At 46.8% G+C, this 56,651-nt stretch carries 55 protein-coding genes, 2 tRNA genes and 3 pseudogenes (1 of these 60 running past the window's edge); 31 read left to right on the top strand and 29 right to left on the bottom strand.

The window, feature by feature from the left end:
- The 4 genes from plsY to Q0171_RS07685 form a co-directional block, all read right to left on the bottom strand.
- Window positions 1–5, bottom strand: the beginning of a protein-coding gene (plsY, locus tag Q0171_RS07700) for a glycerol-3-phosphate 1-O-acyltransferase PlsY (RefSeq protein ID WP_299328571.1). The gene continues 652 nt to the left of window position 1, outside the view; 5 of the gene's 657 nt are visible here — the first part of the coding sequence; the start codon lies at window positions 3–5; its stop codon lies beyond the left edge, outside the window.
- A gap of 51 nt (window positions 6–56) precedes the next feature.
- Window positions 57–878 (bottom strand): hypothetical protein, encoded by an 822-nt coding sequence (locus tag Q0171_RS07695; RefSeq protein ID WP_299328570.1) that lies wholly within the window; start codon window positions 876–878, stop codon window positions 57–59.
- Window positions 879–916: 38 nt separating this feature from the next.
- Entirely contained in the window at window positions 917–1,723 is an 807-nt protein-coding gene (gene thiD / locus Q0171_RS07690) for a bifunctional hydroxymethylpyrimidine kinase/phosphomethylpyrimidine kinase (protein WP_299328568.1), read from the bottom strand.
- A 107-nt stretch (window positions 1,724–1,830) separates the two neighbouring features.
- On the bottom strand, window positions 1,831–2,007 hold the full coding sequence (locus Q0171_RS07685; protein WP_299328567.1) for a hypothetical protein: 177 nt from the start codon (window positions 2,005–2,007) through the stop codon (window positions 1,831–1,833).
- A gap of 276 nt (window positions 2,008–2,283) precedes the next feature.
- Here Q0171_RS07685 and Q0171_RS07680 point away from each other — a divergent pair, with 276 nt between their 5' ends.
- Entirely contained in the window at window positions 2,284–3,288 is a 1,005-nt protein-coding gene (locus Q0171_RS07680) for an MraY family glycosyltransferase (protein ID WP_299328565.1), read from the top strand.
- Window positions 3,289–3,398: 110 nt separating this feature from the next.
- Window positions 3,399–4,112, top strand: a complete 714-nt coding sequence (cmoA, locus tag Q0171_RS07675; protein ID WP_299328563.1) for a carboxy-S-adenosyl-L-methionine synthase CmoA — start codon at window positions 3,399–3,401, stop codon at window positions 4,110–4,112.
- Window positions 4,113–4,161: 49 nt separating this feature from the next.
- Here the strand turns inward: cmoA and ung are convergent, their stop codons facing one another.
- Together ung and Q0171_RS07665 are read right to left on the bottom strand one after the other, a co-directional pair.
- Window positions 4,162–4,884, bottom strand: coding sequence for a uracil-DNA glycosylase (gene ung / locus Q0171_RS07670; RefSeq protein WP_299328561.1), 723 nt, complete (start codon window positions 4,882–4,884; stop codon window positions 4,162–4,164).
- Between the two features lie 4 nt (window positions 4,885–4,888).
- Window positions 4,889–6,505: a phospholipase D family protein gene (locus Q0171_RS07665; protein WP_299328559.1), complete on the bottom strand. Its 1,617-nt coding sequence runs from the start codon at window positions 6,503–6,505 to the stop codon at window positions 4,889–4,891.
- 213 nt (window positions 6,506–6,718) lie between these two features.
- Between Q0171_RS07665 and Q0171_RS07660 the strand changes: the two genes are divergently transcribed.
- The gene (locus Q0171_RS07660; RefSeq protein ID WP_299328558.1) at window positions 6,719–8,266 is read left to right on the top strand and encodes a flagellin A; all 1,548 of its coding nucleotides are present in this window, start codon (window positions 6,719–6,721) and stop codon (window positions 8,264–8,266) included.
- A gap of 203 nt (window positions 8,267–8,469) precedes the next feature.
- Here the strand turns inward: Q0171_RS07660 and Q0171_RS07655 are convergent, their stop codons facing one another.
- A complete protein-coding gene (locus Q0171_RS07655; protein WP_299328557.1) occupies window positions 8,470–10,569 on the bottom strand; it encodes a TonB-dependent receptor plug domain-containing protein in 2,100 nt (699 codons plus the stop codon).
- A 121-nt stretch (window positions 10,570–10,690) separates the two neighbouring features.
- Between Q0171_RS07655 and luxS the strand changes: the two genes are divergently transcribed.
- The 4 genes from luxS to Q0171_RS07635 all read left to right on the top strand — a co-directional run bounded on the left by luxS (window position 10,691) and on the right by Q0171_RS07635 (window position 15,125).
- Window positions 10,691–11,179 carry an S-ribosylhomocysteine lyase gene (gene luxS, locus Q0171_RS07650; protein ID WP_299328554.1) on the top strand — a complete coding sequence of 163 codons (489 nt, stop codon included), beginning with the start codon at window positions 10,691–10,693 and terminating at the stop codon, window positions 11,177–11,179.
- Between the two features lie 23 nt (window positions 11,180–11,202).
- Window positions 11,203–12,891 carry a TolC family protein gene (locus Q0171_RS07645; protein WP_299328551.1) on the top strand — a complete coding sequence of 563 codons (1,689 nt, stop codon included), beginning with the start codon at window positions 11,203–11,205 and terminating at the stop codon, window positions 12,889–12,891.
- A gap of 12 nt (window positions 12,892–12,903) precedes the next feature.
- Window positions 12,904–13,791, top strand: a complete 888-nt coding sequence (locus Q0171_RS07640) for an LPP20 family lipoprotein (protein ID WP_299328548.1) — start codon at window positions 12,904–12,906, stop codon at window positions 13,789–13,791.
- An 83-nt stretch (window positions 13,792–13,874) separates the two neighbouring features.
- Entirely contained in the window at window positions 13,875–15,125 is a 1,251-nt protein-coding gene (locus Q0171_RS07635; protein ID WP_299328545.1) for a CapA family protein, read from the top strand.
- 77 nt (window positions 15,126–15,202) lie between these two features.
- Here the strand turns inward: Q0171_RS07635 and smpB are convergent, their stop codons facing one another.
- From smpB to Q0171_RS07610, 5 genes are read right to left on the bottom strand one after another with little or no spacing between them, the layout of a single operon-like run.
- A complete protein-coding gene (gene smpB / locus Q0171_RS07630) occupies window positions 15,203–15,664 on the bottom strand; it encodes an SsrA-binding protein SmpB (RefSeq protein ID WP_299328542.1) in 462 nt (153 codons plus the stop codon).
- Window positions 15,661–16,686: a hypothetical protein gene (locus Q0171_RS07625; RefSeq protein WP_299328539.1), complete on the bottom strand. Its 1,026-nt coding sequence runs from the start codon at window positions 16,684–16,686 to the stop codon at window positions 15,661–15,663. Before Q0171_RS07625 ends, smpB begins: the two co-directional genes overlap by 4 nt.
- A gap of 14 nt (window positions 16,687–16,700) precedes the next feature.
- Window positions 16,701–16,949: a carbon storage regulator gene (locus Q0171_RS07620; RefSeq protein ID WP_299328536.1), complete on the bottom strand. Its 249-nt coding sequence runs from the start codon at window positions 16,947–16,949 to the stop codon at window positions 16,701–16,703.
- Window positions 16,933–17,874 (bottom strand): tRNA pseudouridine(55) synthase TruB, encoded by a 942-nt coding sequence (gene truB, locus Q0171_RS07615; RefSeq protein ID WP_299328533.1) that lies wholly within the window; start codon window positions 17,872–17,874, stop codon window positions 16,933–16,935. Before truB ends, Q0171_RS07620 begins: the two co-directional genes overlap by 17 nt.
- Before the next feature lie 24 nt (window positions 17,875–17,898).
- Entirely contained in the window at window positions 17,899–18,468 is a 570-nt protein-coding gene (locus tag Q0171_RS07610) for a hypothetical protein (RefSeq protein WP_299328531.1), read from the bottom strand.
- Window positions 18,469–18,626: 158 nt separating this feature from the next.
- Here Q0171_RS07610 and Q0171_RS07605 point away from each other — a divergent pair, with 158 nt between their 5' ends.
- Window positions 18,627–19,007: a biopolymer transporter ExbD gene (locus tag Q0171_RS07605; RefSeq protein WP_299328528.1), complete on the top strand. Its 381-nt coding sequence runs from the start codon at window positions 18,627–18,629 to the stop codon at window positions 19,005–19,007.
- Between the two features lie 52 nt (window positions 19,008–19,059).
- Here Q0171_RS07605 and Q0171_RS07600 read toward each other — a convergent pair whose 3' ends face one another.
- Window positions 19,060–20,187, bottom strand: a complete 1,128-nt coding sequence (locus Q0171_RS07600) for a bifunctional 3,4-dihydroxy-2-butanone 4-phosphate synthase/GTP cyclohydrolase II (protein WP_299328525.1) — start codon at window positions 20,185–20,187, stop codon at window positions 19,060–19,062.
- 172 nt (window positions 20,188–20,359) lie between these two features.
- Here Q0171_RS07600 and Q0171_RS07595 point away from each other — a divergent pair.
- From Q0171_RS07595 to Q0171_RS07560, 8 genes are all read left to right on the top strand, one after another.
- A tRNA-Gln gene (locus tag Q0171_RS07595) sits at window positions 20,360–20,434 on the top strand.
- 29 nt (window positions 20,435–20,463) lie between these two features.
- Window positions 20,464–20,538 (top strand) — tRNA-Met (locus tag Q0171_RS07590).
- A gap of 68 nt (window positions 20,539–20,606) precedes the next feature.
- Window positions 20,607–21,467 (top strand): MqnA/MqnD/SBP family protein, encoded by an 861-nt coding sequence (locus Q0171_RS07585; protein WP_299328522.1) that lies wholly within the window; start codon window positions 20,607–20,609, stop codon window positions 21,465–21,467.
- A 116-nt stretch (window positions 21,468–21,583) separates the two neighbouring features.
- On the top strand, window positions 21,584–22,420 hold the full coding sequence (gene galU / locus Q0171_RS07580) for a UTP--glucose-1-phosphate uridylyltransferase GalU (protein WP_299328519.1): 837 nt from the start codon (window positions 21,584–21,586) through the stop codon (window positions 22,418–22,420).
- Window positions 22,421–22,432: 12 nt separating this feature from the next.
- Window positions 22,433–22,840 (top strand): hypothetical protein, encoded by a 408-nt coding sequence (locus Q0171_RS07575; protein ID WP_299328516.1) that lies wholly within the window; start codon window positions 22,433–22,435, stop codon window positions 22,838–22,840.
- A 127-nt stretch (window positions 22,841–22,967) separates the two neighbouring features.
- Window positions 22,968–24,311 (top strand): Asp-tRNA(Asn)/Glu-tRNA(Gln) amidotransferase subunit GatA, encoded by a 1,344-nt coding sequence (gatA, locus tag Q0171_RS07570; protein ID WP_299328513.1) that lies wholly within the window; start codon window positions 22,968–22,970, stop codon window positions 24,309–24,311.
- A 32-nt stretch (window positions 24,312–24,343) separates the two neighbouring features.
- Window positions 24,344–25,789 carry an IMP dehydrogenase gene (guaB, locus tag Q0171_RS07565; RefSeq protein WP_299328509.1) on the top strand — a complete coding sequence of 482 codons (1,446 nt, stop codon included), beginning with the start codon at window positions 24,344–24,346 and terminating at the stop codon, window positions 25,787–25,789.
- A gap of 22 nt (window positions 25,790–25,811) precedes the next feature.
- The gene (locus tag Q0171_RS07560) at window positions 25,812–26,849 is read left to right on the top strand and encodes an MnmC family methyltransferase (RefSeq protein WP_299328506.1); all 1,038 of its coding nucleotides are present in this window, start codon (window positions 25,812–25,814) and stop codon (window positions 26,847–26,849) included.
- Window positions 26,850–27,010: 161 nt separating this feature from the next.
- Here the strand turns inward: Q0171_RS07560 and Q0171_RS07555 are convergent, their stop codons facing one another.
- The 14 genes from Q0171_RS07555 to Q0171_RS07490 all read right to left on the bottom strand — a co-directional run bounded on the left by Q0171_RS07555 (window position 27,011) and on the right by Q0171_RS07490 (window position 40,847).
- Entirely contained in the window at window positions 27,011–27,232 is a 222-nt protein-coding gene (locus tag Q0171_RS07555) for a DUF5408 family protein (RefSeq protein ID WP_299328504.1), read from the bottom strand.
- Window positions 27,219–28,067, bottom strand: a complete 849-nt coding sequence (locus Q0171_RS07550; protein WP_299328502.1) for a metal ABC transporter permease — start codon at window positions 28,065–28,067, stop codon at window positions 27,219–27,221. Before Q0171_RS07550 ends, Q0171_RS07555 begins: the two co-directional genes overlap by 14 nt.
- 84 nt (window positions 28,068–28,151) lie before the next feature.
- Window positions 28,152–29,507 carry an FAD-dependent oxidoreductase gene (locus tag Q0171_RS07545; protein ID WP_299328500.1) on the bottom strand — a complete coding sequence of 452 codons (1,356 nt, stop codon included), beginning with the start codon at window positions 29,505–29,507 and terminating at the stop codon, window positions 28,152–28,154.
- Window positions 29,508–29,516: 9 nt separating this feature from the next.
- Window positions 29,517–30,296, bottom strand: a complete 780-nt coding sequence (locus tag Q0171_RS07540; protein WP_299328497.1) for an ABC transporter ATP-binding protein — start codon at window positions 30,294–30,296, stop codon at window positions 29,517–29,519.
- A 44-nt stretch (window positions 30,297–30,340) separates the two neighbouring features.
- Complete coding sequence (locus Q0171_RS07535) at window positions 30,341–31,393, bottom strand: zinc ABC transporter substrate-binding protein (protein ID WP_299328494.1); 1,053 nt, start codon at window positions 31,391–31,393, stop codon at window positions 30,341–30,343.
- Window positions 31,394–31,395: 2 nt separating this feature from the next.
- Window positions 31,396–32,727: an SH3 domain-containing C40 family peptidase gene (locus tag Q0171_RS07530; protein ID WP_299328491.1), complete on the bottom strand. Its 1,332-nt coding sequence runs from the start codon at window positions 32,725–32,727 to the stop codon at window positions 31,396–31,398.
- Entirely contained in the window at window positions 32,727–33,092 is a 366-nt protein-coding gene (locus Q0171_RS07525; RefSeq protein ID WP_299328489.1) for a Spx/MgsR family RNA polymerase-binding regulatory protein, read from the bottom strand. The genes Q0171_RS07530 and Q0171_RS07525 overlap by 1 nt, the downstream gene beginning before the upstream one ends.
- A 51-nt stretch (window positions 33,093–33,143) precedes the next feature.
- A complete protein-coding gene (locus Q0171_RS07520) occupies window positions 33,144–33,692 on the bottom strand; it encodes a low molecular weight protein-tyrosine-phosphatase (protein WP_299328486.1) in 549 nt (182 codons plus the stop codon).
- Between the two features lies 1 nt (window position 33,693).
- The gene (locus Q0171_RS07515) at window positions 33,694–34,596 is read right to left on the bottom strand and encodes a hypothetical protein (RefSeq protein WP_299328483.1); all 903 of its coding nucleotides are present in this window, start codon (window positions 34,594–34,596) and stop codon (window positions 33,694–33,696) included.
- Between the two features lie 57 nt (window positions 34,597–34,653).
- Entirely contained in the window at window positions 34,654–35,955 is a 1,302-nt protein-coding gene (locus Q0171_RS07510) for an N-acetylmuramoyl-L-alanine amidase (RefSeq protein WP_299328481.1), read from the bottom strand.
- Between the two features lie 16 nt (window positions 35,956–35,971).
- Entirely contained in the window at window positions 35,972–37,063 is a 1,092-nt protein-coding gene (locus Q0171_RS07505; RefSeq protein ID WP_299328478.1) for a nitronate monooxygenase, read from the bottom strand.
- A gap of 12 nt (window positions 37,064–37,075) precedes the next feature.
- Window positions 37,076–38,269, bottom strand: coding sequence for a tyrosine--tRNA ligase (gene tyrS / locus Q0171_RS07500; RefSeq protein ID WP_299328579.1), 1,194 nt, complete (start codon window positions 38,267–38,269; stop codon window positions 37,076–37,078).
- 110 nt (window positions 38,270–38,379) lie between these two features.
- Window positions 38,380–40,521 (bottom strand): RelA/SpoT family protein, encoded by a 2,142-nt coding sequence (locus Q0171_RS07495; RefSeq protein ID WP_299328476.1) that lies wholly within the window; start codon window positions 40,519–40,521, stop codon window positions 38,380–38,382.
- A 104-nt stretch (window positions 40,522–40,625) separates the two neighbouring features.
- The gene (locus Q0171_RS07490) at window positions 40,626–40,847 is read right to left on the bottom strand and encodes a DNA-directed RNA polymerase subunit omega (protein ID WP_299328473.1); all 222 of its coding nucleotides are present in this window, start codon (window positions 40,845–40,847) and stop codon (window positions 40,626–40,628) included.
- A gap of 89 nt (window positions 40,848–40,936) precedes the next feature.
- Between Q0171_RS07490 and Q0171_RS07485 the strand changes: the two genes are divergently transcribed.
- From Q0171_RS07485 to Q0171_RS07470, 4 genes are all read left to right on the top strand, one after another.
- On the top strand, window positions 40,937–42,532 hold the full coding sequence (locus Q0171_RS07485) for a CCA tRNA nucleotidyltransferase (protein WP_299328470.1): 1,596 nt from the start codon (window positions 40,937–40,939) through the stop codon (window positions 42,530–42,532).
- 28 nt (window positions 42,533–42,560) lie between these two features.
- Window positions 42,561–43,226, top strand: coding sequence for a ribonuclease HII (locus Q0171_RS07480; protein WP_299328467.1), 666 nt, complete (start codon window positions 42,561–42,563; stop codon window positions 43,224–43,226).
- Between the two features lie 72 nt (window positions 43,227–43,298).
- Window positions 43,299–43,757, top strand: a complete 459-nt coding sequence (gene exbB, locus Q0171_RS07475) for a TonB-system energizer ExbB (RefSeq protein ID WP_299328577.1) — start codon at window positions 43,299–43,301, stop codon at window positions 43,755–43,757.
- A 71-nt stretch (window positions 43,758–43,828) separates the two neighbouring features.
- Window positions 43,829–44,632: a sulfite exporter TauE/SafE family protein gene (locus Q0171_RS07470; protein WP_299328464.1), complete on the top strand. Its 804-nt coding sequence runs from the start codon at window positions 43,829–43,831 to the stop codon at window positions 44,630–44,632.
- 168 nt (window positions 44,633–44,800) lie between these two features.
- On the opposite strand, the gene Q0171_RS07465 is transcribed toward Q0171_RS07470, so the two are convergent.
- Together Q0171_RS07465 and Q0171_RS07460 are read right to left on the bottom strand one after the other, a co-directional pair.
- Window positions 44,801–45,664, bottom strand: a complete 864-nt coding sequence (locus tag Q0171_RS07465; RefSeq protein WP_299328462.1) for a hypothetical protein — start codon at window positions 45,662–45,664, stop codon at window positions 44,801–44,803.
- Between the two features lie 19 nt (window positions 45,665–45,683).
- Window positions 45,684–46,901 carry an EpsG family protein gene (locus Q0171_RS07460; protein WP_299328459.1) on the bottom strand — a complete coding sequence of 406 codons (1,218 nt, stop codon included), beginning with the start codon at window positions 46,899–46,901 and terminating at the stop codon, window positions 45,684–45,686.
- Between the two features lie 511 nt (window positions 46,902–47,412).
- On the opposite strand from Q0171_RS07460, the pseudogene groES reads away from it, so the two are divergent.
- From groES to Q0171_RS07405, 11 genes and pseudogenes are all read left to right on the top strand, one after another.
- A pseudogene (gene groES / locus Q0171_RS07455) lies at window positions 47,413–47,679 on the top strand (co-chaperone GroES); the annotation flags it as partial.
- Window positions 47,680–47,712: 33 nt separating this feature from the next.
- Window positions 47,713–49,353, top strand: coding sequence for a chaperonin GroEL (gene groL, locus Q0171_RS07450; RefSeq protein ID WP_023929191.1), 1,641 nt, complete (start codon window positions 47,713–47,715; stop codon window positions 49,351–49,353).
- A gap of 381 nt (window positions 49,354–49,734) precedes the next feature.
- Window positions 49,735–50,319 (top strand): hypothetical protein, encoded by a 585-nt coding sequence (locus Q0171_RS07445; protein ID WP_299328435.1) that lies wholly within the window; start codon window positions 49,735–49,737, stop codon window positions 50,317–50,319.
- A gap of 154 nt (window positions 50,320–50,473) precedes the next feature.
- Complete coding sequence (locus Q0171_RS07440) at window positions 50,474–51,877, top strand: outer membrane family protein (protein ID WP_299328433.1); 1,404 nt, start codon at window positions 50,474–50,476, stop codon at window positions 51,875–51,877.
- A gap of 92 nt (window positions 51,878–51,969) precedes the next feature.
- The gene (rpmI, locus tag Q0171_RS07435; protein WP_299328430.1) at window positions 51,970–52,164 is read left to right on the top strand and encodes a 50S ribosomal protein L35; all 195 of its coding nucleotides are present in this window, start codon (window positions 51,970–51,972) and stop codon (window positions 52,162–52,164) included.
- A 77-nt stretch (window positions 52,165–52,241) separates the two neighbouring features.
- Window positions 52,242–52,595, top strand: a complete 354-nt coding sequence (gene rplT / locus Q0171_RS07430; protein WP_299328575.1) for a 50S ribosomal protein L20 — start codon at window positions 52,242–52,244, stop codon at window positions 52,593–52,595.
- A gap of 191 nt (window positions 52,596–52,786) precedes the next feature.
- Window positions 52,787–53,665, top strand: coding sequence for a DnaJ C-terminal domain-containing protein (locus tag Q0171_RS07425; protein ID WP_299328427.1), 879 nt, complete (start codon window positions 52,787–52,789; stop codon window positions 53,663–53,665).
- Between the two features lie 35 nt (window positions 53,666–53,700).
- Window positions 53,701–54,054, top strand: a complete 354-nt coding sequence (locus Q0171_RS07420) for a helix-turn-helix transcriptional regulator (protein ID WP_299328423.1) — start codon at window positions 53,701–53,703, stop codon at window positions 54,052–54,054.
- 72 nt (window positions 54,055–54,126) lie between these two features.
- Window positions 54,127–54,528 (top strand): annotated as a pseudogene (locus Q0171_RS07415) (AAA family ATPase); the annotation flags it as partial.
- 234 nt (window positions 54,529–54,762) lie between these two features.
- A pseudogene (locus Q0171_RS07410) lies at window positions 54,763–55,425 on the top strand (recombinase RarA); the annotation flags it as partial.
- 180 nt (window positions 55,426–55,605) lie between these two features.
- Window positions 55,606–56,454 (top strand): EI24 domain-containing protein, encoded by an 849-nt coding sequence (locus tag Q0171_RS07405; RefSeq protein ID WP_299328420.1) that lies wholly within the window; start codon window positions 55,606–55,608, stop codon window positions 56,452–56,454.
- Window positions 56,455–56,651 lie beyond the last annotated feature (197 nt).

Genomic DNA, 56,651 nt, shown 5'->3' with positions numbered 1-56,651 from the left:
CTCATGATACTCCTTAGTATTTGGATTGCGTATGCTTATTTATGGGATTGCAGAGGCTATTCACATTCCTGGCAGTAGCGCTCTTCAAGCTCCAGAATCCGTGCCCTATAATGCTCTTGCAAACAGGATTCATCGCCATCACATTTGGCAAGATTTTTAAGCCAGAGCTGTTGCTCGGCACGGATTTGTTTGTGGTCTTTGGACTCTAGCAGGAGCGCATACATATCATTTAACATAATGTCAAACAGCGGTATAGCCATGGAGCTTGAGCCACAAATCGTGCGCTCATTGTTTGTGCGCGCCTTTTTGCAATCAAACGACGGATACACGCGCACGCGCTGCCATATCCTGCTGGATTTGTCGCTAGATTCTGTATTGGACTTTGTGGATTTTGCCTGAGATTCTCTCTCGCCACTTAGCAGCTCTGCGATGTCTGGCGCATTGGTAGAATCTATCTTGCATGCACGAGCGCGCATGCGGATTGGGATTTGCAGTGCGGGATCATACATATCAAGTGCTTCTAGCTGGCAATTATGATCTGGCATTTCGGCTTTCGTATAGTCCAGGAGCCGAAGCGTAGTGTGAAATATCTTTCTACCATTTGTAGGCGACTTGCGAGAGTCTCGCTTGAGTGGGAGCTGGGAGAGCGTGAAAGTGCAGAGATTTTCTTTACAATCGTTTATGGAGATTTCATATTGCATAGATTCTGCGGGCTTGTCAACTTTTGGTGTGTTTGTGGTGCTGGCATGGGTGGGCACGCTAGCAGAATCCATGCTGACATATTGCCCCTGCCATGCCGCGCGGAACTCCACATCAGCACACAAAACCCCGGGGATACATAAACTACAAAACATAGTGGCTAGCCCAACGCGCAGCATATAATTCCTTAAGAGTCTTAAAATCTAGCGAGTATAGTTTAATCTGTATTATAAACATATAAATGATTTGTTGGACCATTGCCTTTGCCAAGATCTAGTGCATGCACTATCGCACCAGAGATATAGTGTTTTGCGCGCTCTATTGCCTCTGGGGCTTCTAGCCCTAGCGCGAGATTGCTAGCGATAGCACTGCTTAGTGTGCAGCCTGTGCCGTGAGTGTTTTTGGTGGCGATTTTTGGCGCATGGAAGATGTGGAATTCTCTGCCATCATAGAGCACATCATCTGCATTATCTAGCTTATGTCCGCCTTTTATGAGCACATGTTTGGCTCCTATGCCATGTAAGATTTGCGCTGCTTGTTTCATATCGGCTAGGCTTTCTACGCTAAAGCCACAAAGCTCGCTTGCCTCGGGGAGATTGGGTGTTAGCACATCGGCATGTGGGATCATGGTGCTAGCAAAAGATTTGCGGATAGATTCTGGCATAAGCGGGAAGCCATTTTTGGCAAACATGACGGGATCGATAACGATATTTCTGGGTTTGTAGCGCTCAAGGCTCTGGGCTACGCATTCGATGATCGCTTCACTGCCGAGCATGCCTATTTTCACCGCGCGTGGCGGGATATCCTCAAACACTGCGTCAAACTGCGCGAAAATACACTCGCTTGGCACATCATAGCTTGTGATGACGCGCTGGGTATTTTCGGCAACTACGCTTAGCACGATACTCATGCCATAGAGCCCATGGGCAGCAAATGTTTTTAGATCTGCTTGCACGCCAGCCCCACCGCTGCAATCGCTTCCTGCCACACTTAGCACAGGGATAGAGTTTTTATGTGTATTCATGATTGCCTTTCAAGCATTTTTGGCGCGCATTGTAGCAAATCCTTACAAAAGCGCAACACCAAATCCAAGGATATGCGAGCGGGATATGAGCTTGGGGTGAGCAAAATCTATTTGGCTAGTAGGCGATAGGCTAGCATATAGCTTACGATAAACACTGCGCAGGTTGCTATAAGCGCAATGGTATTGGCGTAGAAAAATGTCGCTAGAATGACAAATGGTGCATTGCTGCAGATGAGTAAAAGCGCGGTGAGCGGGTTATTACCAAGCTTACTAAATAGTAGCATGTGAAAATGTTTAGAATCAGGTTGCATAGGGGATTTACCTGCGAGCTTTTTTCTTAGTATTGAAAATAAGACTTTTCATAACTAAATTGCGCGTAAATTTGCACCAAATTTACTATGTGTTTAGATCAAAATATTAAGCCTTTGTCCAGCAAAATTTGGCTAGAATCCACGCTTTGCTATCGCAATTTTATTTGTTTATAACCCGCACCCTTGTCGCGCTGCGCGTGCCATACACATCGCACAAAGTAAGGGTAAATCCTAGAGTCAAGGCGCTGTATGTGGATTCTTGCATGTGCTATCGTGCTGTTTGTTTCTTTTGCAACATCATGGCTAGTTATTATCATGAGCAAAAAATACAAACTTTTTATCGATTCCTCACGCTCATCTAAACCCCAGAGATTCCACTATCGTCCTACTTCTCGTGCCGGCGGGCTTGGGATTGTGCTTGGTATATTTACAGGTTTTGTGCTGTTTGGGCTGGTATCTAGTGCATGGGCGTATTTTCTGGTAGCCTCGCTGGTGGTTTTTGCCAGTGGGTTTTTAGAAGATATGGGTGTTTTACTTAGCCCGCGGCTTCGACTTATTATCCAATGCTTTGGCGCACTGCTTGCGTGTATCATGATAGAACATGCGTGGCTTAGGGATTTGGGGCTTGGTTTTGAGTTTGGCTATGCTTTTGGTGTGGCATTTGGGGTATTTGCTATCGTTGGCGTGTGTAATGCCATGAATATTATTGATGGCTTCAATGGTCTAAGTGGCGGCGTGGCAGCATGTGTGTGTATCTCAATAATGGTTGTCGCAAAACAAGTGGATATGATACCGATATTTTGGGCGTGTGTGGTACTGCTTTGCGCAGTTGTCGGGTTTTTACTGCTGAATTTCCCGCAGGGTAAAATTTTCTTAGGTGATGGCGGGGCGTATTTGGTGGGCTTTTTTCTTGCTATCATGCTTGTGCTCCTGACTCAAAAGCCAAGCTCGATTGTGAGCCCTTGGTATGGGTTTTGCGTGATGATTTATCCAGTTTGGGAAGTCTTATTTTCAATACTACGGCGTAAAATCTTTACAAAAACCGATGCCATGCAGCCAGATTCTAAGCATTTTCATACATTGCTGTTTAAAAAGCTTGGCAACAACCCCCTAAGCTCATTTATCATCGTATGTGTGAATGCGCCATTTGTCATTCTAGCGACATTTTTCTACGCCAATACCATTGCGCTTATAGCAACCTGCGCGGTGTTTGTCATAAGTTATACAATCGCGTATTATCGTTTGGCGCGCTAGATTTCATTGGCTTGCTCCTAAAGCTCGATTCCCTGGCTTGATTCTCTTATGTGCGCTTGCTATAATCTGCCAAATTTTCCCTACCAGCAATCCCAAATATCGAGAATCCAATGAACCACACCAAGTCAAAAGACACTATATTTCAGCAGCCACAAAGCCAGAAATTCGCATTTGACGAGCATGTTGCCAATGTCTTTGATGATATGCTTGAGCGCTCAATCCCCTACTACCGAGATACGCAAAAGCTTTGTGTGGATTTTTTGGAGCGCTTCGCAAGCAGCGGGAGAATCTATGACCTAGGCTGCTCGACTGGGAATATGCTACTTGCTTTGCGTGAGCATGTGAGTGGCGAGCTTATCGGGCTTGATAGCTCGCCTGCCATGATAGAAAAAGCTCGCGCAAAAGCAAGCGCCTATGGTGCGGCGATCTCCTTTGCTTGCGCAGATATTATGGACTTCTCCTACGAATGCGCGCAGGGGGTCATCGCCAACTACACGCTGCAGTTTATCCGCCCGCCACTGCGCCTAAAACTTCTTGCTAGAATCTATGCTGCACTAGAATCTAAAGGGATTCTCCTGCTTAGTGAGAAAACAATCAGTCACAGCGCGTTGCTGGATTCTGCGCTCATCGCCCACTACCACCACTACAAAGCTATCAATGGCTATACCAAAGGCGAGATTGCTGCCAAGCGTGAGGCGTTGGAAAATGTGCTTGTGCCTTATAGTATGGAGGAAAATCTTGCCTTGCTGCGGGAAGCTGGGTTTGTCCATGTAGAAGTGCTTTTCAAATGGGCAAATTTTGCGACATTTATTGCGGTGAAATAGCGTAGCAATGTGGCTTTGTGCCACTTTTACGCATTGATACTACTTCGATTTATTTAGGTAGATTCCAGTCAAATGGCGTTTTGCCCATAGCGCGCAGTGCATTTTGGGCTTGGAGAAATACTCCGCTCCCTAGGAAGCCTTGCGCCAGTGGGCTTGGGTGAGGTGCTGTGATGATGACATGGCGAGTAGAATCAATGAGTGCGGATTTTTTGCGCGCGTAGTTGCCCCAGAGCATGAAAATGATTCCGCTAAATTCCCGCGAGAGTGTAGTGATAATCGCATCAGTAAATTGCTCCCAGCCAAAGCTCCTGTGCGAGGCAGCTTTGCTCTCCTCCACGCTTAAAATTGCATTGAGCATGAGTGCGCCACGCTGCGCCCAAGCGGTTAGATCGCCATGATGTGGCGGGCTAAAGCCAAGGCTAGATTCTAGCTCTTTGTAAATATTGCGCAGGCTTGGAGGGATAGGCACCCCATGGGGCACGCTGAAACTTAGCCCCATGGCTTGGGGGATTTTCATACCCTGGTAGCATACACTGCCATGGTAGGGGTCTTGTCCTAGGATTACGATTTTCACCGCACTTGGCGGAGTGAGATTGAGCGCATGGAATGTCAGCTCACTTGGCGGGAAAATCGTCGCAGTTTTAGCCGCCTGCACATAGCGTGCGATGATTTGTGTGAAGTAGGGCTTACTAAATTCCCCCTCAAGCATTCTCGCCCACTCTGGGTCTAGAGTTTTGGGGACGCATTTTGCTGTCGTGGTGGGGTGGATCATGGGGCTAAATCTGGCTCTCTGGGAAAATCCGCATAAAAAAGTTCAAGCTTCTAAGCCAGAATGTTGTATCGGGCATGGTAGAAGTGCAGTATCCCCCCACTTCATCGATCCATTTTGTGCCAGATTTTTTATACTCACCAGCATTTGTGTCTTCGTCTTTATTTTCATCATTTAGATTATTTTGTGCGCACCAGAGCGTTTTGTTGCCCTGGAGCTGAATGTGCCATGCACTTTGCATGTCAATATGAATGAGCTTGGTGCTTTCCTTGGCGAAATTTTCATTATCAAATATCGCGACTACTTCAGTATTGATAATGCTTGATCTAGGATCGAGATTGAAGCTCCCAATCCACGCGATTTTCTTATCAAATACCAGCGTTTTGCTATGCAAGCTAGCACCTGAAGTTAGCTTGCCTTTGACTTTGATTTTGCCAGCACCTTTGCGGTATTCATACACCTGCGCGCCCATTCTAGCAAGCTTATCGCGGTAGCGCTCCCAGCCTGCATATACAGGCAGTGAGTCCGTGCTGGAGAGGGAGTTTGTGAGGATATAGACGCTGATTCCTTTTTCTATACTTTCTTGAATCTGGGCGAGCCCGCGTTTGCCAGGGACAAGATAGGCAGAGGAGATATACATCGAGTCGGTCGTATGGGGGAGAATCTGCTTAAGTGCTTCATAGACTTTGCTTGTGGGGTTTTTGGCATCGATTTTAGTAGGATCATCTGCCACCAGCCGCGCATCACCCCAGTAGATTGTGTTTTCTCTATTCTCATATTGGCGTAGAAACTCTACAATCGCACTTTCATATCGCTCCCATTCGTTAGAGTCTGCCTCTAGCCCTGCGATGATTTCATTGTAGTCTTTCATAAATTTTTTCATTTTGCGCTTGGAGGGGAGAAACTCCACAGGGATAGCGCGGTGGTAGTCCCAGTATGCCCGGAAGCTCTCTCTAGCCTGGCTTGCCACATCGCCGATGAAAAACGCGTCTGTATCGGAGAAATTTACATCTTCTTTGTTGTTGAAATAGTTATCGGCGATATTACGACCGCCGATGATAAGCCCCACAGAATCCGCGATAAAAAGCTTATTGTGCATACGGCGATTGATACGATTGAAGTGAAAAATCATCTCGGGCAGGCGAAAGAGCTTAATCCTATTGCGATAGGGGTTAAAGATTTTGACCTCGATATTTGGGTGGTTATTAAGCGCGATGATATCGGAGTAATCGGAATCTAGCCCATTATCATCGACAAGCATTTTGACTTTCACACCGCGATTAGCCGCAAGCCAAATCTCGTGCATTAGCACACGAGAAGCAATGTCGTTTTTATAAATATAAGTCTGTATCTCTAGGGAGAATTTCGCTCTTCTCGCCAGCGCTGCGCGATGGAGAAAAGCAAATGATCCATCTGAAATAAGCATGGCTCCACTAGAATGTTGCGCTTGCGCTAGCTCCTTGGCATAGGGGAGGGCGATTGGAGAATCCAAGGGACTAAAGCTTGTAAATGGGATAGATTCTGGTGGGGATTTGAGGTAGCGCGTGGAGGGCACGACAGACGCACAGCCTGCAAGCACAAAAAACACGCCAAAGATGATGAGTGCGATATGCGTATCATTCATAGATTCTCATCCGTTTATAGTGGAATGTAGGCACACAATCACTTGCTGATTGCGCCTATGTGTCATGTCAATAAGAAGCGCAAATTATAGCAAATCGCGGGCAAATCACAAGAATTTGCAAAAATTGCTACAACTTTTCGTGCCTTTGACCGATTATATCTCTGTCAAAGGCAAGGAAGCCTTGAAGACATAAATTTCAAAAAGGAGTTTCACATGGCATTTCAAATTAACACCAACATCAACGCTCTTAACGCTCACGCGCAGAGTGTCGGCACGCAGCTAGGTCTCAAAAACTCGCTTGAAAAATTGAGTTCAGGTCTTCGTATCAACAAAGCGGCAGATGACGCTTCTGGTATGATTATCGCGGACTCTTTGCGCTCTCAAGCAAGTGCATTAGGACAAGCGATTGCCAACACCAATGACGGGATTGGGATTATCCAAGTTGCGGATAAGGCGATGGATGAAATGTTAAAAATTCTTGACACAGTCAAAGTCAAAGCTACTCAAGCTGCGCAAGATGGGCAAACAAGCACTTCAAGAAAAGCGATCCAAAACGACATTATCCGTTTGATCCAGGGTCTTGACTACATTGGTAATACCACTTCTTACAACGGACAGGCTTTGCTCTCTGGTCAATGGACGAACAAAGAGTTCCAAGTGGGTGCGTATTCTAACCAATCTATCAAAGCAAGCATTGGCTCTACCACTTCGGATAAAATCGGTCAAGTGCGCCTAGAAACAGGAGCGATGATCACTTCTTCTGGCGATGTTGCCTTGAAGTTTAAAGCAGTCGATGGTGTCAATGATGTCCAGCTAGAGTCTGTTAAGATCTCTCACTCTTCAGGCACAGGGCTAGGAAATCTTGCTGAAATCATCAACAAAAGCTCTGACAAAACCGGAATCCGCGCTAATGCGATCGTGCATTCTACTTCAAATGAAGAGATTAAAGCGGGGGATATGAAGCAAGTTGTTATCAATGGTTTCACTCTCGGGGATATCATCGGTATCAAGCAAGCTGACTCTGATGGACGATTGGTGCAAGCTATCAATGGTGCGACTGCTGAGACGGGTGTAGAAGCCTATACAGATAATGAAGGTAAGCTAAACCTACGCAGTATCGATGGACGCGGGATTGCTTTCACATCTGATAACACAGGTGTGCAAAATGTGGCGATTGAGAAAATCAACGACCAAGAAACTCAGGGGACAACCAAAGATGGTGTGCCAACTGGTGGATCTGTGAATTATGGGCGTTTGGCACTCTCTCGTCTTGATTCTCGTGATATCATCGTCTCTGGGACAAACATCAGCTCGACAGGCTACGACCCAAATAACAACCAAGAAGTCGCCGAGTGGGTTGCAAACTTGCGCGATGTTTTAGGTGTGTTTAATGAAGCCGTGCGCTCTGCTGCTGGTGCGAACGAAAACAACGCTGAAGCCTTGAATAACAGGATTCTAGGTGCTGGTGTTACGACACTTCGAGGTGCGATGATTGTTATGGATATTGCAGAGTCTGCTAGTAAAACGCTGGATAAAATCCGCGCTGACCTAGGTTCTGTGCAAGGGCAAATGCAAGCCACAGTTAATAACATCACAATCACTCAAGTGAATGTTAAAGCCGCTGAAAGCCAAATCCGCGAAGTGGATTTCGCAAGCGAATCTGCTGAATTTAACAAATTTAGCATTCTCGCACAAAGCGGAAGCTACGCGATGAGCCAAGCAAACGCTGCACAGCAAAATATCCTACGATTACTTTCCTAGCTATCCCTTATAGCCCTGAGCCCTAGGCTCTTGCGCTATAGGGGGGCTTCCCTTTTTGTGTTTGGTTGTGATTTTAGTTGGTTTGGTGGCTCACCAAATCATCTTTAATCCCATTCTTTTACTTCTTGGAAATATCTTGAGTTTGCCCCGCAGAATTGATACCTAGAATCTTTTGGTATGTCTTATTTACTCTTTGTGTGTGCTTAAAACGCTAGCGCGATTTTGGCAAAATAGCTTCGACCTGGCTCATAAATCCTGCTTACAGGCGCGAGATCCCCGATATTTACCCCAGCTTTAGAGAGATGATAGCTATAAAGTGTATTTGTGATGTTGTCTATTCCCGCAAGCAGACTTAGATTTTTGACCTTATATCCACCATAGAGATTTAGCGTGGCAAACCCAGCGCTTGCGCCAAAATCCTTGCCGATAACATTACCAAAGTTTGGGGCATAGCGGGTTTGAGCAGCATGGGCGAAAAGATCAAATCGCAAAAGGAATCCTCGCTGCTCTAGCCATATTGAAGCACTAGCTTGGAGTGGGGCGACTTGGGGGAGTGGAGCATTAGCATGTAAATCGCCACGGGTGGTAAGGTTTTGCCCATGTGTGTAGGCAAGAGAAGCAGAGATATAAAGCATAGAGAAAGCACGATAGCGCGCTTCAAGCTCTGCGCCCATGAGAAGTGCATTTGTATTGAGTGCGCTTGTAGTTGTGGCGCCATAGTGCAGCAGGATATACTCCCAAATATGCGCGCCATAGGCAGAGGCTTGCAGGTGGAGATTTTCACTATCATACATGATTGCGCTATCGAGCTGGAGATTTGTCTCTGGAGAGAGGTTCATGCCTCCTGCCTTGCTCCGCTCCCAGAAATCCGCACTCCTCTGCGCCACGCCAAGCCCCACAAACCACGAAAGATCCCCATCGCGCCCATAGCGCACAAATCCACTGCCTAGATGATCGCTTTTAGATTCTGGGATCGCGGATTGTGCTTTGGCGTGCTGCTGGGTGTGCGCATAGTCATAGCGCACGCCAAAAAACACATTATGCCCAGAATCTGGCAGTATATACGCGCCCTGCACAAACACTCCTGCGTAGTTGAATGCGAAGTTAGGCGTATAAGGCTGCTGCAAAATGGCATTAGCCAAATTGGCTGAAGCTTGATCTCCAGAGGTGCGTAGCCTATGGTCATCATGCGCGTAGTTTGCGCCGATATAGAGGGTTAGATTCTCGTTTGGGTAGAGGGTAAGCTCAGCGCGCGTGGCGAGATTTGTGCGCTTAGGGTTGTTTAGCTTGTATGTCGTGCTTGGCTGTCTATGGGAAAAGTTATCCATGATGTGATCGACTTGGTGCAAGGAAGCGCTTATATCAAGGAGCTTGAAAATGGAGCTTTGAAACTCATGCTGGGCTTTTAGGGTAAGTGAGAGTCTGTCAAATGTCCGCGCGTCCATGGCGCGATCTTGGTAAGAGGAGAATCCCCTGCCTATATCCATATCTAGCTCGATTCCAGTGTATTTGGTAGGAGTAAATGTCGCAATAAGACTGGCGGATTCTTTTTGAAATGCGGAATGCGTAGCGCGCCCAGCACCGGTGAAGCTCTCATCTCCTGTGCGGTAGTCGCCTTGCTCATAGTGGCTGGCTATGGCTTGCAGTGATCCATAGCGCCCGCCCGCCAATGCGCTGGCATAGAGATCTAGCCTATTAAAACTCCCTGCAAGCATGCTTGTATCTGCATGCAAGGTATTTGCGCTAAAGCGCCTAATATCGCGCTTAAATGCGATCCCACCAGAGATGAGCGAGCCAAATCGCACATCTTGCGGACCTTTGATAAGCACGATACGATGATAATTTTCTGGGAAAATATAAGTAGCGCTCGTGTCCATTCTGCCCCCACAAGCGCCCTGCATACTACTGCCATCAAGCAGGATTGGCACGCGCGAAGCACCTTGCGAGCGGAAAAGCACTTCTGCGCCCAAACCACCTTTGCGCATGGTGGAAAATCCTGGGAAATACTGCAGGGATTTGGCGATGTCGCCAGAATATAGTAGCGCGTCTTTTGCTTGCAGGGATTGCGTGCTTGAGGCTATTTCATGCGTGCCAATGGCATAAATTGGGGAAAGAGAGATAGGCACGAGTGCAGAATCTTTGGCACTAGATTCTGGCGCGGATTTTGTGCTGGATTCTAGTGTGTGAGTAGGTTTTGGTGTGAGGGTGGATTCTAGGGGAGAATCTAGTGGCTTAGATTCTGGGGATTTTGCTATAGCGCAGGCGACAAGAGCGCCAAGCATAGGGATAGTAAGAAGTCGCATGGCGCACCTTTAGCTGTTGCGTTTGGGTTTATGGGACTTATAAGCGCTTGATTTGGATATTGTAGCAAAATCCCTAAACTGCTATAATACCAAATCTCAATAACTCACTAAAGGACTTACCATGCCACTACTTGATAGCTTCAAGGTCGATCATACGATTATGCCAGCCCCGGCTGTGCGACTTGCCAAAACCATGCAAACTCCCAAAGGCGATGTGATTAGCGTATATGATTTGCGCTTTTGCGTGCCAAACGAAGATATCCTAAGCGAGAAGGGAATCCACACGCTTGAGCATCTCTTTGCTGGGTTTATGCGCGAGCATTTAAATGGTAAGAACGCCGAGATTATCGACATTTCGCCCATGGGGTGCAGGACGGGATTCTACATGAGTCTAATTGGCTCGCCGAGAGAAGATGATGTAAGAGAGGCTTGGGAGAGTAGCATGCGTGATATCCTACGCGTGGATACAATCCCTGAAGCGAACAAATACCAATGTGGCACCTATGCCATGCACTCGCTTAAAGAAGCGCAAGAAATTGCGATAAAAGTGCTTGATAAAGGCATAGGAATCATGGATACACAAAAGCTCTTATTGAAAGAATTTGCCTAGAATCTAGCCTATCATTTCGCACTATGCAAAGAGTCGCACGAGGGTTTTGCTTAAGGCGTTTGTGGAGCTTTGAGCAGAAGCTTTGGCGAGATCTTGGGGTGCTGGCTTTTAGTGGTTTTAGTTTTGGGTTTTTGATTATGGTGGTTGCTGGCTGCTCCAAGCCATACAGCGATGAGGAAATCTCCAAGCTTATTCCGCTGCCAAGTGCGTTTTCAAATGCGCTAGATTCTAGTGCAAAATCCGGTGCAAAGGGCTCTATGCTTGGGCATGATGCAGAATCTAACACCCCACAAGAGGAGCAGAGCTTCTCTCAAGCGCTTCTAAGCCTGCTAGATGATAGCAATCTCGCCACACTCCTAGATCTCGCCCTAAAGCGCAATGCCAATCTCCTCACCCTTACTTCTCAAATCGCCCAGGCGCGCGAGAGTCTAGGGCTAGCGAGCGCGAATATGCTCCCTAAGCTTTCACTTGGCATGGGCTACAACTATAGCTCGGGCAACTACAATCGCTATCAAATCAATATCAATCAAAACACCCTAAATGCCAATCTCTCACTATCGTGGGAGCTAGATCTCTTTGGTAAGCTCAATATGCTGCGCAAATCCAAGCGCTATGAATATCTCGCCACTCTCTCCAATCTCTCTGTCGCGCAAGTCAGCCTTATTAGCGAGGTGGCAAGTAATTATTTCGCTTATAGGCGGCTTGCTGGTGCGACAGGCTTGCAGCGCCAAATCATCACCAACGCACAGCAAATGCTTGCAATCTCGCAGGAGCGCTATGAGCTAGGGCTAGTAGATATCGCCATAATCGAGGGCTACAAAAACACACTAGCAAGCGCCACAAGCAGCTTAAACGCCCTAAGTCTCCAGCAAGAGCAGATGAAAAACGCCCTGCTAATCCTGCTAAACACGAGCAATACAGAAGAGATTCTCCCGCTATTAGATTCTGGCGGAAAATCTAGTGCAAACTCTGGGGTGGAGCTAGCAGAATCTAGCATAGATTCTCGCGCGCACAATAGAGCAGAAGCCAAGCTAGAATCTAGCGCAAAGTCTAGCACACCTCCTGCTACAATGCCCGCCATGCTCCCTAGCCCAGCTCTCCCAGATATTAGCACCCTCCCGCAAGCAATAATCCTCTCTCGCGATGATGTGCGCGCAAGTATTGCCCAGCTAAACGCCCAGCTCATGCTCAAAAACTCCAAAAAAGCAGCACTTTTTCCTACACTAAATCTCGGTGGCAGTCTTGGGCAGATTCTTTTTTCTACGCGTGGAGTGGGGGATTTGGTTTGGAATATCACAGGCTCGCTCCTAGCTCCTGTGCTAAATCGCGCCGCCATAACTAAAGACTACAAGATCCAAAAAGAAGCTCTAAAACAAGCCACATATGCGCTTGAAAATACGCTACGCGTGGCGGTAGGCGAGATAGAAAATGCGATAAAAGAGGTTAATACTACAAGCGATTCTCTACAGGGTAGGGTGGTGGCATTTGCGACTTCACAAGAGGCATGGACAGCAGCTAAAGAGCGCTACGCCTTGGGACTGCTTGATGAGGAGAGCTACCTAACAAGCTATAATAGCTTCCTAAGTGCGCGCTCCAATCTAGATGAAGCAAAGCTCGCTAGAATCTCATCGATTATCATGCTCTATAAAGCATTAGGCGGTAGGCTTTCATATAGTGCGCAAGGCATACGCGAAGCAGATAGCACAAATTAAAGGAGTTTGAATATGGAAAGATTGGCAAGAAGCATGGCAAAAGGAGTGGGCTTGGTGGTATGTATGGCGTTACTTATGGGGGGGCTTGGTGCGTGTGTGTCCAATCCACCAGGCTGGTTTCTTACCAAGGAGCCAAATAGCGCTAAGCTCTATGGGGTAGGTGCTGGAGAGAGTCTAGCAAATGCGAAGCAAGAAGCCATCAATGATCTTGCCCAAAGTGTGCAGGCTAAAATCAGTGCTCAAACCCAGCTCCAAAACACCCTCCACAACGATCGCTTCTCCTCCAGTCTCTCCCAAGATATTCATATAAGCAGCGCCAATCTCCCCCTCCAAAATCTCCAAATCACCAACAAATCCTACGCCAAAGGCACCTACTATGTGCAAGTGGGAATTTCGCGCGCAGATATCATTGCCGCAGTGCAAAAGCGCTTGCAGGATATTTTAGGTGCTAGTAAGCATATCGATGGCACATGTGTGGGGATTAGGGAGTTTGCCTTGCTAGAATCTAGTCTAAGGCAGGGGCGTGAAATCGTGCAGATTCTCCAGAGTTTAGATTCTGCTCCGCCTAGGGAATTTACCCGCCTAGAGTCTATCTACACTGCCAATACCCCTGCGCCAAAGCTTTTGGTGCAGCTTGATAATGTGCTAGAAAAAGAGCTATTTCTCGCAGAGATAGCGAAGTTTGCCCAGATTTCTACCCAGCCAAATCTCCCTGCCCTTGAGCTTCACATGCAGGCAAATAGCAATCACATCGCCCTGCATGCAGTGCTAAAAGACTGCCAAGGTCGCGTGATCGCGCAAAAAAGCTTCCAGGAGCGCCAAAGCACTAGAGCCTATGCGCTAAAGCGTAGTGCGATTGTGCTGTATAAATGGCTCGATGAAGTTGCCAGGGGAGAATAAATATGCAGGATTTAGCTTGCTTGTGGAAAAGATGTTTTGGTTTTGTGTTTGGCAGGCTTTGGATTCTGGGCGTATTATCTACAATGTTACCGCTGCTTTTTACCGCCTGCGCACACAAGCCCCAGAATCTAAACGACACGCAAGATCGCACCGATAATGCGATTGAGGCGCTGCTCCCCCAAGATCTCGCACTAGATTCTAGTAAGATTTTCCTCTCCACCTCCCAAGCCTGCAAGCCAAATCGCCCAGAGAGCGCGCTACTAAGCTTTGTGGGCGATAATGTGCTAGGCGATTATAAAGGCAGTGCGGGCGCTACATTTAATGCGAAGTTTAAGGAAGTGGGCGAGGATATGGGGTATTTCTCGCTGGGCGTGCGCGAAGTGCTTGAGAGTGATGATTTGAGTATTGGTAATATGGAGGGTGTGTTGAGCGACAAAGCGCTCAAAAATGCCTTTGATAAGCCGTTTTCATTTAAAGGAAGCTCGCGTTATACGCAGATTCTAACGACTGCTGGATTTGAAGCGATGAATGTGGCAAATAACCACTCGCGCGATTATGGCAAGCAAGGGTTTGAAGATACAATAGAACATTTGCGCACAAGTGGTTTGGCGGTGTTTGGCGAGGGACTAGTGCATATTTATGAGGTCAATGGGATAAAATTTGGGCTTGCAGGTCATCGGGGCTGGAATCTAGGGATAAAAGACCAGGTGAAGCGCGAGATTCAAGCACTGCGCGCACAGGGAGCTGATGTGGTGATTTTCACATTTCACTGGGGCGAGGAGCGCAAGCACTTCCCAAATGCCACGCAGCGCGCACTCGCGCATTTCACCATCGATGCTGGTGCGGATATGGTTATCGGTCATCACCCGCATGTCTTGCAGGGTGTGGAGGAATACAAAGGCAAAAAGATTATTTATAGTCTAGGGAATTTTATCTATGGTGGTGCGAAAAATCCCAGCGATAAAGATAGTATGATTTACCAAACGCGTTTCGTGCGCTTTTCTCCTAAGATAATGAGCGATGAGGTGGATCAAGAGCTTGCTAAAAAAGAGCAGCAAGAATTCATCGAAGACTTGCGCTTTGATACATGTGCGAGAGAGGCATATTTAGAGCGTGCGTTTATCAAAGGTGTGGAGCGCATAGATGTGCTGGGAGATTTTGTGCTAATCCACAGCGTTATCCCTGTGAGTATCAGCTCCACACAAAGCTATAATGACTACTCACCTAGAATCTACGAGCCAGACTCCAAGGGGTTTGAGCGCATTTTGCATCGCCTAGAATCCTACTCGAGCCATGGCGCCAGAGATCGAGCCAAAAAGAAATCAAAGAAGTAAATACTACGCGATAAAGATTTTAGGCAATCATGGAGATTTGCGGAATTTGTGTGGGATTTAATGTTTGGATTTGAGCTTTAGAGACGCTTGCCGAAGTCTTTCAAGCTTGCGCGTGCTTCTCTATCTAAAATCCGCTTTTTGATACTTTCGCGCTTGTCGTGTAGCTGCTTGCCACGCACGAGCGCGATTTGGAGTTTGACTTTGTTGTGCTTATTGAAATAAATCATAAGTGGCACGATACTTAGTCCATCTTGGGAGACTCTGCCTAGCCATTTATCCAGCTCTTTGCGGTGAAGCAGGAGTTTTCTGGCGCGCTTTTCATCAGGGCGGAAGTGGGGATTGGTGCTTTGTAAAAACGAAATATGCATACCAAAGACAAAGAGCTCACCTTTGACAAAGCGCGCAAAGCTGTCTTTGAGATTGCAGCGGCTAAGGCGCAAGGATTTGACCTCTGCACCTAGCAAGACAATCCCGCATTCAAGCTTTTCAAGGATTTCATAGTCAAAATGGGCTTTTTTGTTTTGTGCGATGAGCTTCATGGGTGCGCTCCTGGGCAAGACATCGCAGAGTCTATGTGTGCAGATTGTTGGGGGGAATTGCCACGAGATTGTGTAGAATCCATGATTGGGCGGAAAAAGCTGCTCCCGCTCCCAGAGAAATACCACCCAGCACCTAGCTGCTTTTGCACATCTGCTAGCTCTGGATATAGCACGCAAGCTGGGCGGTAGAGGGCATTTAGTGTGGCTAGATTCTGTGCTGATCCCACGCCAAAATCTACACCAGATTCTACCTCTAAAATAGCCGAGCTAGGCAGCGTGTCAAGCTCCTGTGTATCAAAGCATAGCTCGCCAGCATTGATCATCGCGCTATATTGGCGATACACGCGTGTGGTATCGCAGAAAATCTCTGGTGTATAAAGCTCGAAGCATGAGATGTCTTGGAGGGCTGGCTCACAAGGTGCGATATGCTCGCCAATCCCAGAAACCTCCGCGCATGCCAAATCTTGCAGGAAAAACGCCACATCTGCACCCAGTCCTTTAGCAAGCGCAATAGCAGGGGATAGTGCAGGCACAGAATCTGCTGTTTTAGATTCCATATCTTTAGAATCCACCTTGCCTCTCCCACTGCAATCTGCACAATCCCCAAAAAGTGCGCGATAGAGTTGTGCTCCCGCTCCTTTAAAACCCTCGCCATAGCGTTTGATAAGTGCGCGCAGCACCACGCCTGCATCTGCGCTTCCCCCGCCAAGCCCAGCCCCGCTTGGGATATGTTTGCACACTTCTATATGCACAGGCGGAAAGCGCACGCCATCTATCATACGCAGGGCGTGTAGCGCGCGATAGACACTGCTTTCTTCTATGGCACATGGGAAGTTGCCTTGCACGATATCGCTAGACTCTGCACCTTGTCCCTGTGCTGGTGTAATAGCAATCTCATCATAGAGCGCGCCCTCCACGCGCACAAATCGGGATCGTAGCAAATGATAGCGCTGCGAGTTGATTTGTTCTGTGCCGGTGATATGGAGATAGAGATTGATTTTGGGGTAGGCTTTGAGCAGCATTGATGGGCGTGAGGCTAGCGTTTGATATGTTTGCCTAGGTCGAGCAGGGCTTGGTTAGATGAGGCGTTTTGGTCGCTTGAGGCACTTAGGGCTTTTTTGTTTTCTGAAGCGATAGCTTCTTTAAGCTCGGCGCGTAGGATTAGGGTTTTGGGCGGGGCTTCAAATCCCAGCTTCACACTCCCGCGATCGATTGAGACGACTTTGATAAGCACATCTTCGCCAATCACAATGCTTTCATCTTGCTTTCTAGAGAGTATGAGCATACGGAATCCTATTGAGGAGATATGAAATTGTGCCATTTGGCTGGAGCCCTATTATAGAAAAAAAATCCTCAAATTGCACTATATGCAGAGAATTTTTGGATTGGGGATTTTTTTTATTATGGGTGTTTGGTAGGATTTTAAAATTGCCTTGTGCGGACTTGAGTGTGCTTGGCTTGCCATGATAGAAGCGATCCTTGAAGTAATCTCTAATACACTCATCAAGCACTAGATGTGGAAATGGCAGAATCTCTAAGGGATTAAGCGCGATGAGTGCGCCGGATTTTGCTTGTAAGCTTCCCTCGCTTATGCGCTTTAGTGTGCTTAGTGTGGCGCTCACTTCTAGCCCCAGCGCTTTGCTAAGGTTTTGGGCGATAATCTGCCCAAGTGAGCGGATATAAGAGCCCTTGCTTACATGCGCACGAAATGTGATAAATGGGGGGTTGTAGCATAGGAGTTTGATGTCATACACTTGCATATATGCCTGCTCTAGGGTAACTTTCTCACCTGCTCTAGCAAGCGTATATGCGCGCTTTCCGTCAATGCGTTTAGCACTAAAGGCTGGAGGCGTGTAGGCAATCTCCCCACGCAAGTTTTGCACTGCTTCTTGCGCCATCTCTTGTGCGTGCGCAGATCCTAGTGTTTTGGCAAAAGGCAGGGCAGAATCTATATGTATGATATTTTCAGTATCTAGGCTCGCAGATTCTGCACCAAGCCAGAGCGTAGCCTCATAGACTTTAGGCTCGGTGGGGATAAATGGCAAGAGCTTGGTATATGCTCCAGCTGCGATGAGTAAGCTTCCTTGTGCAAATGGATCGAGTGTGCCAGAAAATCCTGCTTTGGCAATGTTATGGCGCTTTTTGATGCGGTGCAAAAAGGCATTGCTAGAGATGAAGGCTGGCTTATAGGCAAGGAATAGTGCATTCATGTTTTGGATTTGGGGTAGCTTTATCTATATGCTCACATACACTGCTAGCGCACATACTGCTGCACCAAGCCCCAGAATCCCAAAGCTTACCAGCCTATCGCGTTTGCAAAATGAAGTAACAATGAGCCCAGAAAGGTAAAATAGCAAAAGTGAAAATCCAAACCCTATGGCAAAAATATCAAAGGCAGAGAGCTTGAAGCCCAGCAGGCTAAACTGCGTGCCATGGGATTTGTGCATAAGGAGCAGGACTCCATAAAGGCTTCGCTCTACTACACGAAATGTCGGCTTACCCTCGCTATTTTTACTGATACTTGCGCTATAAGCGAGATTGCCAATGGCTGGGTTGCCTTTGATAAAATGCACTTCCTGATTGGCTGGGATTTTGAGATGATGGGTATTTAAGAGCTCTAGGAGCGCTGCTTTTTCCTGTCCGCGCTCAGGCATTGAATCTAGCGGGATTTCATAGATATTGGCAAAGGAGTCTTGCTGGAATCCACAAATATACCCCACGCCTGTAATGGCATAAACAAGGGCAAATGGTAGGAAAAAAAGGCTTAAATATGTGTGGATTTTCATCCAGGATTTTTTACGCATGATAGACCTTGCAAATGATATGGAGGCGACATTATAGTATATCTGCGAATGATTGGGGTTCGTGCCAAGATGTATCACAGAGATATCCAAAGCCTATGGATAAAAGATTTGCTATACTAGCGCGCAATGTATAAACCAAGCTCGCCAAAGGGGCATAGATGAAAAAAATAGATTCTATGAATTTAGTGCCATTTATCGATATTATGCTGGTGCTGCTTGTTATCGTGCTGACTACCGCATCGTTTGTCAATACCTCCAGAATCCAAGTCAATATCCCAAAAGTCAGCGATGGCGCGAGCAAGGAAAATAGCCAGAAAAAGCCGCTTACTATCACTATTGATGAGCAGGGGCACTACTATATCGAAGATAAGCTTCACTCTATCGAAGAGCTAAAATCTGCACTTCAAGCTTATGATGAGAGCACTTCTGTCATCATCAACGGGGACTCACAGAGCAATCTCAACGCGTTTGTGCAAATGATGGACGCACTCCAAGCACAAGGGCTTAAAGACCTTTATATTGTAGTGGAAGATGAATAGCACAAGAGTAGCAAGACAAGGTTAAGGAGAATCTAGCATGCTAGATTCTGGGCTAGAGTTCGATTTTTTTAGCAAGGCGGAGATCAAAGCCACCAAGCGCGTTGTATTGAGCTTTGGCGGCTTTGTCTCTCGTGCTTGCGCTAAGGAGAGTAAAATCCCTAACGCCAAGTTGCTTTAAAATCTGCGCACCGATACCGAAGTCTTTCATATCACCACCTGACTCTGCGGGGTCTGGGCTGATTTCTTTAGATTGTGCATTAGAATCCAGGCGAGAGTCTTTGGTGTTTAGACACACCAAAAAGCCACCATTTGTGCGCAAAAGCTCTATGCTTTTTTGCAGAGCTTGCCATTCTTGCGCGTTTTGTAGCAGTGCAATATCGCCACCCGCAGTGTGAAAGCGCACTAGTGGTGTTTTGGATTCTGTATCATTAGAATCTGCGCCACAACCCCCAAAACTAAACACAATATGCTCGCGCTCTAGGTGGTCGGTAAAAGTGATTTTCTCACATGCCGTGCCCATAAATACCGCATGCTCTTTTGTCTGATCCTGCACGAGATTTTCAAATTTCAAGCGGTATTCAATAATGTCTGAAACATACAGAATCCTTAAATTATGCTCCCTAGCAAAATCAAGCAGGAATTTATCCCCCCGCCCTGCCATAGAGCCATCTTTTTTCATAATCTCACATATCACGCTAATTGGCGCAAGCCCAGCCAAGCGGCAAATATCCACGCTCGCCTCTGTATGCCCTGTGCGCACAAGCGTGCCGCCTTCTTTGGCAATGAGTGGGAAAATATGCCCCGGACGCACAAAATCACTTGGTTTTGCGTTGCTATCGCACATTAGGCGGATTGTCAAATCTCTTTCATACGCAGAAATCCCCGTCTTTGCCTCCTTGGCGTCAATGGATATGGTAAAGGCGGTTTCGTGGTTGCTATCATTTCTTTTTACCATTGGGGGTAAATCCAGCCTATGAGCTAGCTCTTGGGTGATAGACACACAGATTAGCCCTCTTGCTTCTTGTGCCATAAAGTTGATTTTCTCTGGTGTGGAGAAGATTCCAGCCAGCACCAAATCGCCCTCATTTTCTCTGTCCTCATCGTCCATTATGATGATCATCTCACCTTTTTTAATCGCCTCTATGGCGTCTTTCACGCGCGCGGAAGATTCTGTTTGCATAGGGCTAGCTCCTTGTGATGATAAATTTTTGGGCAATTGTGCTATAAAATTCCATAATTTGCGATAAATTATAGGATTTGCCATAAAATCTCGTGCCCAAGTATTGACAAAAAAGCCAAACTCCTATACAATCACGCCCTACATTTATTTTGAGTATATATCAGCTAAGTATTGGGGTATCGCCAAACGGCAAGGCACCTGGTTTTGGTCCAGGCATTTCGAGGTTCGAATCCTTGTACCCCAGCCACTTCTTTTTCATCGGTTCTTTTGTTATGTCGCGGGGTAGAGCAGTGGTAGCTCGTTGGGCTCATAACCCAAAGGTCGGTGGTTCAAATCCATCTCCCGCAACCAATCTATCATAAGTCAATACCTAAATAATCACACTTCATGTTGCACTAGACTAGCTAAGCGGAGTTCTCATGATACATTTAGCCCATAGCCCTGATGCTGATGATATTTTTATGTATTATGCCATCGCATTTGGCTGGGTGGATTCTGCCCTTGGACTACGATTTTACAACGAAGCACTGGATATTGAGACGCTAAATTGCGCTGCGATAAAAGGCAAATATGATGTAAGCGCGATTTCCTTTGGCATGTATCCTATGATTGTCGATTCATACGCGCTATTGCGCACGGGAGTGAGTTTTGGTAATGGCTATGGACCAAAGCTCATCAAGCGCCAAGGCGAGAATCTAAAGCGTCATTTCAAAGTCGCTCTCTCCGGCGCACACACGACAAATGCCCTGCTTTTTCGCATAGCATATCCCAATGCCAAAATCGTGTATAAAAACTTTCTTGACATAGAGTCTGCTGTGCTAAGTGGCGAAGTAGATGCAGGCGTGCTTATTCATGAATCAATCCTCAACTTTAGCGATAAGCTTGAGGTCGAGCGTGAGATATGGGATATCTGGTGCGAGCTAGCCAAAGAGGATTTGCCACTGCCGCTTGGGGGTATGGCATTGCGTCGAAGTATCCCGCTGCATCGAGCGATTGATATAGAATCTACTCTTACAAAAGCCGTTCAAATCGCTACGCAAAATAAATCTCTCCTCTCCTCCATGCTCCTCTCTCGCAACCTTATCCGCGTCAATGCCAGTGAGCTTGATACCTATCTCAATCTCTATGCCAATGCAGAATCCATCACTCTAAGCGAGCTGCAAATCCGCGCGATTGACAGGCTTTTTGCCCTGTTGCACGAAGCGGGAATCTATCCCAAGCCCACCTCTTGCCAAGACTCATTTATCCCCACAGAGTATGCGAGCTTGCGCTATTCTTAGCTATTTTGTCCAATCTAATGCAAGATGTGCTTGCAACATTGGTCTTAAATTGCCGTTTAATATCGCATAAACCTTTTGCGCTACAATCCCCGCAAATCCACCCCCAAAGGACATCTATGAGCCACATTAGCAAATGTCTCTTTCCGGCAGCAGGCTATGGCACGCGCTTTCTTCCCGCGACCAAAGCCATGCCTAAAGAAATGCTCCCCATTCTCACAAAGCCACTCATACAATATGGCGTAGAAGAAGCCTTAAATGCAGGTTGCCAGACAATGGCGATTGTAACAGGGCGGGGCAAGCGCAGCATCGAAGATCATTTTGATATAAGCTATGAGCTAGAGCACCAGATCAAAGGCACAGATAAAGAATTTTTGCTCAATGAGGTGCGCTCGCTCATCACACAATGCACTTTCTCCTACACGCGCCAAAATGAGATGAAAGGCTTGGGACATGCGATTCTCACAGGCGAAACGCTTATTGGCAATGAGGCGTTTGCAGTGATCTTGGCTGATGATTTATGCGCTAATCCGCAGGGCGAAAGTGTGCTAGCCCAAATGGTCAAACTCTATGCCAAGCATAAATGCTCAATCGTGGCTATCGAGGAAGTGCCAATGAGTGAAGTGGATAAATATGGTGTCATCGCAGGAGATGAGATCGCGCCAAATGTCTATCGTGTCAATACCATGGTCGAGAAGCCAAACCAGCAGGAAGCTCCATCAAATCTCGCAGTTATCGGTCGCTATATCTTGACACCTGATATTTTTGATATTTTGCGCGTAACCCCCCCGGGCAAAAAGGGCGAAATCCAAATTACCGATGCGCTAATGGAGCAGGCGAAAAATGGTCGCGTGCTTGCTTATAAATTCCAAGGCAAGCGATATGACTGCGGCAGTATCAATGGATTTGTCGAAGCAACAAATGCGTTTTATGAGATGAGCAAAAGCAGTAAATAGTAAGGATTTAGCATGTTTAATCAGGGCTTCTATGCGCTATTTTTGCTTATCGCCTTTGGCTTTGGGTTTATTATCCTTGTCTTTGGCTTTTTTACGCGCAGTCTTTTTGACAGGAAGCCCAGACCCAAACCTTTTACGCTTCAAGACTTTCGCAAGCTTATCCCTAAGGCTAAGAGCCAAAGTGAGGCACATGAGCTTGTGGAGAAATTTACGAAGAAATTTGGGCTAATTGCGCCAAATTCTGGCACCAAAGAGGAATGGCTTGAGGTTGTAAAAGAGCTCACAAGCCTTGAAGTTATCGATACGGATAGGGCTGCAGAGATACGCGAGCAGCTCACTGCTAAAAACCCGAGCATAAGAAAGGATATTGCCGATGTGGTAGGAATGGCATTGAAGACAAAAAAGGACGCTAAAGCATAGAATCTGTCTTCCTAGAATCAAAGCTTTATTATACAAAGCTGGCTTCTCCCTATAAATGCAGAGTTTAAGTTAGAGTATTTTATAATTCCGCGCAAATACCACCATACTAGAGCACCTCGAGGACCGCATGATGACACTAGCCCAAGCCCTATCTCTCCCTAAAGAAGAGCGCCAAGCCCTACAATCCAGCCTAGAAGCCAAGGCAAAATCCCAGGCCGCTATCGAGCTAAATGCTTATATCGATTTTTCTAGCGATAATCATAGCGGCGTGCCAATTTTGATTAAAGACAATATCAATGTCAAGGGCTGGGAGATTACTTGTGCGAGCAAGATTCTACAAGGCTATATCGCCCCCTATGATGCCACTGCTATCACGCGATTACGCGCTAATGGTATGAGCGCGTTTGGGCGAGCGAATATGGATGAGTTTGCTATGGGCAGCACGACAGAATCTAGCTGCTATGGGCGCACCAAAAACCCCAAAGACTCCTCAAGAGTGCCCGGAGGCAGCTCTGGGGGCAGTGCCGCAGCAGTGGCTGGGGGCTATGCCATAGCCGCGCTTGGGAGCGATACAGGCGGCTCTATCCGCCAGCCTGCTGGGTATTGCGGCTGCGTGGGGCTTAAGCCCACTTATGGGCGCGTGAGCCGCTATGGGCTAGTGGCATATAGCTCAAGCCTTGATTGCATAGGACCAATTACACAAAATGTGCAAGACTGCGCGATTTTGCTTGATGCTATTAGTGGTTATGATGAGCTAGACTCTACCAGTGCCAAGCTTCCGCCATTGCAGAGCTTCTCTAAGCTTGATAGGGATAAATGCTTCACAATCGCAGTGCTAAATGACTTCCTAAAAGATGCTGACCCAGCAATCGCCAAGGCGTATGAAGAGACTATCAAAATCCTAGAAAAAAGCGGACATACCATAGTCCCAGCAACAATGCTTGATACAAGCTTGCATATCTCTACCTACTACATCATCTGCACCGCAGAAGCTAGCAGCAACCTCGCGCGATTTGATGGCGTGCGCTATGGGAATCGCGCAGATTCTAGCGGGCTCAAAGATTTATACATCAACACACGCTCGCAAGGCTTTGGTAGGGAAGTGAAGAACAGGATTCTACTAGGGAGCTTTGTGCTAAGTAGCGGCTACTATGACGCCTACTATCTCAAAGCCCAGAAAATGCGCTCCCTTATCACCCAGCAATATGCCCAAATCTTTGAGCAAGCAGATCTTATCCTATCCCCTGTGTCCCCCACTATCGCCCCTAAATTCCGCGCTACACAAAGCCCGCTTGAAATGTATCTAAGCGATATTTACACCATCGGCGCAAATCTCGCAGGGCTACCGGCAATTAGCCTGCCTGTGGGAGAGTCTCAAGGCTTGCCTATTGGTATGCAGCTGCTAGGCAGAGCCTTTGAAGAGCAAAGTGTGCTTGATTGCGCATATAGCCTAGAATCCAGTTTTGCCTAAGCCAAGCGCAACCCATATCAACAGGAGTCGCTATGAAACTCACACAAAAAGCCCTAACTTTTGAAGACATTTTGCTAATCCCAGCGTATTCCGCCGTGCTGCCAAAAGAGGTGGATACAAGCTCCAAGCTCACGCGCAATATTTCACTCAATATCCCCTTTGTCTCTGCGGCTATGGATACAGTTACAGAGTATCAAACCGCCATTGCTATGGCGCGTTATGGGGGCATTGGCATTATCCATAAAAATATGCCCCAAGCTATGCAAGTAGAGCAAATCGACAAGGTGAAAAAAAGCGAGAGTGGTGTCATCACCAATCCCATCTCTATCCAAGCAAATCGCTCCCTAGCCGATGCTAAGGCAATCACAGATAATTATAAAATCTCTGGTGTGCCAGTGGTTGATGAAAAGGGGCTGTTGATAGGGATTTTGACCAATCGCGATGTGCGCTTTGAAAATGATTTAAGCAAGAAAGTCAGCGATGTGATGACAAAAATGCCCCTAGTTACTGCCAAAATAGGCGTAAGCCTTGATGAAGCCAAAGCCATTATGCACAAGCACAGGATAGAGAAGCTCCCCATAGTCGATAGCAACAATATCTTGCAAGGGCTCATCACCATTAAAGACATTCAAAAGCGCATAGAATACCCCAATGCCAACAAAGACTCCCAAGGTCGTTTGCGCGTGGGCGCGGCGATTGGCGTGGGGCAGCTTGATAGGGCGCAGGCTCTCGTTGAAGCAGGCGTTGATGTGCTGGTGCTTGACTCTGCGCACGGACATTCTAAAAATATCATTGCTACCCTAGAATCCATTAAAGCAAGCTATGAAGTTGATGTGATTGTGGGCAATGTCGTAACCGCAGCCGCCACGCAAGATCTAATCAAAGCCGGAGCCGATGGAGTCAAGGTAGGCATAGGTCCGGGCAGTATCTGCACCACAAGGATTGTCGCAGGCGTGGGTATGCCCCAAGTCTCTGCTATTGCAGGCTGCGCGGAAGTGGCGGCGAAAATGGGCGTGCCAATCATCGCAGATGGTGGGATCAAATACTCTGGCGATGTGGCTAAAGCCATTGCCGTGGGGGCATCTAGCGTGATGATAGGCTCTCTGCTAGCTGGCACAGAAGAGAGTCCTGGAGATTTGGTGCTTTACCAAGGGCGGCAGTATAAGAGCTATCGCGGTATGGGGAGCATAGGTGCTATGACTAAGGGCAGCTCGGATCGCTACTTCCAAGAAGGCACTGCGCAAGAAAAGCTCGTGCCTGAAGGCATTGAAGGGCGCGTGCCATATCGCGGGAAAATCGGCGATGTGCTGCACCAGCTTGTAGGGGGCTTGCGCAGCTCTATGGGCTATCTAGGCGCGGCAAATATCCCAAGCTTGTGGGAGAGGGCAGAGTTTGTGCAAATCACTGCTGCTGGGCTTAGAGAATCCCATGTACATGATGTGGATATTACCAAAGAAGCACCAAACTACCACGGCTAGACCCCTGCTATAATCAGTCGCAATGGAGCTGTCCCCTAATCTACGCCTAATCTCTAGCAAGGACGGCTCGCCAAATGCCTTTAATGCGCACTTTGGCGAGCATTATGCCAATATGGGCGAGGGTGCGTTTAGCGAGAAGCTAAGGAAGCATATCGCCCCTGCGCGGGAGTTTTTGCGCGATTGCTTTGGTTCTAGTGCAGAAGTAACAAAGACCCCAGAATCTAAGGCGCTAGATTTTGCTTCGCTTACTGCCTTGCCAGATTCCAATCTCCCAAAATCCAAAACAAAATCCAAACAGCCTGCACCCGCAGAATCTAGCGTGCAGATACTTGATTTATGTTTGGGGCTTGGTTACACCACCCTGCTCTCTCGCGCTCTTGCCACTCCCTGCAATTCAAAAGCCATTGAGCCCCGCCATATCCATATCACTTCAATCGAGCAGGATAGAGATGTGCTAAAGCTTGTTGGTGCGATTCATGGATTGGATTCTGTGGTGTTGGCTAGGCTTGCAGCGGGGGAATGTGTGCAGATTGGCGATTTTGCGTCAAAGAGTAGTGCGCAAGGTGGGATTTCACTGCGCATTCTCTGGGGTGATGTGCGTGAGCAGTTGGAATGCCTCCTAAAACAAGCACATGAGAATCCAAAGCTTCCGCTAGAGCATAAAATACCAGAATCTAATGCGCTTGCTGACTTTGGCGCGCAGGACGACTTTGGCAGAGAATCTTGGGGAAAGGAGTCTGCATTTGATATTATTTATCAAGATCCATTTAGCTATGAGAAATGCCCCAATCTCTGGGATAGAGAGCATTTCTCTATGCTCTATGCCCTAAGCAAGCCTCATTGTCTCATCACCTCATATGCCACGCGCAGGGAAATTTTGCTCGCTGCATACGAGGCGGGATTTCTTGCATATCGGTATAAAGCGCCAAGACAAATCATTAGCGAGCTGCTAGGTGTGCTTGGGGAGAGTCCGGATAGAGAGGTGGTTTATAAACGCAGCTCGAGTGTGTTTAGTAAGCAGCCGCTAAATTTTGGGGATCCGCATTATTTCCTTGGATAAATGCGGATTGTGTATATAAAGATTGTCTATGTTTAAGCAAAACCCATGGTCTCGCACTTGAGATTTCCCACGAAGATACTTCTGTAAGAAAGTCTAAGCCTTAGAGCATGGATTCTCACAGAATCTCTCATTTTTGTGAGCGGGCTTATCTGCATGGAAAGCTATTTATTTTTCTCATTGTGGCTTGTGGATTGGCAGCAGGATTGGGTGATTTGCTCAAGGATTTGGAGCTTTTTGCTAAGCTGGGCACTAGCAGTGATTTGGGTCATCATGACATAGATGTTTATCATAAGTAGCATGAGCGCAATCATACCTATGGCAACTACGATTTTCATTGCTCTTCGTGCAGTATTGAGTGCTAGCTGGGTGTCAGTTTTTTCCATGTGTTTCCTTTGTGATGAGATTTGGCGCGAATGCTTGCAGGAGTTTGCGTAAAAATAGCGCGCAGATAAACACCCCTACACAAACAAGTACGATACATGCTCCAAGCGCGATATTATATATAAATGAGATGGCAATACCACCAGCCATACATAGCAGGCAGATTCCGCTAGAGAGCCAGAGCTGCATGGCGAGATTGCGCGCAAACATCATGGCGATATATGCAGGAATGGAGAGCATGGAAATAACAAGCACCAGTCCGCCCGCTCGCATGCCCAGCACCACACCGCAGGCAGTCAGGAGAAATATCATAGTCAGCAAAAGCTTAGTAGGCAAGCGCAATAGCCTGCTAAACTCCATATCATAAAGCACTGCAAGGATCTCGCGATAAAATAGCCCCACAAAGCCCAGCAGGAGGGCATTAAATCCAGCTAGCGCATAAATATCTTGCCATGTGCTAAATGCCAGCGTGCCAAAGAGATAGCTCTCCATATTGATCTTATACCCAGGAGCTAGCTCGATAAGCACGATTCCAAGCGCCATGCCAAATGCCCACGAAATCGCGATAAATGTATCAAGCCTGCCTCTATGCCAAAGTGTAGCATACACCAGAAATGCTGCCATCGCTAGCCCCGCGCCAAGCGCTCCAAGCAATACATGAAAACCAAAAAATACTGCCACACCCACACCACCAAAGGCTGCATGTGCCACGCCCCCAGCGAGAAAGACACTTTTGTTTGCCACAATTAGCGAACCAATCACCCCAGAACTAATACTTAAAAGCAATGCGGTGATGATAATATGCTGCACAAATGGAGAAGTAAATAGCTCAATCATTTAAATAAATCACAATAGGAGAATCTAAAAAGTGTAAAAAAGCGTTTGACTTCAAGCATTAGGAGTGTCTATCAGCGCTAGAATCTAGGACTCTAGCTCTTCTGGGGAGAGATCTTTGAGGAAGCGTTCTTTGTCAAAATTAGCATGCAGATACGCCACAATTTCTTGTGTATCGACAAACGCATTTTGCAAGCAGCTTGTCGCGCCTGGAGATGGGGTCATATTAAATGTAATGCCTTTATTGGTGATGATTTTTTTCTCGCCAAGCTCGAGCTGCTTTTGTGTCCTATCCACCACCTGTGGGCGCACTTCGCCATAGCCTTCTGCATACTCTATATCACTAAGTTTTAATGATGGGATCAATTTTTGCGCATCTTTCAGGAAAAGTCGCTTGCCAAAGTAGGGCAGCTCAAATATGATATTTTTAAACACATAGGAGCGGATATCAGAATCTTTAAGCAAATCAAACAATACCCCAAACACTTCTCTATGGAAATCAACTTTCCCTAGCTCAAAGCTAATGCCACTATACCAATGTTTTGAGCGCTCAAGCTTTGGCATAGCGATAGCTGTTGGTCCAATTCTTGTCCTTCCAGAGGCATTGACATCTGGGTCGCCATGCACTGCTGCAAATGGAAGCTTGGGGTTTTGCACCATATAGACCTTGCCTTTTAGCAAATCTGGCACGAAGTAGAAGCTCCCAGCAATTGGCAAGCAGCCTAGATCCATACCATAGCCCATAGACTGCGCGAGCACGAGCGAATACGAGCCGGCATTGACAAGCACAAACTTGGCAGTGATCACTTCACCGCTTTTGGAGATGAGATAGTAGCCCTCATCATTGCGTTTAATCTCTTTCACCCAGAAGTTAAGAAAGACTTTGTTGCTTGGGTTTTTGGCTTGGGCGCGCGCAGCAAAATCTTTGCTTAAACCCTCAAAATTCATCGCACACCAAGCCTCTCTGTATCCGGAGCCCACGACATTCTCGGGGCGATCGCTTTTGCCATCACTGCCCAGGATTACATTTGGTTCGATTTCTTTAATCATCTGTTTATCAAACCACTGCAAATCTGGGAATACTGATAAAAAGTCTTGATGTCGCTTTTGCATAAACTCGCATTCTTTATCGCCTACACCAATCGCCATTTTTTGCGTCTTGAAGATCACTTTATTTTGCAGCTCATGCTTTAGTGCGTAGTTTGTAACCTTTTGTGCGGCGAGTTTGACTTTCTTAGCCTTTTGGGCTGTATAGTTTGTCTCAATTGAGCCATCGTGGATTGTTTGGGAGTTTGCCTTGACATTTGAGCTCACCATTGCCAGATCGGGGCATTTATCTACTACTGCTACGCTTTGTATGTCGGTATATTCACTCAATGTCCAAAATAGCGCACACCCAGAAACACCGCCACCAACAATCACAACATCAAAATGCTTGTCCATTCTTTCTCCTTAGACTTTAGTGCAAAGTTTGTCAAATAAATCGACTTCGCAAATATGCCCCTCTGTATCTAGGACACTTTGCATTCTAGGAATCGTGTGTTCGATGACTTCTTTATCCACAAATAGCGCACGATTGGCATAACCTAACAAGACCGATATGTGATGACTGATGAGGATTATAGTATGAAAATTGTTAATTTTTTTTAAACTTTTGTAAATTTGGATTTGCATTTTTGTATCCACGCTGGAGGTGGGCTCATCGAGCACAAGCAGCGCTGGATCCGCGCATATAGCACGCGCGATGAGCGTTCTTTGGCGCTGACCTCCGCTTAGTTCTGCGATAGCATTGTGGGCTAGGTGGGCGATTTCAAGCTTTTCTAGCGCTTCATAGGCTTTGGCTCTGTCGCTCTTGCTTGGGCGAAACCCAAACACCCTACGCTCCATAAGCCCCATTAGCACGACATCTAGCACACTGATAGGAAAATCTACATTAAGATTTGTATCTTGTGGGACATAGCCTATAAGGGGTTTTTTTGCAGGTTTGCTACCTTTTATAGTGAGACTACTTGGGTTGCCAAAGATATGAGGAGTTGGGTAGTGGATTTTGCCCTGTGTGGGCACAAGTAAGCCTAGCAGGAGTTTGATGAGCGTGCTTTTACCCCCACCATTTGGACCGATGATTGCTAGGAAGTCGCGCTCATATACGCTGAAATTTGCACGCTCTATGGCGTTGTGTCCCATGCCCGCATAGGAGAAGCTTAGATTCTCGCAGCGCAAAATCTCTTGCATACTATCGCTCGCTCTTTTTGCTATTTGTGTTCATTATTGCTGCTTTAATTATTGTTTGGGGTAGATTTTGCGATTTTATGCAAGAATGCTCGCATGATCCCCTCCCAATCCTCTTGTAGCGGATCAAGGATATCCATCTCTAGCCCCAGTATATCTGCCAGCGCGCGTGCCCTGCCTTTGTCAAACTGCGGCTGGACAAAAAGCGTGCGCACCTGCTTTTGCTCCAAGCGCTCATGCAGCTGGCTTAGTGCTTTAAGCCCAAGCTCTTTGCCATTTTCTTCTAGTGCGATTTCCTCTAGCTCAAACTCCCGAGCCAAATAGCCAAAAGCTGGGTGTATTACCAAAAATGCTCCACCCTTTTTGCTAGCAAGCATGCTGGAAAACTCCTGTTGCAAGGATTCTATGCGTGCGAGAAATTCAGCAAGATTGCGCGTATAAAGTGGCTTATGTGCTGGAAGGATTGCACATAAAAGCGCGTAGATTTCTCGAGCATTGATTGTGGCAAAATCAAGCGAGAGCCAGATGTGAGGGTCGTGGTTCTCATGCTCGTGTGAATGAGTAGGGGTGCTAGCGTGGGAATCTACTTGAGAATCTAAATGCGGGGTAGTAGATTCTCTGTGCGCCTTTTGCGCTGCGTTTGTGAGCAGAGGTTTTAGCGCTTGAGATGCTGCAAGATTATAGTAGATCATGGTGGTGGATTTTGGGGTTTTAGAGGTTGATTTGGGTGGGTGGGCATGGCTAGATTCTAAGCTGGCTTCCCATAGCCTAGCGCCTAATCGCTCTTGTAGCACATGCTCATATTCCATTCCCACGCCTACAAATGCTAGTGCTTTTGTGAAAAGATATGCCTGCGCGGGCTTTGGTTCATAAGTTTCAGGGGAGACTTCAGCTGGGACGATGCTTTGGACTTCTGCGCTATCCCCTGCGATTGCACGCACGATTTGCACCAGCGGCGGCACGCTCACAAGCACTAGTGGTTTAGATTCTGGAGAGTTGGGGGCTACTTTTTTGACCTCTATGGAATTGTTAGCCCCGCATACTATGCTAATCCCCAAACACATACCAAAAGCTATCGCCCATACACGCATATATTTCATTGTTATTTCTCCTCCATTGTCTCAAGTAGCGCTACTAGATTTGTCATGCCAGCGATTTTATCAATCAATAGTGTTTTGCGAGAAAATATACCATTATGCTCCTTGCCAGCATAAAGGCTTGTTACCACCACGCCTCCTAGCATATTTTTATACTTCCTAAATAGCGTGGAAGTTTTCACACTCCACGCGCTATGCGCCACCATAGCCCTCCCCTGATACTCGCCAATATAGAGCATAATATGCCCCTTTAAGTAAAGCACGCTCCCAAAGGGCACGCCGTGCTCTATAATGTAACGCTCTTTTTGCTTGCGGCTTAGATGTGAGAGATCTTGCATACTCTTTTTGACATTGGCTTGGGCGCGGGAATTGCGCGGGAGATAGAGCCCATAATTAGCAAAAATATCGCGGATAAATGCCGAGCAATCCCTGCTTGCTAGATAGCCGCCCCAGCCATATTTATCGCCTAGCATTGTATTGATAAGCTCTGCGCTGCGAGCTTGGCTAAACGCCATGGGTAAGCTTGCTATATCCTGCGCAGCGATACTAGATTCTACTAACTGCGCCCTACCCTGCATATCGCGCATTGGCACTAGCACTATATCGCGCTCTTTTAGGCTTTTTACCACGGGGAAAATCTGCCCCACTCGCGCATTAGTAAGAAACTTGCCCTTAGCATAAAGTGGGATATTATCGCGCATTGGCAGGATATAAGAAGACTTTTTTAGCCGCGCGATTTGCTTATCATCAACTAGCCCCACACTATTTACTAGAATCCACCCAGAGACAAACCCACTCTGTATATGCGCCCAACGCTTAGTTGTATCATAATGCGTAATCAGCACAGGCGTGCCAGAAAAAATCCACGAGTTCTGCCATTGATCAAAGGGAAAGTCATCTTCTGTATCAAAGCGCATTTTCTCACTTGGCACGACACGGACATTGGTAGATTGCGTGATGATAGCCTTTTGCGCTGCGCTTGGATAGTTTGCAATATCCATAGATTCTAAAATGCTTTGCGTAAATTCTTTAGAATTAGGCAGGCGATTCTCGCCAAATCCGGGCTTACTGCGTAAAGAGCCCTGCACCCAAAACACACTTTTGACATTGGGGTTTGGCTCGGCAGACCAAGGAGAAAAATGCGCCTTTAAGTAGGCTTCTTTAAGCAAGCGCGTATCAAAGCTAGAGCCTGCAAGCTCATCTTTAGGCACTAGGTAAAAACGCGCATCTTGGGGGTATATGCTCATATCTTTTGCTATGGTGGTTACCTGCTTTTTGGCACAGCCTAGCATAAGGCTAGCAAGCAGGCAAAAAATCAAAAAGTGGATTCTAGCCATTAGCCAAACACTTCTACCAAGCGGCTTTCATCAAAGCCCACAAGCACTTGCATAGCACTTGCGGAGCTAGGTTTATAGACAATCACAGGGCGCTTGATGAGCAGCGGATTTGCAAGCATGGCATGTTTTTTACCCTGCTCATCTAGATTTTGCTCTTTTAGCCCAAGTTTTTTATATGTCGTTCCTTTGGTGTTTAGCAGTGTATCTACACCAACTGCCTGCACAAAACACTCTAGCTCGCTAGAATCTAGCGGTGTGTTTTTCCAATCGACAAATTTATATGCTACTGCACGGGAATCTAAAAATCTGCGTGCCTTTTGCACGCTACCGCAGGTTTTGATCCCATAGAGTGTGATTGTTTGCATGCTACTCCTTGATTGTGGGTTACACTAGAATCTGGGCGCCAAATGTAAATTCTAGCCCTCTAGCTGTGTAAATAGCTCACTAATGGCAGTGTGGAGCATGGTATAGACATTTTCAAAGCCACTCGCCCCGCCATAGTATGGGTCTGGCACTTCTGCGCCGTGGAGTCCAAATTCGCCTAGTAACATGACCTTGTGTGAATCAAATCCCATGGCACGCAAGGTGGCGAGATTTTGCTTATCCATGGCAAGCAGCAAATCCATATCGCCATGAGCATAGAGGCTTACTTGCTTGCTTTTGTAGTGTGCGATATTGATTCCATGTTTGGCAGCAATAGCGATAGATCGATCATCAATACTCTCCCCACTATGCAGCCCAGAAGTTCCAGCCGAGGAGCATTGCAAGCCTTGTAGTAGGCTTGCTGGATTCTCTTTTAGGTGCTTTTCTTGCAGGGCATGTGCTATACCCTCTGCAAGTGGAGATCGGCAGATATTTCCTAAGCAGATAAATGCGATTTGTATTTGGGGCTTATCGCACCTTTGGCTTATCGCACCTTTGGTTAGGGATTGGGTGAGATGGGCAATATAAGCTTTGGAATCCATGCTACTCCTTGCTTTTATTTATTTGGCTGGGCTGGCTTGACTTGCTTACAAGAGCTTTGAAACTGCTTGGTTTGATATTGCCTTGCATGGAGGCTAGCATCCACTCGCCACACCATGACATGAGCCCGATGATGAGAAAAATTGTGCGCGTGTTTGTGTAGTCGGCTTGTGTGATGATTTTAGAGCACAGCGAGAAAACAAGCATTCCTATCACAAGCCAGAGAAGATTAGCATACTCGTAGAATCCAAATAACTCGGCATTGCGATAGAGCACCACAAGTAGTAGTAAAAACCCTATATAAAACAGCCACAAATCCATATACAACAGCATGTTTGCTTTGTCATAATAAGGCTGGATTGCATAAGCAAATAGCACAAACAGCGTCGTGTTTATGCTTGGCATATAGGCACTTAGCCACTCACCCCATTTATTGAAGATATTGAGACGGATTTTGCATGCAGGCAGCAGGAGAGGCAGCACAATGAAGCACAGATATACGAAAGTATAAATACTAATGTCTGTGATTTTCCATAGCACTACGCCACCAAGTGTATCACTAAACGCATAGGCAATATCATCAGGCTGCCCTTGAGTGATTTCAGCCACAACGCGCAGAAGCAAAGATACAAGCATAAGTGTGCCAATGGCAGAAGCTACAACCTTTTCTGTGGTATTGGTGCGCTTATGTCGCACAGAATGCACCACAAATGCCCAGCACATAAGCACAAAGCACAAAAGTAAGAGATTGCTAGCAAAGTCATACGCCCTATGTGGATAGGAGAAAACAAGAAAAAGTCTCGAAAAAGTCTCGCTAAAGCTTGAAACGATGAGAGAGAGCAGCACAAACACTACGAAAAAAAAGAACAAAGAAGAAAATATAATCGTGCCTGATGTGGGTTTCATGCTACTTCCTACTTGCTAGCCTGCCTTAGATTCTGCGACTAAGCTAGCCCAAATGTCTTAAAAATTTTTCGCTACAAAGCCATCAATCCCATCAGCAATTCCAGCTGCTAAGGCTTTTTGGTAGGCGTCATTATTGAGTCTTGGGGCTTCAATTTCGTTGGAATTATACCCTATTTCTATCAATACCGAGGGCATTAGTGCGCCGGCAAGCACCCAGAAAGGACCCTCGCGCACTCCGCCATCTGTAATCCCCTGGTAGCTTTGGCGTAGTTTTTTTAAAATCCCATACTGAATATCAATTGCAAGTTTATTGGAAGCAAGCAGGCGGTGGGAGTTTAGGGAGTTTAGGAAAGTTTGCTTGGAGAAATAATTCATCACATCAATGTCATCTTTGTTTTCCTGCTCGGCTACATCGCGTGCCCTATCGCTTCTGGCAGTGGCGAGAAAATAGGTCTCCACACCTTTTGGGGATTTTTTAGCGGTTTTAGGAACAGAGTTGGCGTGGATTGAGATAAAGAGATCGGCATTTTTGGCATTAGCAAAGTCGGTGCGCTCTTTGAGGTTTATATATTCGTCTTTATCGCGTGTCATGTAGGTAGTGTAGCCGCGCTTTTTGAGCTCTTTGTTTAGGGCTTGGGCAACTTTTAGCACAATGTGTTTTTCACATACTTTTGTAACCCCAAGCGTGCCACAATCCTTGCCTCCATGCCCCGCATCGATAACGACTTTGTAGCCTTTTTTCTTAGGCTTAAAATCTGCATGAGAATCTTTGGAATCCGGGGCGTTCTTGTTTGATTCTGTGCTTTCTTTTGGCTTGGGTTTTTTAGATTCTACCTCGTGCTTAGGGGCTGGCTTTTGCGTAGGTGTAGAATCTGGCTTCTTGGTCGCAGGAGGCTTGGTATTGCTAGAATCTGGTTTTTTAGATTCTGGGGATTTTTGCGGGGTGCTAGGTTTGGGTTTCTGGGGTTCTGGCTTTTTATTGGCATCTTTGGCGGTGCTAGATTCTGGGATTTTATCGACAAATGAGAGATAGAGATTGTTTTGCACGAGTTTGGCTTGATAGATGAGAGTATTGCCATTTGTGATGACAAACCGCGTGATTTTAGGTGTGTTTTGCGCGATTGTTACTTGGGCGTTGCGCGGGAAATAATAGACCTTTTTGCCATTATCAAGCACGGCTTCGATGTCGATGTAGAGAGAGTTTTCGGAGATTTTACGCGGAGTGAGTTCGAGGTTTTCAATGTTTTGGGAAAAAACAACCTTTAGGCTGCTTGCGCCAAAGGGGATTGAATTGGTGATGTGGAGATTTTGCCCCTTTGTGATACATGCCAGCAGCACAAGGAGTAATGCTCGCCACACCCACTATCCTCGCCCACTATCCTTGCGTGAGCTCTTGTATGAGTTCTTTTACGCTAATGATGTTTTGGATTCTATAGCCATTGGCACCGCTGAAATACAAGCCCTCTGCCTTATCGCCCAAATGTCCTTTGCCCAGACTATCGGCGATGCAGTATCCCACTTTTTTGGCTTCTACGCCTCGATGGCAGGGCGCGACGCAGTTGCTTACGCATTTGACTTTAGGGGCATTGCCCTCTGCTAGGCGCGCGAGCACACCTATGCGTAGGGCTCGAGCAGGGTAGCCCACAGGGGATTTGATGAGCTCAATATCACTTTCTTGGATACTGGGCATGATTTCTTGATAGGCTTTGGCATCGCATTCTCTTGTGCCTAGGAATCTCGTCCCCATTTGCACACCACTGGCTCCAAGAGCAAGGAATTTATCAATATCATTGCGGTCCCAGATTCCCCCAGCTGCGATGACGGGGATTCCACCCCAGCTTTTGGCTTCTTGGGCGATTTGCGGGACGATTGCTTCTAGCTGAAATTCTGGCTTGAAGCAATCGTCGTATTTAAATCCTTGATGCCCGCCACTCAGCGGTCCTTCTACGATTACAGCATCTGGCACGCGTTTATAGCGCTCTTCCCAGCGTTTGCAAATGATACGCAAGGCTTTGACCGATGAGACAATGGGCACAAGCGCGACATCGGGGAAATTTTTGGTAAATTCTGGCATGTTGGTGGGCAGCCCAGCGCCTGTAACAATGATATTTGCTCCCGCCTCGCACGCATCGCGCACGACACGCCCATAATCATTTATCGCATGCAGGATATTTGCGCCTAGTGGATTTGCTCCACAGATTTTGCGCGCATTGGCAAAAATCTCATTGAGCGCGGCTTTGGAGTAGAAGTTTATCGTCTCAAATGGCTTATTAAGCACGAGTTTCTCGACAAACTGCATTTTTTTGTAATACCCTGTGCCAACTGCCGAGATGATCCCTAGCGCCCCCTCTTTTGCGACATTACCAGCGAGCTCGTCCCAGCTAATCCCAACGCCCATTCCACCTTGAAAAATGGGGAATTTAATTGTATGTTTGCCTATTTTTAGTGGTTGTAGAGCTGTTCTCATTAGTATAAATCCTTATAGTATGATGGCTTTAACAAATTTACGCTTGCCAATTTGGAGCACATATTCGCCCTGGGTGAGTTTGAGATTCTCATCGAGCACCTTTTGTCCATCGATTTTGCAAGCACCTGCTTGGATATCTCGTCTAGCCTGAGAGCTTGATGGACAAAGCCCGCTCTCTTGGAGAATCTTGCAAATCCACACGCCAGAATCCTGTGTGCTAAACTCCACAACCGGGATATTGCTTGGCATTTGGTTGCGCGAGAAGACCTGATCGAACTCGATTTGTGCTATCTCTGCTGCCCCAGCGCCGTGGAATCTAGCTGTGATTTCATGGGCGAGATTTTGCTTCACACTTTTTGGGTGTAGGTTGCCAGATCGCACACCTTCGCGCATGGCTTGGAGCTCTTCTAGGCTTTTTTGGCTTAGAAGTTCATAATATCTCCACATCAGCTCATCAGAAATGCTCATTATCTTAGCATACATTGTATTAGGATTTTCTGTAACACCAATGTAATTGCCAAGTGATTTGCTCATTTTTTGGACGCCATCAAGCCCTTCAAGGAGGGGCACGGTGAGCACGGATTGTTCTTTATCTAATCCATAGGAGCGCTGGAGCGCGCGACCTACTAGGAGATTGAATTTCTGGTCATTCCCGCCTAGCTCAATATCGCAATTAAGCGCAACAGAGTCATAGCCCTGCAAAAGCGGATAGATAAACTCAATAATGCTAATTGGTAGATTCTCCTTGTAGCGCTTAGTAAAGTCATCGCGCTCAAGCATACGCGCTACTGAAAACTGCGCAGTGAGATTTACCAGCCCGCCTATGCCAAGCGCATTTATCCATGCGGAGTTGAAGCACACTTCAGTATGGGCTGGATCTAGCACTTTAAAGACTTGCTCTTTGTAGGTTTTTGCATTTTGCTCGACTTCATCGCGCGTGAGCTGCTTTCGGGTTTGGGTTTTGCCGCTGGGGTCGCCGATTGTCGCAGTAAAGTCCCCGATGAGAAACTTCACATCTCCGCCATAGCGCTGAAATGTTGCGAGCTTGGAGAGCAGGACGACATGCCCTAGGTGTAAATCAGGCGCAGTGGGATCAAAGCCAGCTTTGACAATGAAGCGCTCCCCTGTGGTGTAGAATCTCTGCACTAGGCTGGCGATATATTCCTCCCCGATAAATTCACTCGCCCCTCGCGCAATCTCTTGCATGGCTCTGGCAGTGGATTTTAGAATCTCTGGTGATATATCTTTAGGCGATTGGAGCGGGGTTGGCTTATGCTCTGGTATATGTTGCGACATGCGGTCCTTTCTGGTTGAAGTCAAGTCTGGTAGGCGTCTTTGAAATTTGAAAACTCTATGATAGCAAACTTGCTCGAGAGTAAATCGCGGATATGCTTGCGGTTTTTGTCCTCGATTTCAAAGATCACTTCACAATAGAGTGAGGGTGCTTGCGTATCATAGCCACAATAGTTTATCCCAATGACATTGCAGCGCTCTTTTGCCAGCACGGCAAGAAATGCTGCGAGCGTGCCACTTCTGTCTTCAAGCGAGACGATGACTTTATATGCCTTTTTGCTCACCTGCGCCCACTTAGCAAACACCATGGGTGCCCCCTCTTTGATGAGCTCGCCAAGCTTATTGCAAAGCTTATGGTGGATCATAGCCTTTTGATTTTGTAAGACTGCCATCATCGAGTCGCCGTATTTTGGGCGGCAGCAGTAGTCAAATGCCACGCCTGTAATAGTGCGATTGCTGAAAAATACGAAATTCTCCAGCTGTATGCGTTTTGGCGTCAAAACATTGAAGCGAAATTTCACAAACCAGCTACCAAAGCTCTGCGTAATCGCGGCATACTGCTCTTGCAAATACCCTTCATCATTCACGCAACGCGCGAGATCAGAGTCCAAAGAGCGCATAGAGAGATAGCGTGCAAACACGGCAGAATCCTTGCTAAAAATCGTGGCTAAAATATTTATGCCCGCTTGCTTTTCGATCTCTTTCAAGCGATTTTGTGCTTGAAATCTTAGGTGATTTTTAGCACGCGAGGTTTTGACCATATCTACCCATGTGTATTTTGGCACTTCATGCTCATCGGTGATGATTTTTACAATATCCCCAGATTTTAGTCGCTGAAGTAAAGAGACTTGCTGATTATTGATACAGGCATTCTTGGCTCTATCGCCCAGCTCGCTATGAATGAGATAGGCAAAATCCAGTGCCACTGCGCCCGCAGGCAATGTGAATGTATCACCATCAGGGGAGAATACGACAATATCCTCTCGATAGAGATCATTTTTAGCAAGTTCGTAGAACTCTTCGATATTGTTGTTTTGATATTGGAGGTTTTTGAGCCAGTCGAGATTTGGTGCAATTGCGCCATCGCTTTTATATTTCCAGTGTGCTGCTACGCCAAACTCGGCATTTTTGTGCATATCAAAGGTGCGGATTTGCACTTCAAACACACGCGATTTATCAAAAATCGTTGTGTGAATCGTTTGGTAGGCATTTTCTTTTGGCAGGGCGATATAGTCCTTGAAGCGCGAAATAATAGGCTTAAAGCTCAAATGCACAAGCCCTAGAATCTTGTAGCAATCAATTGTTGATTTTACCAGCACGCGCACAGCAAGGAGATCGAGAATCTCATCGATTCCCACACCTTTTCGCTGCATTTTTAGGTGGATAGAGTAGGGGCGCTTGATTCTACTCTCTAGCACAAAATCTTCTTCACCAAAGCCATGTTGCAAAAGTAGCTGCCGGAGCTTGTGCTCAAACTCATTGAGTTGGAGAGTTAGGGGCTGGTTGTTATTGCGGAGAAAATCTTGGACTTTGCCGTATTCCTGCGGGAAGATGTAGTAGAAGCTTTTGTCTTCTAGCTCGTTTTTGATACTAGAGATTCCTAGGCGGTGCGCGATTGGTGCATAGACCACGAGCGTTTCTTTTGCTTTGCGCTGTTGTTTGGACTCGCTTAGTGAATCAAGTGTTAGCATATTGTGCAAGCGATCGCAGATTTTGATTACTAGCACGCGCGGATCATTGACTGCGGCGATAAGCATTTTGCGAAATGTCAGGGCTGCAACAGCTATGCGCTGATTATCAGCCTTTTGCCCCAGCTCCTCTTCTTGAATCTCATCGATTTTGGTTAGACCATCGACGAGTTTTGCCACTGCTTGACCAAAATCTCCTTGCACGCTATCGAGATTTAGCTCTGTATCTTCAACGACATCGTGGAGTAGTGCCGCGCAGATCATAGCCTCATCGCCACCATAAAATGCCACGAAGCACGCCACACACAGAGGATGCACGATGTAAGGCTCACCACTCTCGCGGAATTGCCCCTTGTGGCATTCCTGCGCACACACAATCGCGCGCTCGATATTTGGCGTAAGCTCACACAAGCTCGCTAGGAGGCGTTTAGCCTCCTGGAAGCTTTTAAGATTTCGCACCTGTGTAAAAATTTCCAAACACCGCTCCTAGGGTGGATTCTGGGTGAGTATAAGCAACTAGATTAAGAGCTGCACCCTACTAAAGCCGACTTATCGAGATACGGCTTTGTAAGATTGTGGAGTTAAGGCTGTTTTATCTCCTCGATACGCTCAAGCACAAGCTTACCTTCAGCGATTTCACGCATGGCGATGTCTGTGAGTTTGTCGGTTTTGAGATTTGCGCCTACGAGATTTTGTGCGCCACCATTGAGCTGTTTTACCCGTTTGAAAATCATATTTGCTAGCACATAGCGATCGTTATTGACTTGCTCGAGCGCCTTTGCTGCGATTTGCTCTGTCCTCATGGCTTTCCTTTTATGCAAATAATAAAAGCTCTTATTGTATAATAAAACTCCATATATAAATCTTAAAATCCAAAGGCTTCCTCCGCGCCATGCCCGATCTCTCTAAGCCACCGCTCCCTGAGCTCCTACCTCAAATCACACTCCCTCCGCTTGTGCAAACCATCATCACAGCACTAGAATCTAGTGGGTTTCAGGGATTTGTCATTGGGGGCTGCGTGCGCGATAGCCTGCTTGGCAGAGCACCAAAAGACTGGGACATTGCCACAGATGCCACACCAGAGCAGATTCTGGCACTTTTCTCATCTAAATATAGGCTCATCACACTTGGAGCGCGCTTTGGCACGATTGGCGTGCTAGAATCCGCCCCAAAATCCAGTGCAAACGCGGCGCATATTGTAGAGATTACGACATTCCGGCTTGAGAGTGGTTATGCGGATTCTCGTCGCCCAGATGAAGTGCGCTATACGCATAGCCTACTTGAAGATATTGCACGCCGAGATTTTACTTGCAATGCCCTAGCATATAATCCTCGCCTTGCCAAGCTTGAGGCAGCCCCAGAATCCACAGCACTAGATTCTGGGGTTTTGGATTCTGGGCTAGTCTCCCGGCTTACCCGAGCTTATGGGCGTTATGTGCCTTATTTGCATAATGGCGTATGTGATAGTGTGGGCGGGCTTGCGGATTTGCGCTTGGGGAAATTGTGCTGTGTGGGAGTGGCGCATAGGCGATTTGGCGAAGATGCTCTGCGGATTCTGCGTGGCTTGCGGTTTTGCGCGAGTTTTGGATTCTCCCTAGAGAATGAGACAGAATCCGCCCTGCGCGCCAATGCTCCAAGGCTCGCTGCAATAAGCAGTGAGCGCAAGCAAGATGAGTGGGAAAAGATTCTATGCTCACCTTTTATGGCGAGTGCAGTTGTGCCATTTTGCGCAGTCTATGCGGAAGTATTTGGCGAGTTTGCCCCCGAGCTGCGTGCCATAGCAGAATCTAGTAGTGCGCAGGAGCAATTGCGCGTCAATCTACAAGTCATCGAGCGCTACAATACACACAATGCCACACAAGCGCAGAGCGAGAATAGTCGTAGTGAAGCACAGATTGTGCGGCTATGTGTGTGGTTTTATGCGCTGTGGGATTGCGTGGCGGATTTTGGAGACTTGTGTATGCGAGGTGTGAGAGATGTGGGGGTGCGCGTGGAGCGGTGTTTGTGTGATCTTCGATATAGCAGGCATATCGCTACTACCTGTGCTAGGCTTATGCCCTATGTAGTGAGCCTTGGAGCGCGCGGAAAGCCCTCTATATCTCGTGCAAATCCCCTAACACTGCGCGAGACACTCAAACTCGCCCATGAGCTTGATAAAGACGCAGAGTCCAGATCCCTGCAGACTCTCATGCTTCTTGCCCATATTTTGACAATAGTGCTTGTCGATCAGCAAGCGCGCGCACTTAAGCAGCATATCGCGCAAATCCGTGAGCAACGCTTCTGCTACCAAATTGCCCAGCTTGCTATAAATGGCGATGAGATTAAGGTGATTGCGCCTATGGTTTCTGGCAAGGAGATTGGTGCGATATTGCGCGAGTTATTAGAAATGGTTATGGATTTTGCCTTGTCAAATGAGCCAGATATCTTGTGCACTGCCGCAGGCAATATTGCAGAATCCATGCTGCAAACCCAGCAGAAGGTGCATTAAACACACTGCGCAATATATAGGAGCGGATATGGAGTTGATTTGTGGGATCGATGAGGCGGGGCGAGGCTGTATCGCAGGATCGCTGTTTGTGGCTGGCGTGGTGTGCGTGCGTGCAAGGAGCGAGGAGCTTTTCGCGCTTGGCGTGGCTGATAGCAAAAAGCTCTCGCGCACAAAACGCTTCGCGCTGGAATCTACGCTGCTTGCACTAGAATCTACAAGCGGATTTTTGGCAGAGTCTTTCAAGCTAGATTCTAGGCTTGTTATCGCGCATCATATCGCGCGAAAATCTGCCGCGCAAATCGATGAGCAAGGTCTAAGCGCAATGCTTGCTCAAGCGCTAGAGGAGATCATGGCGCATTTTGCCCCGATATGCCAGCACTTTGTTTTTGATGGGAATACGACATTTGGCGCGCTCCCCCCCAAGTCGATATCACAATCAATCAGCCTAGAGACGCTTATCAAAGGCGATAGCCTGCTTGCACCAATCGCATGCGCCTCGATTCTAGCAAAATGCGCTAAAGACAGGGAGAGCGCCGAGCTTGATACAATCCACCCGCACTATGGGCTAGCAAAGCACGCAGGCTATGGCACTAAAGCTCACTATGAAGCTATCGCACGCCATGGCTTAACGCCAATCCATCGCAAAAGCTTTATAAAATCTAGTGTGAAGCTAGGGCTACTAGAATCTATTTAAGAGCCTACATGTAAAAATTTGTGTAGAATCCGTGAGCAAAATTAGCAAGAGTAGCAAGGAGCTAGGGGCATGATGAAAGAAATTATTGATTATTCAGTTTTGGGGTTTTTGGGCGTGCTTTCTGTGCTGGTGGTGGCTATAGGAATCGAGCGTGCGTGGTTTTATGCCACTGTGCGTGTAGATGACTATAATGATAAGCGGCTTTTGGAGTTGGATTTATACAAGCGCTTGACGCTTATTGCTACAATTGGATCAAATGCGCCTTATGTAGGGCTGCTAGGCACGGTGGCAGGGATAATGCTTACATTTGTGGATATTGGGAAAACATCATTTGTCGATACACAAACGATCATGACAGGACTTGCCCTCGCGCTTAAAGCCACTGCCATGGGGCTAATCGTGGCTATCCCTAGTATCGTGCTCTATAACCTACTTGTGCGAAAAGCAGAAATTGTGCTTACAAAATGGGATATCTTCCACAACCCTCCTGCCATTACGCCCAAATCCAATATTCGTATTGATACGCAATAGCGAGATTGTGTCCTGGGCTTTGGTGTGCAGAATCTAGGCTGGATTCTGGGGTGTAGATACAAGGATAACGCATGGTTGAGGTGATAGCGCAGTTTGCGTGGTGGGAGATTCTGGGGTTTGTTGTGGTGGGGCTTGTCTCTGGCGTGGCGGCTGGGTTTTTTGGGATTGGTGGGGGGACAATCATCGTGCCCTGCATGCTGTGGCTTGGATTCCCGATTCAGCATGCTATTGGAATTTCGATTGTGCAGATGATGTTTGCGAGTGTTTTTGGCTCTGCGATAAACTACAAAAAAGGTCTGCTTGATCTGCGTGAGGGGGCGTTCATCGGGCTTGGGGGAATGATAGGCGCGAGCTTTAGTGGGGTGGTGCTAAGTCTGTGTAGCGAGCTTGTGCTAAGCGTGGCATTTTTGACACTAACGATTGTTTCGTTTTATCGATTTGCGGCGCGCTCAAAGGTTGGCACAAGCGAGAATCCTATTAGGCAGGGCTGGCAAAAGCGTATGATTCTCGTGCTTGCTGGGGCATTTACTGGGGTGTTTGCTATTTCGCTTGGGATTGGTGGCGGACTGCTTATCGCGCCAATTTTAGGCTACTATCTAGGCTATGATTCTAAGAGGGTTGTGCCACTCTCGCTCTTTTTTGTCGTGTTTTCCTCGGTGGCTGGGAGTTTCTCGCTCTATCACATGGAAGTGATTGATAGTAAGCTCTTTAGCGCGGCAGTGCTGATAGGCTGCTGCTCAATTATCGGTGTAGCAAGTGGAATCGCGCTTATCGCAAGAGCAAGCGCATATACGCATAGAATCGCGCTTTTATGCGTGTATTGTTTTGCGATTGTGATGACGGGGGCAAATATCGCAGATAAGGCACTGGGCTAAGGCGTGGCAAGCAGGCTGATTTGAGCTTGATTGCTCCTTGATTGTTTCAAGTTGGCTTATGCAGTCGCAATCGATATGGAGCTAGGGCTCTTGCATGCAGAAGTGGGATTGCTGGGAGATTTGCGGAATGCTGCTTGCGCCAGAAAGTGGCGCGCATGGCGTGGGGTGCTAGGCTTGCGGGCGTAGTCTGTGGGCATTTTGTGCAAAGAAATCCCGCACAAACACAACCAAACAAGCTAAAATCAATGCGCTTAGGAATGCAAGAATGAGTTTAGACTTTTTGGAAGTCTGGACAAATCCTTTTATCTCTTTTATCTCTTTTATCTCTTTTATCTCTTTTATCTCGGGGCGCGCGATATTTTTGCTTGCTCGTGCTAGCTCGATAGATTTCCAGCTATTCTGGGCATCTTTGGTGCGCCACGCGATTGTCGCAAGCTCTGTGATGCTTGCTTGTAAGTCTTTGATGAATGGGTTTGTACGGATACTAGAGTCGATTTGTCTGGCGAGATTCTGGGCTTTGGTGGGCTCGTAGGCTTGCAGTGAAACGATATAGACAAGGTCGATTGCGTCATAGGATTTCTCTATGGCGATGATGCAAGCGCCTGATTCTGGGATTAGAGATATGGGTGCTTGTGGGGCTTCTTGGGTGTTAGGGGTGGATTCTCCGGAGTGCGGTATAGATTCTGGCTGCTCATTGGGCTTGGTGCAGGAGAAATCCTTCAGCGCGTCCAGAAGCATGGGCTCTGGGATAATGGGGCGACTATCAAGCTTGGCAAGCATGATGGGAAACTGATAGTAGTGTATGGTGGGTTTGTTGCTTGAGCGCGGTGTGGATTCTGGCTGCTTAGGGGTTGTGCCAGAATCTATACTAGAGTCTGCTGTGGGGCTGCTGGGACTTGGCGCTGGCTCTGGCAAGGGTGCGTTGCCTTGGCGCAGAGCGAGAAATATGCCAATCCCTAGCACGAACACGAATGTCGCACAAAAGCTTTTCCAATACCGAATAAATAGCCGTAAAATATCCCAAGAATCCATGGAACTCCTTTAGTGTGATTTAGTAAAGATAGTAGAAAAACGGACCAATGATGTCGTAGTTGTAGAAGATTCTGGTAGGATTGTTAATATCTTTGTTTAGCTCCATTGCGGACAGATCAAGTAAGTATATGAGCGAAAAACTATACAGCAACAGTGGCTGCTTGCGTAATGCAAGAAACAAAAAGTATCCAAAAGATACAAAGAAAAACAATACCCCCACACGCAATGATAGGTGATTGCTTACAAAAGCAGCGGCGAGATAAATAATCCCAAGCCCAATGATGATGCGGCGCCATTTGGCTTGGGATTTATCAACATAAACCCATGTGCAGGTAAGTAGAAATAAACTTAAAACAAGATTGCGAAAGTAAAAACCTCCTTCATCGGCCTTGCCACTGGCGTAATAGAATAATTTAATGCGTATAGAGTCAAACAAGACTGTTTGGGGTATTTGAGAGAGTGTGCTTACAATCTCGTAAAACACTACATAACTCCCACAAATTGCTATGCATAATCCAATGCCGAGTTTGGGATAGTGCACAAGTAGCCAAATAATAGCGATGAAAATCAATGCGCTTGCATGAAAAAGTGTGGCTAAAAGAATGAAAAAAAATCGACTCTCTTGCCTTTGTGCGGTCATAACATAGAGAATCATGATGCTTGAAAGCATTTGTCTCATGGCTTCACCAGCGAACCAAAAATCAAAACACATTAGCGCAAGTGCCACACAAATAGCTTTTTGCCTCTGGGCGATCTGCTTGAGCCCATAGACTTCAAGCCAGATATAAAGTAAAATGCCGGCAGTGAAAATAACAAGTGCCATGAAGCACGATGAATCAAGCGGCCCGAAAACCTTACCAAACACCCAAAATATGGCGGGCAAGGCGATTTCTATACCATTACCATAGTCAAAAAGTGCTTTCGTGTCACCTGTTAAGAGCTTTTCATAAGTTTCATAATAATTGGCATAATCACCGGTTGGAATCCCATCCCCATATAGCACTGCGCCGGCAAAAATCACAACAATGGACACAAAGATCCTATGCCATCGCTGAAATCCGCTACCAAATACGATAAGCAACAAGAGCCCGATGAAAAACGCGATGAATGGGGAAAAGGGCACAATAAGTGCCGGAATAAATACAAGACAATTTAGTAGCGCATCAGGCTTGGCAACAGCGCCAAGGGTGCTTGAAAATGGAAAATGGGAAAAACCAATCTGTGTTTTATTGCTCATCGGGCTTTCATATCCTAGGTCTATTTAATGGTGTAGCACCAGCCAGCATACACTCAAACAGGCGCTGTAGCGCTGCACAATGCGTAGGTGTGATGCGATGTAAAATCCATAGCAAAGCCGGAATGATAGCAAAAATCAAAAAAAAAAAAAAAACAGATTTTGAAAATATGCGACAAAACGATACATAAAAAATAGTCCCAAACCATCGTCCCAGAAGCTCACAAAACCATATCAATGACCTTGACCTATGGCTTAGGACTGGCGTTTTAGCGATACCTCCCACTAAACACTGCAGATATGCTCACAAGAATTTAGATTCTGCGTAAGTTTCATGCATATTGTAAGTGATAGTATGATATTTATTTATATATATAGTATTAAGTATATTTAGCCATATGTACTAAGGAATATTTACTTTAATCATATAAATACTTGACTTATTTACATAATATTTCTACACTTTCGGCACTTAAAATTTTTAAGTGCTAATTTTACAGTGTAAGGAGAAGTTATGAAATTCAAACCACTAGGCGAACGGATTCTGGTTGAGAGACTTGAAGAAGAGAGCAAAACGACTTCAGGGATCATTATCCCAGATAGCGCGAAAGAAAAGCCGCTTATGGGCAAGGTGATTGCTATTAGCAAGCAAGTCGCTGATGAAAAGTCTGTGAAAGAGGGCGAAGTAGTCGTGTTTGGGAAATATTCTGGCAGTGAAATCAAGCTTGATAAAGCAGAATATATCGTGCTTGAGATCAAAGATGTGCTTGGCGTTTTGTCCAAGTAATCAACACAATAACACAAGGAGCAAACAATGGCAAAAGAAATCAAATTTAGCGATAACGCGAGAAACAAACTCTATGAGGGCGTGAAGCAGCTACACGATGCGGTGAAAGTTACAATGGGACCAAGAGGGCGCAATGTCCTTATCCAAAAGAGCTATGGCGCGCCTACAATCACCAAAGATGGCGTATCTGTGGCAAAGGAAGTCGAGCTAGCAGACCCTATCGCCAATATGGGCGCGCAGCTTGTCAAAGAAGTGGCGAGCAAGACAGCAGATGCCGCAGGTGATGGCACGACTACTGCCACTGTGCTAGCGCATAGTATTTATAAAGAGGGCTTGAGAAACATCACCGCTGGGGCAAACCCTGTGGAAGTCAAGCGCGGTATGGATAAGGCGGCTGAAGCGATTATTGAAGAGCTGAAAAAAGCTAGCAAAAAAGTCGGTGGCAAAGGCGAGATCGCCCAAGTAGCGACAATCTCTGCCAACTCCGATGAGAAAATCGGCAACCTAATCGCAGAAGCTATGGAAAAAGTCGGCAAAGATGGCGTGATCACCGTGGAAGAAGCAAAGGGGATCAACGATGAGCTAAGTGTGGTAGAGGGTATGCAGTTTGACCGCGGCTACTTAAGCCCATATTTTGTAACCAACGCGGATAAAATGAATATCCAGCTAGAAAACGCGTATTTGCTACTCACTGATAAAAAAATCTCGTCGATGAAAGACATTCTCCCCCTGCTTGAAGCGACTATGAAAGGTGGCAAGCCGCTGCTTATCATCGCAGAAGATATTGAGGGAGAAGCTCTTACGACTTTGGTCGTCAATAAATTGCGCGGTGTGCTAAATGTCGCAGCAGTGAAAGCTCCGGGCTTTGGCGATAGGAGAAAAGAAATGCTAAAAGACATCGCAATCCTTACAGGTGGCGAGGTCATTAGCGATGAAGTGGGACTCACGCTAGAAAACGCAGAGATCGCGCACCTTGGGCAAGCTGCTCGAATCGTCATCGATAAAGACAACACAACCATAGTCGATGGCAAGGGCAAGAGTGCTGATGTCAAAGCCAGAGTAGCGCAAATCCGCACACAAATCGCAGAGACCACAAGCGATTATGACAAAGAAAAGCTCCAAGAGCGGCTAGCCAAACTTAGCGGCGGTGTAGCGGTGATCAAAGTCGGTGCTGCTAGCGAAGTAGAGATGAAAGAGAAAAAGGACCGCGTAGATGACGCGCTCTCTGCGACAAAAGCAGCGGTAGAAGAGGGCATTGTAGCAGGTGGTGGCGTGGCTCTTATCCGCGCGGCGCAAAAGGTCAAGCTAAAACTTGAAGGCGATGAGGCAATTGGCTATGACATCATTAAACGCGCTATTAAAGCTCCTTTGGCACAAATCGCTATTAACGCGGGCTATGACGCAGGCGTGGTGATTGATAAAATCGAAAACACCAAAGAAGAAGGCTATGGCTTTAATGCCGCAAGCGGCGAGTATGTAGCGATGTTTAAATCAGGGATTATCGATCCTTTGAAAGTTACTCGCGTGGCACTGCAAAACGCCGTGTCTGTCTCAAGTATGCTGCTTACCACAGAGGCTACAATCAATGAGATCAAAGAGGACAAGCCTGCTCCAGCTATGCCAGATATGGGCGGTATGGGTGGAATGGGCGGTATGGGAATGATGTAGCCCCAGCCCCTGTCTTTAGCTAGATTCTGCCTAGAATCTAGCTTTATCATCTCTCCATAGATTCTAGCAAATCACTTCAACCCCATAAAGCAAACAATAATCAAAGCCCCATTATATATAGGGCGAATATGTGCCAATCTTGCCAATGCCCCAAACAAACATACAATCCATAATCAAAAGTGGATTCTAGTGTAAGGCGGAGCTTGGAGACACTCATTTAGGCTAGGGCGGAGTAGTATCTTGGTGGTAGCAAGCAGCCAGATTAGCAACCTACAAAAGTGCGCAATCCGCGATTGATCGCGCTGGGTGAAATCTGCAGCTAGAATCCTATATGGATTTTAGCTAGAATCCGCTTTTGTAAAGAGTATTTAGGATAAGGTGATGAGACTATTACAAATCTTTCTACTTAGCATTATGATATGTGGGAGCTTAAAGGCTGAGCAAGAGCTACTACATATAGCGGGAAATTGGCTACAAATAGCTTCCTTTCACTATGGCTTTAGCACAGATTTAAACAAGATAGATTCAAATAAAGTAGCAAAAGATAGATTTGGCGGAATCATTGGTGCAAGTGTAGGGTGGAATTTCTTTGTAAATGATGAATTTGGTTTAAAGCCTTCTGTATCCATTCCTTTTACTGATTATGAAATAGGATTTGGTGCAAGGCTTAAATATCTTTATATGGACACTTATGCCCCCACTCACTCTGTGGGTGGAATGCTGTATATTCACCCTCCAAGAGATTTTGGTGCCCTTAATCTTATAATTGGTGTCGGAGCAAACTTTAGCGAGAAACATAATCTCAAAGCAAATGGAGCATATATTGAAGTAGGTCTAGGCATAGCAAAAATAATTCCGTATTTTGTCAATACCGATATTGCCTATCGTGCAAATATCTATGGCAAGTCTAATGATTTAGAGTTAGGGACAATCCATAGCTTAAACTTTGTTTGGACTTTTTTGTAAGAACTTCTTAAGGCATTGTTTCAAAGCATTAACGGCACGCTTATCTAGCAAACCCTGCAAACTCTCGCATTTCTCAATACCCAGCACATAAAGCAAACAATAATCAAACCCCCACTATAATGCCGCATTTGACAACTTCTCACAAAGGGCGGTAATGAAAAAAATTGCGATGATTGGGCTGTTTATGGGCTTTGCGCACGCTTCATTAGATAGTGTGCAAACTCTTGCGCAGAGCAAAGACACAAGCACAAGAGGGATCTTCCCCACGATACAAGTAGAGTCTTTTAATAAATTCGCGCTTGGCGGAGACAAAATCTCGCCAACAGAGAGCTATGGCTATATGCTAGGCACGCTTGGGCTAGAGCTTAGGGCTGCCCTAGAGTCTGGCTCAATCCAAGTGGGCTTAGGCGGTGCTGGGGCAGGGCTGGCGCAAGACTCTACAAGAAGGGGCGATAATCTTGGCTACAACTATGTGGGCTTTAATCCAAGCTACGATGGCACAGGCACTCCCACCGCCCTAAACACGCGCAACTACTATATCCACAATGCGTATTTCGCGCTCACGCAAGATAGGGGCAAGAGCGCGTATGACCTATCTTTGGGGCGGTTTTCCTACGATGATGGCGACTATGTCAATGGCTTTGTGGAGGGTGGCAAGCTAGGATATAGCCTAAAACTCACAGATTCTGGGATTTTCTACACGGAGATTGCTGCTATCTCTAGCATAGCCTTGCTTGGTGATGGATTTTTCTGGGATTATAGCCGCGCGAATGTGCCTAGGGGGCTGCTAAGTGGCAAGCTAGGCTTCTCGCAGCTCTTTGGCAATGGCAGCAGCCTTGCTATCCACGCGTTTTATTACTATGGCATTAGCGAGTATAGTGCGCCCGGACTCAATGCGCGCTATGAGACAAACGCCGCTGCTAGCGAGTCTAGCGGCTTTAACGCCACCACAAGGCTCAATGTCGTCCTGCCGATATATGATAAGCTCTATATGCCTGTGCCTGTGCTGCTTGGGAGCTTTTTGCGCGATGAAAATGGGAGAGAAGAGGGGCTTACTGCTACCATTATGCTAAAGCAGGATTTGGACTTCTACAAAGAGCGCAGCTCCTATAATCTCGCGCTTGCTATGCAGCAAAATATCGGGCTATCTCACGCTAGGCTTGGGTTTTTTGGCTCGCCGCTTGGGGTAAATATCTGGGATAATAGCGTGTATGCTACTGGCTCTTCGCTTAATGCTATCGTGTATAAAGACGCCTTTAGCGCGCTATTTTTCACCAAAGCAAGCTTTGATAGAGAGTTTTTGGGCTACAAAAATCGCTATGACATAGGGCTAGATGGTCGCTACACCACTGCCCCTGCCGCTGATGAATACTCGCTCAAGCTTACCCTAGATATGAGTATCAACAAGCTTGTAACCCTCTCACTCATCGCAAATTACTACACAAGCATCTACCGCCACAGCGGCGTGCTGAACCCCGACTTCGCGCCGCCAAACATCGCGCCAAACACCGCCATAAACCGCAGCTATGTGATGACAAAGCTTGCGATGAAATTTTAGGCTTTGCAAGCCAGTTTTTAGATTCTCTATGCTAGAATCCGCGCTTGCTTCTCTCAAGTGTTGCGACACAATCTTATGAAAGGAGAAAGACAATGCCAAAGATGAAAACAAATCGTGGGGCAGCTAAGCGCTTCAAATGCAAGAAAAATCTTGTCAAACGCGGCAGTGCGTTTCGTAGTCATATCTTGACGAAAAAATCGCCAAAGCGCAAAGCACGACTCAAATCCCCACATTTCGTGCATAGCGCAAATATGGATTCTGTGAAGAATCTTTTGTGCCAAGCATAGTATAAAGTCCCCCTGATTGCAGGGAAAGATTAGCAAAAGCTACACCTAAAACTATTTGATAGATAGGTAAAGGAGAAATAATGAGAGTAAAAACAGGCGTTGTCAGACGCAGACGACATAAGAAAGTCCTAAAGCTCGCACGCGGATTTTATAGCGGGCGCAGGAAGCATTTTCGCAAAGCAAAAGAGCAGCTTGAACGCAGCTTATGCTATGCGTTTCGCGATAGAAAGCAGAAAAAGCGCGACTTCAGGAGCTTATGGATTGTGCGCATAAATGCTGCATGCAGAATCAATGACATCAGCTATTCGAAATTTATCCATGGCTTGAAGCGTGCAAATATCGAGCTTGATCGCAAGATTCTAGCTGATATGGCGATAAATGACCCTCAAGCATTCGCACTCATCGTCCAAAAAGCAAAAGCTGCGATGTAATCACCGCACTGCAAGCTAGATCGTAGCTTGCAAGTCGGCTTCTCCTTGCTTCTATATTTTGCACAATCTTTTTGCAGTTATTTAGATTCTGCTGATGTTGTTTATCCTTTATACCATAACGCTAAACTTTTATGCTACAATGACACTAAATTATTGCTATCAAACAAACAATGCAACCATAAAGGAAACCCATGAGTAAAAGTCTATATGAAGTGCTAGAGGTGAGCGAGAGTGCCTCGCAAGATGAGATCAAAAAAGCCTACCGCAAGCTCGCGCGCAAATACCACCCTGATGTCAATAAAGCCAAAGAAGCTGAAGAAAAATTCAAAGAAATCAATGCTGCCTATGAGATTCTAAGCGACGAAGAGAAGCGCAAGCAATATGATCGCTTTGGTGATAATATGTTTGGCGGGCAGAATTTCAGCGATTTTGCGCGCGCACAGGGGGGTAGCGCTGGGCTTGATGAGATTTTGAGCCAGATTTTTGGTGCGCGCGGAGGCTTCAATGGGGGGTTTAATGGCGGATTTAACTTCGGCGGGTTTGGCGCAGGAGGCTTTGGCGGAGATTTCGAGGATCTCGATGTGCAAGCGAGTATCCGTATCCCATTTGAGCTTTCTATCACTGGCGGGAAATACAGCGTATCGTTTAATGGTGAAAATATCGATATGAAAATCCCCGCAGGCATTAGCGATGGCAAAAGTATCCGCCTGCGTGGCAAAGGCAATCATGGGCGCAATCGCCGCGGCGACCTTATCCTAAAAGTGCAAGTAGATTCTAGCCCGATATATGAGCGCGATGGCGATAATATCACACAGAGCTTCGATCTCCCGCTTAAAACCGCGCTTTTTGGCGGGAAAATCACTATCCCAACCTTGCACAAAGAAGTAACCCTCAAAATCCCGCCAAACACCAAAAACGCCCAGCGCTTTCGTGTCAAAGAGCTAGGCGCTAAAAACCTAAAAACCCAAGCCATGGGCGATCTCTACCTGCGCGCCAATATTATCCTCCCCCAGCTAGATTCTCTCTCCCAGGAGCTTCAAGACCGCCTACGCCAGGAGCTTCAAGACTAGCGCACCAAGCGCAAATACGCTACAAAGGAGTGCAAATGTATAGCTATGATGAGCCCGTATATCTTATCAGTGTCGTAGCCAAGATTTTAGAAATCCACCCACAGACCCTACGCCAATATGAAAAGGAGGGCTTGATCGAGCCAGGTAGGACAGAGGGGAAAATGCGCCTATATTCCCAGCGCGATATTGACAAAATCAAAACAATCCTGCGCCTTACGCGCGATTTGGGCGTGAATCTTGCGGGTGTGGATATTATCCTGCGCTTGAAAGAGCGGCTCGATGAGCTTGATGTCCTCATCGAGCAGCTGCGCGCCAATGCAAGCAAAGACGCCGCCAGCCCTACAATCAAACAAAGCTCTTATGAGCTTATGATTTTTCAGCGCAAATAGCCATGCTAGTGTATTTCACACGCCAAAATCCACCCACTTCCCAGATCTAAAGAATCTGCGCACCCAGAATCCATGAGCCTAGCCAACACTCTACGCCCAAAAAGCCTAGCAGACTTCATCGGGCAGGCGCATTTGCTCGCCCCAGATAAACCACTCTACCGCGCCTTAAAAGCCAAAAAAATGCCGCATTGCTTTTTCTATGGACCTCCAGGCAGTGGGAAAACCACTCTCGCACGCCTTATTGCCAAAGAGCTTGATGATAAGTTTCTCGCCTTTAATGCGACCAAATTTAAGCTTGATTCCCTGCATACCGCACTTAAGCCTTATGAGGGCTCACTCATCACGCCTGTGGTGTTTATCGATGAAGTGCATAGGCTTACAAAGCCCCAGCAAGAAGTCTTGTTGCCTATCATGGAGGAGGGCAGGGCGATTGTGCTGGGAGCTAGCACGGAGAATCCATTTTATACGCTCACAAATGCGATTCGCTCCCGCTCTTTGCTGTGTGAGTTTAAGCCACTAGCCAACGATGAGCTGACAACATTGCTTAATCGCGCGCTGGGGGTCGTTGGATTCACGCGCACTGGAGATTCCAGCGACTCTGGCAGGGGAGATTTTAGTGCGTCAGAGCCCGATACTCCAGGTGCCACCGCACCAGAATCTAGCACACCAAAATCCGCCCAAAGCCCAGAATCCAAGCTCATCACACAAGAAGCCTGCGCCTATCTCATCGCTAGCAGTGGGGGCGATGGTCGTGCCATGCTCAATATCCTAGAGATTCTCACTCTAAGCGATACCATAACCCTAGAAGATGTCAAAGCCCTGCGCCCAGTGAGCCTAAATGACGGGGCAAGCGAGAGCGACACGCACTACAATCTCGCTTCCGCACTTATCAAATCTATCCGTGGTAGCGATGTAGATGCGAGTATCTACTACCTTGCACGGCTTATAGCAGGTGGGGAGAGCCCAGAATTTATCGCACGAAGACTCGTAATCCTTGCTAGCGAGGACATTGGCAACGCCAATCCCAGCGCCCTAAATCTCGCCACCTCCACCATGCTAGCAGTGAGCAAAATCGGCTACCCAGAATCAAGGATTATTTTAGCCCAGTGCGTGATCTATCTAGCCTCCTCACCCAAATCAAACACCGCCTACACTGCCATAAACGCAGCATTAGAGGCAATCAAGCAGGGCGAAATTCTCCCCATAAGCCCCCATATCCTCCCGCATTCTAAAAGCTACAAATACCCGCATGACTTCGGCGGCTATGTCCCACAGGAATATCTGCTTAAAAATCTGCGCTTCGTTCAGCCCACGCAAAAAGGCTTTGAAAAAACACTCAATGAATGGCTAGAGAAAATCCGCCAATCTTAAAGCCCTCCACGCTAGATTTGCACACATCACAAAGCCCCTTTAGAGTCCATGGAGATTTGTGTGGATTCTTGTGGATTGGCATTTAGGGCTAGTGCATATTGCGCTATTTAGGAAAACTCCCTAGAATCTAGCCCAGCGTAAAAATATAAAAGCGACATATCAAATCAAGGAGAGCCCAGCATGAATGACCCAAGCACGCAGCAATCCCCCACAGCCCAGCACAATCAACCCCACCAAGCCACCCAAGCTCACAAGAGTCCCCAAAATCCCGGCACTCCTTTGGGGGTTTCGCAGTTTTTACAGATTTTGCAACAAAGCAAGCGCGACTTTCTAAGCGCACCCATGATCGCGCTTAATATGCTTCCTGTGCTGCTAGGGCTGGTGTTTTGGGGTGTGGTGCTCTATACCTTTAGCGATACGCTCTATGCCTATGCCACAGGACTGCTGCCAGAATCCTGGCGTGGCTATTTGTATGATTCTGGGATTGGGGCTTGGACGCTTGGCTTTGCACTGAAGCTTTCACTCTACTTGCTGCTGGGCGCTTGTGTGCTACTACTAGCAGTAGTCGGCAATGTATTTGTGAGCATGTTTTATGTGCCTATAGCCATTTCCCATATCCGCAAGCACCACTATCCCCACCTCCCCAAGCCCACCTCCCCATCTCTGCGCGCAAGCTTGGTATATTTTCTCAAAGCCTTTGTCCTGCTATGCGCGAGCTGTGTTATCTGCTCTCCGCTGTTTTTTATCCCGATTATTGGCGGGGTGCTGCTGCTTGTGCCATTTTTTGTGTTTTTTTATAAAGTGATGATGTTTGATATAGGGCATGAAGTGCTTGGCGATGAGTATAAGCATATCTTGCAAAGCACGAGAAAGCAGGCTGGGAGTCGGCTGGGCTTTGTGTTTTTGACCTATTTGCTGGGGTTTATCCCAGTGGCAAATTTTTTCACTCCGCTCTTGCAAGTGTTAATGCTTGGGCATTATTGCTTCACGCTAGCAGAATCTAGGGCGCTAGACTCCACGCAGACCTAGATTCTAGTTCCCCAATCCCCAGAATCCACTTTTTATATTTTCAGCTCTTTTCTTGTCATATTGAGCCTTTAGGCGAAATATCTCTTGTTATTTTTACGATACATTTACAAGCACGACATATTTTTTACACACCCTTTACAAACTTTCGCAAACAATGCGTAAATATTTAGTCTAATGATAAAAGCCGTTTTTTTTTT

This window comes from uncultured Helicobacter sp. (assembly GCF_937906905.1).
In the GTDB taxonomy this organism is placed as follows: Bacteria; Campylobacterota; Campylobacteria; order Campylobacterales; family Helicobacteraceae; genus Helicobacter_B.
This window is presented reverse-complemented; position numbering and strand designations above follow the sequence as displayed.

What these genes read in the sequence shown, in the direction of transcription:
- Q0171_RS07485 (WP_299328470.1), top strand. Translation starts at nt 40,937, where the DNA reads ATGCCCGATCTCTCTAAGCCACCGCTCCCTGAGCTCCTACCTCAAATC.
- Q0171_RS07520 (WP_299328486.1), bottom strand. Translation starts at nt 33,692, where the DNA reads ATGGATTCCAAAGCTTATATTGCCCATCTCACCCAATCCCTAACCAAA.
- exbB (WP_299328577.1), top strand. Translation starts at nt 43,299, where the DNA reads ATGAAAGAAATTATTGATTATTCAGTTTTGGGGTTTTTGGGCGTGCTT.
- smpB (WP_299328542.1), bottom strand. Translation starts at nt 15,664, where the DNA reads ATGAAGCTCATCGCACAAAACAAAAAAGCCCATTTTGACTATGAAATC.
- Q0171_RS07685 (WP_299328567.1), bottom strand. Translation starts at nt 2,007, where the DNA reads ATGCTACTATTTAGTAAGCTTGGTAATAACCCGCTCACCGCGCTTTTA.
- Q0171_RS07680 (WP_299328565.1), top strand. Translation starts at nt 2,284, where the DNA reads ATGTGGATTCTTGCATGTGCTATCGTGCTGTTTGTTTCTTTTGCAACA.
- thiD (WP_299328568.1), bottom strand. Translation starts at nt 1,723, where the DNA reads ATGAATACACATAAAAACTCTATCCCTGTGCTAAGTGTGGCAGGAAGC.
- Q0171_RS07585 (WP_299328522.1), top strand. Translation starts at nt 20,607, where the DNA reads ATGATACATTTAGCCCATAGCCCTGATGCTGATGATATTTTTATGTAT.
- Q0171_RS07625 (WP_299328539.1), bottom strand. Translation starts at nt 16,686, where the DNA reads ATGCTGCTCAAAGCCTACCCCAAAATCAATCTCTATCTCCATATCACC.
- Q0171_RS07605 (WP_299328528.1), top strand. Translation starts at nt 18,627, where the DNA reads ATGAAAAAAATAGATTCTATGAATTTAGTGCCATTTATCGATATTATG.
- cmoA (WP_299328563.1), top strand. Translation starts at nt 3,399, where the DNA reads ATGAACCACACCAAGTCAAAAGACACTATATTTCAGCAGCCACAAAGC.
- galU (WP_299328519.1), top strand. Translation starts at nt 21,584, where the DNA reads ATGAGCCACATTAGCAAATGTCTCTTTCCGGCAGCAGGCTATGGCACG.
- Q0171_RS07535 (WP_299328494.1), bottom strand. Translation starts at nt 31,393, where the DNA reads ATGAAATATATGCGTGTATGGGCGATAGCTTTTGGTATGTGTTTGGGG.
- Q0171_RS07575 (WP_299328516.1), top strand. Translation starts at nt 22,433, where the DNA reads ATGTTTAATCAGGGCTTCTATGCGCTATTTTTGCTTATCGCCTTTGGC.
- Q0171_RS07555 (WP_299328504.1), bottom strand. Translation starts at nt 27,232, where the DNA reads ATGGAAAAAACTGACACCCAGCTAGCACTCAATACTGCACGAAGAGCA.
- Q0171_RS07505 (WP_299328478.1), bottom strand. Translation starts at nt 37,063, where the DNA reads ATGAGAACAGCTCTACAACCACTAAAAATAGGCAAACATACAATTAAA.
- Q0171_RS07660 (WP_299328558.1), top strand. Translation starts at nt 6,719, where the DNA reads ATGGCATTTCAAATTAACACCAACATCAACGCTCTTAACGCTCACGCG.
- Q0171_RS07480 (WP_299328467.1), top strand. Translation starts at nt 42,561, where the DNA reads ATGGAGTTGATTTGTGGGATCGATGAGGCGGGGCGAGGCTGTATCGCA.
- Q0171_RS07540 (WP_299328497.1), bottom strand. Translation starts at nt 30,296, where the DNA reads ATGCAAGAGATTTTGCGCTGCGAGAATCTAAGCTTCTCCTATGCGGGC.
- Q0171_RS07600 (WP_299328525.1), bottom strand. Translation starts at nt 20,187, where the DNA reads ATGCAAACAGAATCTTCCGCGCGCGTGAAAGACGCCATAGAGGCGATT.
- truB (WP_299328533.1), bottom strand. Translation starts at nt 17,874, where the DNA reads ATGAATGCACTATTCCTTGCCTATAAGCCAGCCTTCATCTCTAGCAAT.
- Q0171_RS07640 (WP_299328548.1), top strand. Translation starts at nt 12,904, where the DNA reads ATGGAAAGATTGGCAAGAAGCATGGCAAAAGGAGTGGGCTTGGTGGTA.
- Q0171_RS07545 (WP_299328500.1), bottom strand. Translation starts at nt 29,507, where the DNA reads ATGGACAAGCATTTTGATGTTGTGATTGTTGGTGGCGGTGTTTCTGGG.
- luxS (WP_299328554.1), top strand. Translation starts at nt 10,691, where the DNA reads ATGCCACTACTTGATAGCTTCAAGGTCGATCATACGATTATGCCAGCC.
- Q0171_RS07645 (WP_299328551.1), top strand. Translation starts at nt 11,203, where the DNA reads ATGCAAAGAGTCGCACGAGGGTTTTGCTTAAGGCGTTTGTGGAGCTTT.
- Q0171_RS07695 (WP_299328570.1), bottom strand. Translation starts at nt 878, where the DNA reads ATGCTGCGCGTTGGGCTAGCCACTATGTTTTGTAGTTTATGTATCCCC.
- Q0171_RS07420 (WP_299328423.1), top strand. Translation starts at nt 53,701, where the DNA reads ATGTATAGCTATGATGAGCCCGTATATCTTATCAGTGTCGTAGCCAAG.
- gatA (WP_299328513.1), top strand. Translation starts at nt 22,968, where the DNA reads ATGATGACACTAGCCCAAGCCCTATCTCTCCCTAAAGAAGAGCGCCAA.
- Q0171_RS07425 (WP_299328427.1), top strand. Translation starts at nt 52,787, where the DNA reads ATGAGTAAAAGTCTATATGAAGTGCTAGAGGTGAGCGAGAGTGCCTCG.
- Q0171_RS07655 (WP_299328557.1), bottom strand. Translation starts at nt 10,569, where the DNA reads ATGCGACTTCTTACTATCCCTATGCTTGGCGCTCTTGTCGCCTGCGCT.
- Q0171_RS07530 (WP_299328491.1), bottom strand. Translation starts at nt 32,727, where the DNA reads ATGGCTAGAATCCACTTTTTGATTTTTTGCCTGCTTGCTAGCCTTATG.
- Q0171_RS07665 (WP_299328559.1), bottom strand. Translation starts at nt 6,505, where the DNA reads ATGAATGATACGCATATCGCACTCATCATCTTTGGCGTGTTTTTTGTG.
- Q0171_RS07515 (WP_299328483.1), bottom strand. Translation starts at nt 34,596, where the DNA reads ATGAAACCCACATCAGGCACGATTATATTTTCTTCTTTGTTCTTTTTT.
- ung (WP_299328561.1), bottom strand. Translation starts at nt 4,884, where the DNA reads ATGATCCACCCCACCACGACAGCAAAATGCGTCCCCAAAACTCTAGAC.
- groL (WP_023929191.1), top strand. Translation starts at nt 47,713, where the DNA reads ATGGCAAAAGAAATCAAATTTAGCGATAACGCGAGAAACAAACTCTAT.
- Q0171_RS07405 (WP_299328420.1), top strand. Translation starts at nt 55,606, where the DNA reads ATGAATGACCCAAGCACGCAGCAATCCCCCACAGCCCAGCACAATCAA.
- Q0171_RS07635 (WP_299328545.1), top strand. Translation starts at nt 13,875, where the DNA reads ATGTTACCGCTGCTTTTTACCGCCTGCGCACACAAGCCCCAGAATCTA.
- Q0171_RS07440 (WP_299328433.1), top strand. Translation starts at nt 50,474, where the DNA reads ATGAAAAAAATTGCGATGATTGGGCTGTTTATGGGCTTTGCGCACGCT.
- Q0171_RS07465 (WP_299328462.1), bottom strand. Translation starts at nt 45,664, where the DNA reads ATGGATTCTTGGGATATTTTACGGCTATTTATTCGGTATTGGAAAAGC.
- Q0171_RS07560 (WP_299328506.1), top strand. Translation starts at nt 25,812, where the DNA reads ATGGAGCTGTCCCCTAATCTACGCCTAATCTCTAGCAAGGACGGCTCG.
- Q0171_RS07620 (WP_299328536.1), bottom strand. Translation starts at nt 16,949, where the DNA reads ATGCTCATACTCTCTAGAAAGCAAGATGAAAGCATTGTGATTGGCGAA.
- Q0171_RS07525 (WP_299328489.1), bottom strand. Translation starts at nt 33,092, where the DNA reads ATGCAAACAATCACACTCTATGGGATCAAAACCTGCGGTAGCGTGCAA.
- Q0171_RS07460 (WP_299328459.1), bottom strand. Translation starts at nt 46,901, where the DNA reads ATGAGCAATAAAACACAGATTGGTTTTTCCCATTTTCCATTTTCAAGC.
- Q0171_RS07470 (WP_299328464.1), top strand. Translation starts at nt 43,829, where the DNA reads ATGGTTGAGGTGATAGCGCAGTTTGCGTGGTGGGAGATTCTGGGGTTT.
- rpmI (WP_299328430.1), top strand. Translation starts at nt 51,970, where the DNA reads ATGCCAAAGATGAAAACAAATCGTGGGGCAGCTAAGCGCTTCAAATGC.
- Q0171_RS07490 (WP_299328473.1), bottom strand. Translation starts at nt 40,847, where the DNA reads ATGAGGACAGAGCAAATCGCAGCAAAGGCGCTCGAGCAAGTCAATAAC.
- Q0171_RS07550 (WP_299328502.1), bottom strand. Translation starts at nt 28,067, where the DNA reads ATGATTGAGCTATTTACTTCTCCATTTGTGCAGCATATTATCATCACC.
- Q0171_RS07445 (WP_299328435.1), top strand. Translation starts at nt 49,735, where the DNA reads ATGAGACTATTACAAATCTTTCTACTTAGCATTATGATATGTGGGAGC.
- guaB (WP_299328509.1), top strand. Translation starts at nt 24,344, where the DNA reads ATGAAACTCACACAAAAAGCCCTAACTTTTGAAGACATTTTGCTAATC.
- Q0171_RS07610 (WP_299328531.1), bottom strand. Translation starts at nt 18,468, where the DNA reads ATGCGTAAAAAATCCTGGATGAAAATCCACACATATTTAAGCCTTTTT.
- tyrS (WP_299328579.1), bottom strand. Translation starts at nt 38,269, where the DNA reads ATGCAAGAGATTGCGCGAGGGGCGAGTGAATTTATCGGGGAGGAATAT.